At 49.1% G+C, this 57,671-nt stretch carries 61 protein-coding genes and 2 tRNA genes (1 of these 63 running past the window's edge); 17 read left to right on the top strand and 46 right to left on the bottom strand.

The features are described from left to right. The 6 genes from BLV87_RS09765 to BLV87_RS09740 all read right to left on the bottom strand — a co-directional run. Nucleotides 1-4, bottom strand: a tRNA-Glu gene (locus BLV87_RS09765); it reaches 72 nt to the left of the window's first position. A gap of 20 nt (nt 5-24) precedes the next feature. Continuing rightward, nucleotides 25-228: a hypothetical protein gene (locus BLV87_RS09760; protein ID WP_093068103.1), complete on the bottom strand. Its 204-nt coding sequence runs from the start codon at nt 226-228 to the stop codon at nt 25-27. Between the two features lie 24 nt (nt 229-252). Beyond that, nucleotides 253-328: transfer RNA gene (locus BLV87_RS09755), tRNA-Ala, on the bottom strand. A gap of 43 nt (nt 329-371) precedes the next feature. Further along, on the bottom strand, nt 372-821 hold the full coding sequence (locus tag BLV87_RS09750) for a CBS domain-containing protein (RefSeq protein ID WP_093068101.1): 450 nt from the start codon (nt 819-821) through the stop codon (nt 372-374). A gap of 90 nt (nt 822-911) precedes the next feature. Next, nucleotides 912-2,324 (bottom strand): glutamate--tRNA ligase, encoded by a 1,413-nt coding sequence (gene gltX, locus BLV87_RS09745; RefSeq protein ID WP_093068098.1) that lies wholly within the window; start codon nt 2,322-2,324, stop codon nt 912-914. A 237-nt stretch (nt 2,325-2,561) separates the two neighbouring features. Continuing rightward, nucleotides 2,562-3,047 (bottom strand): phosphatidylglycerophosphatase A family protein, encoded by a 486-nt coding sequence (locus BLV87_RS09740; RefSeq protein WP_093068096.1) that lies wholly within the window; start codon nt 3,045-3,047, stop codon nt 2,562-2,564. A gap of 95 nt (nt 3,048-3,142) precedes the next feature. Here BLV87_RS09740 and BLV87_RS09735 point away from each other — a divergent pair, with 95 nt between their 5' ends. Together BLV87_RS09735 and BLV87_RS09730 are read left to right on the top strand one after the other, a co-directional pair. Then, entirely contained in the window at nt 3,143-3,523 is a 381-nt protein-coding gene (locus BLV87_RS09735; RefSeq protein WP_093068093.1) for a thioredoxin family protein, read from the top strand. 87 nt (nt 3,524-3,610) lie between these two features. Further along, on the top strand, nt 3,611-4,732 hold the full coding sequence (locus BLV87_RS09730) for an FIST signal transduction protein (RefSeq protein WP_093068091.1): 1,122 nt from the start codon (nt 3,611-3,613) through the stop codon (nt 4,730-4,732). A gap of 81 nt (nt 4,733-4,813) precedes the next feature. Here BLV87_RS09730 and rraA read toward each other — a convergent pair whose 3' ends face one another. From rraA to mqo, 3 genes are all read right to left on the bottom strand, one after another. Further along, the gene (gene rraA, locus BLV87_RS09725; RefSeq protein ID WP_175517899.1) at nt 4,814-5,302 is read right to left on the bottom strand and encodes a ribonuclease E activity regulator RraA; all 489 of its coding nucleotides are present in this window, start codon (nt 5,300-5,302) and stop codon (nt 4,814-4,816) included. A gap of 100 nt (nt 5,303-5,402) precedes the next feature. Continuing rightward, nucleotides 5,403-6,713 carry an isocitrate lyase gene (aceA, locus tag BLV87_RS09720; RefSeq protein WP_093068085.1) on the bottom strand — a complete coding sequence of 437 codons (1,311 nt, stop codon included), beginning with the start codon at nt 6,711-6,713 and terminating at the stop codon, nt 5,403-5,405. Between the two features lie 223 nt (nt 6,714-6,936). After that, a complete protein-coding gene (mqo, locus tag BLV87_RS09715) occupies nt 6,937-8,439 on the bottom strand; it encodes a malate dehydrogenase (quinone) (protein WP_093068082.1) in 1,503 nt (500 codons plus the stop codon). 346 nt (nt 8,440-8,785) lie between these two features. Between mqo and BLV87_RS09710 the strand changes: the two genes are divergently transcribed. Then, nucleotides 8,786-9,100 (top strand): hypothetical protein, encoded by a 315-nt coding sequence (locus BLV87_RS09710; RefSeq protein WP_139282157.1) that lies wholly within the window; start codon nt 8,786-8,788, stop codon nt 9,098-9,100. Between the two features lie 306 nt (nt 9,101-9,406). Beyond that, entirely contained in the window at nt 9,407-9,712 is a 306-nt protein-coding gene (locus tag BLV87_RS09705; protein WP_093068077.1) for a hypothetical protein, read from the top strand. Nucleotides 9,713-9,788: 76 nt separating this feature from the next. Here the strand turns inward: BLV87_RS09705 and BLV87_RS09700 are convergent, their stop codons facing one another. The 7 genes from BLV87_RS09700 to BLV87_RS09670 all read right to left on the bottom strand — a co-directional run bounded on the left by BLV87_RS09700 (nt 9,789) and on the right by BLV87_RS09670 (nt 16,090). Continuing rightward, nucleotides 9,789-11,186, bottom strand: a complete 1,398-nt coding sequence (locus tag BLV87_RS09700; protein ID WP_093068074.1) for an OmpP1/FadL family transporter — start codon at nt 11,184-11,186, stop codon at nt 9,789-9,791. A 151-nt stretch (nt 11,187-11,337) separates the two neighbouring features. Further along, on the bottom strand, nt 11,338-12,078 hold the full coding sequence (gene kdsB, locus BLV87_RS09695) for a 3-deoxy-manno-octulosonate cytidylyltransferase (RefSeq protein WP_093068071.1): 741 nt from the start codon (nt 12,076-12,078) through the stop codon (nt 11,338-11,340). Then, complete coding sequence (locus tag BLV87_RS09690; RefSeq protein WP_093068069.1) at nt 12,075-12,266, bottom strand: Trm112 family protein; 192 nt, start codon at nt 12,264-12,266, stop codon at nt 12,075-12,077. The genes kdsB and BLV87_RS09690 overlap by 4 nt, the downstream gene beginning before the upstream one ends. Further along, the gene (gene lpxK / locus BLV87_RS09685; protein ID WP_093068066.1) at nt 12,259-13,185 is read right to left on the bottom strand and encodes a tetraacyldisaccharide 4'-kinase; all 927 of its coding nucleotides are present in this window, start codon (nt 13,183-13,185) and stop codon (nt 12,259-12,261) included. Before lpxK ends, BLV87_RS09690 begins: the two co-directional genes overlap by 8 nt. Then, nucleotides 13,175-14,926: a lipid A export permease/ATP-binding protein MsbA gene (msbA, locus tag BLV87_RS09680; RefSeq protein WP_093068063.1), complete on the bottom strand. Its 1,752-nt coding sequence runs from the start codon at nt 14,924-14,926 to the stop codon at nt 13,175-13,177. Before msbA ends, lpxK begins: the two co-directional genes overlap by 11 nt. Before the next feature lies 1 nt (nt 14,927). Beyond that, on the bottom strand, nt 14,928-15,362 hold the full coding sequence (locus BLV87_RS09675; protein ID WP_093068061.1) for an ExbD/TolR family protein: 435 nt from the start codon (nt 15,360-15,362) through the stop codon (nt 14,928-14,930). Then, the gene (locus BLV87_RS09670) at nt 15,359-16,090 is read right to left on the bottom strand and encodes a MotA/TolQ/ExbB proton channel family protein (RefSeq protein WP_093068058.1); all 732 of its coding nucleotides are present in this window, start codon (nt 16,088-16,090) and stop codon (nt 15,359-15,361) included. The genes BLV87_RS09675 and BLV87_RS09670 overlap by 4 nt, the downstream gene beginning before the upstream one ends. A 276-nt stretch (nt 16,091-16,366) precedes the next feature. On the opposite strand from BLV87_RS09670, the gene ppk1 reads away from it, so the two are divergent. Continuing rightward, nucleotides 16,367-18,451, top strand: a complete 2,085-nt coding sequence (gene ppk1 / locus BLV87_RS09665; RefSeq protein WP_093068055.1) for a polyphosphate kinase 1 — start codon at nt 16,367-16,369, stop codon at nt 18,449-18,451. Here the strand turns inward: ppk1 and rnhB are convergent. The 16 genes from rnhB to rpsB form a co-directional block, all read right to left on the bottom strand. Then, entirely contained in the window at nt 18,448-19,014 is a 567-nt protein-coding gene (gene rnhB, locus BLV87_RS09660; protein ID WP_093068052.1) for a ribonuclease HII, read from the bottom strand. The two genes, ppk1 and rnhB, sit on opposite strands and share 4 nt — an antisense overlap. Then, complete coding sequence (locus BLV87_RS09655; RefSeq protein WP_093068050.1) at nt 19,014-19,553, bottom strand: hypothetical protein; 540 nt, start codon at nt 19,551-19,553, stop codon at nt 19,014-19,016. Before BLV87_RS09655 ends, rnhB begins: the two co-directional genes overlap by 1 nt. Before the next feature lie 12 nt (nt 19,554-19,565). After that, complete coding sequence (gene lpxB / locus BLV87_RS09650) at nt 19,566-20,720, bottom strand: lipid-A-disaccharide synthase (protein WP_093068047.1); 1,155 nt, start codon at nt 20,718-20,720, stop codon at nt 19,566-19,568. Between the two features lie 3 nt (nt 20,721-20,723). Further along, nucleotides 20,724-21,494, bottom strand: a complete 771-nt coding sequence (lpxA, locus tag BLV87_RS09645) for an acyl-ACP--UDP-N-acetylglucosamine O-acyltransferase (protein WP_093068346.1) — start codon at nt 21,492-21,494, stop codon at nt 20,724-20,726. 5 nt (nt 21,495-21,499) lie between these two features. After that, nucleotides 21,500-21,952: a 3-hydroxyacyl-ACP dehydratase FabZ gene (fabZ, locus tag BLV87_RS09640; protein WP_093068044.1), complete on the bottom strand. Its 453-nt coding sequence runs from the start codon at nt 21,950-21,952 to the stop codon at nt 21,500-21,502. Between the two features lie 6 nt (nt 21,953-21,958). Next, a complete protein-coding gene (lpxD, locus tag BLV87_RS09635) occupies nt 21,959-22,948 on the bottom strand; it encodes a UDP-3-O-(3-hydroxymyristoyl)glucosamine N-acyltransferase (protein ID WP_093068041.1) in 990 nt (329 codons plus the stop codon). A gap of 5 nt (nt 22,949-22,953) precedes the next feature. Further along, complete coding sequence (locus BLV87_RS09630; RefSeq protein WP_093068039.1) at nt 22,954-23,526, bottom strand: OmpH/Skp family outer membrane protein; 573 nt, start codon at nt 23,524-23,526, stop codon at nt 22,954-22,956. 3 nt (nt 23,527-23,529) lie between these two features. Beyond that, on the bottom strand, nt 23,530-25,782 hold the full coding sequence (gene bamA / locus BLV87_RS09625) for an outer membrane protein assembly factor BamA (RefSeq protein WP_245706983.1): 2,253 nt from the start codon (nt 25,780-25,782) through the stop codon (nt 23,530-23,532). A gap of 41 nt (nt 25,783-25,823) precedes the next feature. Further along, nucleotides 25,824-27,200: an RIP metalloprotease RseP gene (gene rseP / locus BLV87_RS09620; RefSeq protein WP_093068034.1), complete on the bottom strand. Its 1,377-nt coding sequence runs from the start codon at nt 27,198-27,200 to the stop codon at nt 25,824-25,826. 3 nt (nt 27,201-27,203) lie between these two features. Further along, on the bottom strand, nt 27,204-28,379 hold the full coding sequence (ispC, locus tag BLV87_RS09615) for a 1-deoxy-D-xylulose-5-phosphate reductoisomerase (RefSeq protein ID WP_093068031.1): 1,176 nt from the start codon (nt 28,377-28,379) through the stop codon (nt 27,204-27,206). After that, entirely contained in the window at nt 28,369-29,187 is an 819-nt protein-coding gene (locus tag BLV87_RS09610) for a phosphatidate cytidylyltransferase (protein WP_093068029.1), read from the bottom strand. Before BLV87_RS09610 ends, ispC begins: the two co-directional genes overlap by 11 nt. After that, a complete protein-coding gene (gene uppS / locus BLV87_RS09605) occupies nt 29,180-29,929 on the bottom strand; it encodes a polyprenyl diphosphate synthase (RefSeq protein ID WP_093068026.1) in 750 nt (249 codons plus the stop codon). Before uppS ends, BLV87_RS09610 begins: the two co-directional genes overlap by 8 nt. 45 nt (nt 29,930-29,974) lie before the next feature. Next, entirely contained in the window at nt 29,975-30,532 is a 558-nt protein-coding gene (gene frr / locus BLV87_RS09600) for a ribosome recycling factor (RefSeq protein ID WP_093068023.1), read from the bottom strand. Between the two features lie 4 nt (nt 30,533-30,536). Further along, nucleotides 30,537-31,271, bottom strand: coding sequence for a UMP kinase (gene pyrH, locus BLV87_RS09595; protein WP_093068021.1), 735 nt, complete (start codon nt 31,269-31,271; stop codon nt 30,537-30,539). Nucleotides 31,272-31,375: 104 nt separating this feature from the next. Further along, nucleotides 31,376-32,272 (bottom strand): translation elongation factor Ts, encoded by an 897-nt coding sequence (gene tsf, locus BLV87_RS09590; RefSeq protein ID WP_093068018.1) that lies wholly within the window; start codon nt 32,270-32,272, stop codon nt 31,376-31,378. A 30-nt stretch (nt 32,273-32,302) separates the two neighbouring features. Then, entirely contained in the window at nt 32,303-33,073 is a 771-nt protein-coding gene (rpsB, locus tag BLV87_RS09585) for a 30S ribosomal protein S2 (protein ID WP_093068015.1), read from the bottom strand. Nucleotides 33,074-33,250: 177 nt separating this feature from the next. On the opposite strand from rpsB, the gene map reads away from it, so the two are divergent. Both map and glnD read left to right on the top strand, forming a co-directional pair. Beyond that, nucleotides 33,251-34,063 (top strand): type I methionyl aminopeptidase, encoded by an 813-nt coding sequence (gene map, locus BLV87_RS09580; RefSeq protein WP_093068012.1) that lies wholly within the window; start codon nt 33,251-33,253, stop codon nt 34,061-34,063. Continuing rightward, nucleotides 34,060-36,696 (top strand): [protein-PII] uridylyltransferase, encoded by a 2,637-nt coding sequence (gene glnD / locus BLV87_RS09575; protein WP_093068010.1) that lies wholly within the window; start codon nt 34,060-34,062, stop codon nt 36,694-36,696. The genes map and glnD overlap by 4 nt, the downstream gene beginning before the upstream one ends. A gap of 57 nt (nt 36,697-36,753) precedes the next feature. Here the strand turns inward: glnD and BLV87_RS09570 are convergent, their stop codons facing one another. The 7 genes from BLV87_RS09570 to BLV87_RS09535 all read right to left on the bottom strand — a co-directional run bounded on the left by BLV87_RS09570 (nt 36,754) and on the right by BLV87_RS09535 (nt 44,206). After that, nucleotides 36,754-37,530 (bottom strand): hypothetical protein, encoded by a 777-nt coding sequence (locus BLV87_RS09570; protein ID WP_093068007.1) that lies wholly within the window; start codon nt 37,528-37,530, stop codon nt 36,754-36,756. A 497-nt stretch (nt 37,531-38,027) separates the two neighbouring features. Next, on the bottom strand, nt 38,028-39,092 hold the full coding sequence (locus tag BLV87_RS09560; protein WP_093068002.1) for an alkene reductase: 1,065 nt from the start codon (nt 39,090-39,092) through the stop codon (nt 38,028-38,030). Between the two features lie 9 nt (nt 39,093-39,101). Continuing rightward, nucleotides 39,102-40,607: a lysine--tRNA ligase gene (gene lysS, locus BLV87_RS09555; protein WP_093068000.1), complete on the bottom strand. Its 1,506-nt coding sequence runs from the start codon at nt 40,605-40,607 to the stop codon at nt 39,102-39,104. Between the two features lie 2 nt (nt 40,608-40,609). Next, nucleotides 40,610-41,705, bottom strand: a protein-coding gene (prfB, locus tag BLV87_RS09550) for a peptide chain release factor 2 (RefSeq protein ID WP_139282156.1) whose coding sequence is annotated in 2 segments (ribosomal slippage) — nt 40,610-41,632 and nt 41,634-41,705 — 1,095 coding nt in all. Because the reading frame shifts where the segments join, the coding sequence is not laid out codon by codon here. Nucleotides 41,706-41,804: 99 nt separating this feature from the next. After that, nucleotides 41,805-42,383 (bottom strand): hypothetical protein, encoded by a 579-nt coding sequence (locus tag BLV87_RS09545; protein WP_093067996.1) that lies wholly within the window; start codon nt 42,381-42,383, stop codon nt 41,805-41,807. 33 nt (nt 42,384-42,416) lie between these two features. Further along, the gene (locus tag BLV87_RS09540) at nt 42,417-42,959 is read right to left on the bottom strand and encodes a hypothetical protein (protein WP_093067994.1); all 543 of its coding nucleotides are present in this window, start codon (nt 42,957-42,959) and stop codon (nt 42,417-42,419) included. Further along, a complete protein-coding gene (locus BLV87_RS09535) occupies nt 42,956-44,206 on the bottom strand; it encodes a vWA domain-containing protein (protein WP_093067991.1) in 1,251 nt (416 codons plus the stop codon). Before BLV87_RS09535 ends, BLV87_RS09540 begins: the two co-directional genes overlap by 4 nt. Before the next feature lie 80 nt (nt 44,207-44,286). Between BLV87_RS09535 and BLV87_RS19970 the strand changes: the two genes are divergently transcribed. Then, nucleotides 44,287-44,460, top strand: coding sequence for an element excision factor XisI family protein (locus BLV87_RS19970; protein WP_139282155.1), 174 nt, complete (start codon nt 44,287-44,289; stop codon nt 44,458-44,460). Here the strand turns inward: BLV87_RS19970 and BLV87_RS09530 are convergent. The 5 genes from BLV87_RS09530 to BLV87_RS09515 all read right to left on the bottom strand — a co-directional run bounded on the left by BLV87_RS09530 (nt 44,415) and on the right by BLV87_RS09515 (nt 47,802). Continuing rightward, the gene (locus BLV87_RS09530) at nt 44,415-46,550 is read right to left on the bottom strand and encodes a DNA methyltransferase (RefSeq protein ID WP_093067989.1); all 2,136 of its coding nucleotides are present in this window, start codon (nt 46,548-46,550) and stop codon (nt 44,415-44,417) included. The genes BLV87_RS19970 and BLV87_RS09530 overlap by 46 nt on opposite strands. Beyond that, nucleotides 46,547-46,675: a hypothetical protein gene (locus BLV87_RS19965; RefSeq protein ID WP_281241315.1), complete on the bottom strand. Its 129-nt coding sequence runs from the start codon at nt 46,673-46,675 to the stop codon at nt 46,547-46,549. Before BLV87_RS19965 ends, BLV87_RS09530 begins: the two co-directional genes overlap by 4 nt. Nucleotides 46,676-46,677: 2 nt before the next feature. Then, a complete protein-coding gene (locus BLV87_RS09525) occupies nt 46,678-46,998 on the bottom strand; it encodes a hypothetical protein (protein WP_217629972.1) in 321 nt (106 codons plus the stop codon). A gap of 78 nt (nt 46,999-47,076) precedes the next feature. Beyond that, a complete protein-coding gene (locus tag BLV87_RS09520) occupies nt 47,077-47,598 on the bottom strand; it encodes a MerR family transcriptional regulator (RefSeq protein WP_093067986.1) in 522 nt (173 codons plus the stop codon). A gap of 15 nt (nt 47,599-47,613) precedes the next feature. Then, nucleotides 47,614-47,802, bottom strand: a complete 189-nt coding sequence (locus BLV87_RS09515; protein WP_093067983.1) for a MerR family transcriptional regulator — start codon at nt 47,800-47,802, stop codon at nt 47,614-47,616. A 177-nt stretch (nt 47,803-47,979) separates the two neighbouring features. Between BLV87_RS09515 and BLV87_RS09510 the strand changes: the two genes are divergently transcribed. Continuing rightward, entirely contained in the window at nt 47,980-48,315 is a 336-nt protein-coding gene (locus BLV87_RS09510; RefSeq protein ID WP_093067981.1) for a XisI protein, read from the top strand. A 4-nt stretch (nt 48,316-48,319) separates the two neighbouring features. On the opposite strand, the gene BLV87_RS09505 is transcribed toward BLV87_RS09510, so the two are convergent. Then, complete coding sequence (locus tag BLV87_RS09505; RefSeq protein ID WP_093067979.1) at nt 48,320-49,849, bottom strand: hypothetical protein; 1,530 nt, start codon at nt 49,847-49,849, stop codon at nt 48,320-48,322. 12 nt (nt 49,850-49,861) lie between these two features. Next, nucleotides 49,862-51,703, bottom strand: coding sequence for an ATP-dependent nuclease (locus tag BLV87_RS09500; RefSeq protein ID WP_217629971.1), 1,842 nt, complete (start codon nt 51,701-51,703; stop codon nt 49,862-49,864). 276 nt (nt 51,704-51,979) lie between these two features. Between BLV87_RS09500 and nifB the strand changes: the two genes are divergently transcribed. From nifB to BLV87_RS19345, 8 genes are all read left to right on the top strand, one after another. Continuing rightward, nucleotides 51,980-53,488, top strand: a complete 1,509-nt coding sequence (nifB, locus tag BLV87_RS09495) for a nitrogenase cofactor biosynthesis protein NifB (protein ID WP_093067976.1) — start codon at nt 51,980-51,982, stop codon at nt 53,486-53,488. 11 nt (nt 53,489-53,499) lie between these two features. Continuing rightward, nucleotides 53,500-53,778: a 4Fe-4S dicluster domain-containing protein gene (locus BLV87_RS09490; protein ID WP_093067973.1), complete on the top strand. Its 279-nt coding sequence runs from the start codon at nt 53,500-53,502 to the stop codon at nt 53,776-53,778. Nucleotides 53,779-53,877: 99 nt separating this feature from the next. Next, the gene (locus BLV87_RS19350; RefSeq protein WP_175517898.1) at nt 53,878-54,036 is read left to right on the top strand and encodes a hypothetical protein; all 159 of its coding nucleotides are present in this window, start codon (nt 53,878-53,880) and stop codon (nt 54,034-54,036) included. Then, the gene (locus BLV87_RS09485; RefSeq protein WP_093067970.1) at nt 54,029-55,315 is read left to right on the top strand and encodes an FprA family A-type flavoprotein; all 1,287 of its coding nucleotides are present in this window, start codon (nt 54,029-54,031) and stop codon (nt 55,313-55,315) included. The genes BLV87_RS19350 and BLV87_RS09485 overlap by 8 nt, the downstream gene beginning before the upstream one ends. Nucleotides 55,316-55,362: 47 nt before the next feature. Then, nucleotides 55,363-55,647, top strand: a complete 285-nt coding sequence (locus tag BLV87_RS09480) for a 2Fe-2S iron-sulfur cluster-binding protein (RefSeq protein ID WP_093067968.1) — start codon at nt 55,363-55,365, stop codon at nt 55,645-55,647. 15 nt (nt 55,648-55,662) lie between these two features. Beyond that, nucleotides 55,663-56,010 carry a 2Fe-2S iron-sulfur cluster-binding protein gene (locus BLV87_RS09475; protein WP_093067966.1) on the top strand — a complete coding sequence of 116 codons (348 nt, stop codon included), beginning with the start codon at nt 55,663-55,665 and terminating at the stop codon, nt 56,008-56,010. 126 nt (nt 56,011-56,136) lie between these two features. Continuing rightward, nucleotides 56,137-57,348, top strand: a complete 1,212-nt coding sequence (locus BLV87_RS09470; RefSeq protein ID WP_093067963.1) for a peptidoglycan-binding domain-containing protein — start codon at nt 56,137-56,139, stop codon at nt 57,346-57,348. 85 nt (nt 57,349-57,433) lie between these two features. After that, nucleotides 57,434-57,592 carry a hypothetical protein gene (locus BLV87_RS19345; protein WP_175517897.1) on the top strand — a complete coding sequence of 53 codons (159 nt, stop codon included), beginning with the start codon at nt 57,434-57,436 and terminating at the stop codon, nt 57,590-57,592. Nucleotides 57,593-57,671 lie beyond the last annotated feature (79 nt).

Genomic DNA, 57,671 nt, shown 5'->3' with positions numbered 1-57,671 from the left:
GGTCGCTGATTTAAACTTCCAAACCTATTGTTTATCATTTTCTCGTGGTGAAAAAATGACTATGGTGGATAACCCGGCAAATGTAATTAAAAAACCGAGTGGCACCGCCAATAAAAATATTTTCGCCAACTCATCGCTGTCTACAAACATAAAGCCAAATCCGAAGATCAAGCCTACAACTGTTATCACTAGACCAATGATCAAGCTGTAACGACCAAGACGATCCATAAATACTCTCACGTCGGTCAATATTGGTGGAGCTAAGCGGGATCGAACCGCTGACCTCTACAATGCCATTGTAGCGCTCTCCCAGCTGAGCTATAGCCCCACGGCGAAAGAGAGGCGAATTCTGAAGGAATCCGCCGTTTCTGTCAAGCGCCTTTTAAAGAATTTGCAAAGATTGCTTTGTGCACATCGCCAAGGCTAATAATACCCACCAACTTGCCCGCTTCAACCACCGGAATCCTGCGAATTTTTTGCACGCACATAATAGAAACTGCCTTCATTAACGGCATCTCAGGGCTAGCAGAAGCCACTAACTTACTCATCAAATCACAGGCTTGCAAACCAAGGGCATCACTGTAGCCCTTTTCCATCTTCTCGAAATCAGGCACACCCTCTTCACGAGCAACCTCGGAAATATCAGGGAACATCTTGCGTAACACGTCTTTTTCAGAAACGACGCCGACAACATTGTTATCGTCATCCACGACCGGCATCCCGCTGATCTTGTTAAAGCACATAACCTCGACCAAATCACGCACCGGGGTATTGGGCTTAGCCGTTTTGACGCTGGTATTCATGATGTCTTTGACTTTCATTCATCCTCCTCATTCATGCTAGGTTTTAGTCATACAAACATAACATAAAATCCCCCACAAATCGTATTAGCTTAGGGGGATATGTTCACCTTAGGCGGCTAAATTGCGAATAAAGCTAACCGCGCGTTGAATGCGCTGCAACGTGCGTTCACGCCCAATCAATTCCAAGGTAATTTCCAGTGAGGGCGAAGAAGCACTCCCCGTCACCGCCACCCGCAACGGTGGCCCCACTTTGCCCAGTTTCAAGCCTAATGTTTCGCAAGCGGCTTGAATTGCGGCGTGAATATTTTCGCCCTGCCAAGCAGTCAAAGCCGCCAATTCATCATGCACCACCAGTAAATTATCAGCCGTATCCGCTTTGAATTGCTTTTGCACCGCTGCTGCATCGAACTCAGTAAACTCTTCGTAGAAATACCGGCTAATAGCCACCATTTCCACTAATGTTTTCGCACGTTCGCGTTGGGCATTGATCACATCAGTCAACGCTGGGCCTTTTGAGACATCCAAATCTTGCGCTTGTAAATGCCACTGCAACTGCGCTTCCAATTCTGCCGCCGGTAAGGTCTTAATGTAATGTTGGTTAAGCCACAATAATTTGTCCGCATTAAACGCTGATGGCGCACGGTTGATGGCTTCCAGTGAAAATAACTCAATCATCTCTTCACGTGAGAAAATCTCCTGATCACCATTAGACCAGCCCAAACGCACCAAGTAGTTCAATAAGGCTTGTGGCAGGAAGCCGTCATCTCGGTATTGCATCACACTCACAGCACCATGTCGTTTCGACAAACGCTGCCCATCTGAACCTAAAATCATGGGCAAATGGGCAAATTTCGGCGGATCAAAGCCCAATGCCCGCATAATATTGATCTGACGCGGCGTATTATTAATATGATCATCACCACGAATAACATGGGTCACTTGCATATCAATGTCATCCACCACCACCGTCAGGTTGTAAGTAGGCGTGCCATCGGAACGCGCAATGATCAAATCATCCAACTCTTCATTACTGATGATGATTTTACCTCGTACCAAATCATCAATTTCTACCGCACCCGTTTGTGGGTTACGAAAACGGATCACCGGATCAACACCTTCTGGCGGTGTTTCATCCTGACGGTCACGCCAGCGCCCGTCGTAACGTGGCTTTTCCTTAAGCGCCATTTGCGCTTCGCGCATCTGCTCAAGCTCCTCCTTGCTGCAATAGCAACGGTAGGCATGACCGCTCTCCAGCAATTGCTGAATCACTTCCGCGTAACGGTCGAAGCGTTGGGTTTGGTAGAACGGGCCTTCGTCATGCCCCAAATTCAGCCATGCCATGCCTTCCAGAATCGCATCCACAGAGGCTTGCGTGGAGCGTTCACGATCGGTGTCTTCGATACGCAAAATGAAAGTACCGCCCATCTTACGGGCATACAGCCAAGAAAATAGCGCAGTACGTGCGCCACCAATATGCAAATAACCAGTCGGGCTGGGGGCAAAGCGAGTTCTGACGTTCATGACATTCCAGTGATTGATTTTTTAAATAATACCTTAAGCAAAACTGAATAAAAAATAGTCGAAATATTCAGTTCAAATTCAGTGCCCACCCCACATAATCAGCCTCGTTCAAGGGCTAAAGGGGTAGAAAAATAATAACAGGGCTACGCCCCTTCTTTTTATTCCATACTGAAGCGCCTAATCATAATCACAAGTTTCAGGCATTGAAAGCCTTCCTTCTGGAAGGCTTTTTCCTGTTTAAGCGGCAAAGAAATAAGCCAATCCTTGCAATGCAAACCAAGCATAAATACCAGCCAGTATATCATCTAACATGATACCCAAGCCGCCGACCACTTGACGGTCAGCCACACGCACTGGCCATGGCTTCCATATATCAAACAAACGGAATAAGGCGAAGCCGACCACAATCCACACCCAACCACCAGGTGCCGCAAGCATCGTCAGCAAAAAACCTGCAAACTCATCCCACACAATTCCACCATGATCATGTACACCAAGACGACGGGAAGATTCCCCGCAAATCCAGATACCTGCCACTGAAATAAGCAAAAGTACCAGTACATAGCTCCACAGCGGCAACTGCACCAGCAACAAGTACAAAGGAATCGCCGCTAATGTTCCAGCGGTTCCTGGTGCGACCGGTGACAAACCACTACCAAAACCAAAAGCCAAAAAATGAATAGGGGAAGAAAAAACCGTTTTTGCCGGTACTGTCGTGTGCATCAGCGCCAATTCCTCTCTAGTAAGGCATAGGGATTATACACATCTACTGTCAGGCCGCTATAATTGCGCCCTACAACACAAACAGAAGGCTTAATATGACCACTTACTCATTCATTTTTGACATTAATGGTATCGCTGACTTTGAAGAACGCGTATTGAAAGCCTCATTACGTAATCCCGTACTGGTAGATTTCTGGGCAGACTGGTGCGGCCCTTGCTTATTTCTCGACCCTGTGCTGAAAACTGTTATCCCTGAATATCATGGTAAAGTGTTGCTTGCCAAAATCGACACGGATGAAGATGAGAACATGAAATTAGCGGGACGCAATCAAGTGCGTGGCTTTCCCACTGTCATACTATTTGAACAGGGACAGGAAGTTGCTCGCTTTAGCAGCGCTCGTACCAAACCTTTTGTCCGTGAGTTTATTGATACTAACAGTCAAATGTTAGCCAAGGTAAATTCTGCTCATCCATAAGACTGGTATCCTGCTGCCAGCTATGCCATTATTTCAATAAAATTCAAATTAATAAAAATGATTGCCGATTAATGCAAGGGTATCACCATGAAAATAAATACGCTGTCTTATACTGTTACACACGGATTTTCAACTAGACTGCCAGTCATTACAGCACCACAACTGCTAGTTTTAGTGTTCGGACACTCTAGCTTTTTGGACAAACCAGAACCTTTCGAGGCTTTAATCGCACAATACCCACAAGCTATTTTCATGGGTTGCTCCAGTGCTGGTGAAATTATGAATGGCAACATTTACGATGATAGTCTCGTCATTGCCTTAGTATCATTTGAATCGACCTTATTACGTCTCACACACGTTGCCATTCACGACTCTCAAGAATCATACACAATCGGACGCTTACTAGCAGACCGTCTCACAGGGGAGGGACTACGGGGTATTTTTACCCTCTCTGATGGACTAGCAGTGAATGGCAGTGAACTCGCTCAAGGTTTCAACGCTGTCGTTAACCCAACCATTACTGTCACTGGTGGTCTAGCGGGCGATGGTGAACGCTTTACTAAAACATGGGTATTAAAAGATGGCAAACCTACTAGTGGTATCGTTGCTGCCTTAGGCTTATATGGCAATGTCCGCCTCAGCCATGGTTCCAAAGGTGGTTGGAAACCGTTTGGTCCAGCACGTGAAGTCACCCGTGCTGAAAATAATGTCTTATACGAGTTAGCAGGCAAACCAGCACTGGCTTTATACAAAACCTATCTCGGTGAAATGGCAGCAGGACTGCCTGCTACTGGCTTGCGATTTCCCTTAGCTTTATGTAAACCCGGTGAAGTCAAAGAGCTAGTACGCACTATTTTAGCGGTTGACGAAGCCACCCAATCACTTACCTTTGCCGGTGATATTCCCGTCGGCATGCACGCACAACTCATGAGAGCTAATTTAGAGCAACTGGTTGAAGGAGCGGAAGATGCTGCACTCATGTGTGATGCTGATACGGATAAACCTGTATTGTGTATTGCCATCAGTTGCGTGGGGCGTCGCATGGTGATGGGCGCAGATGCTGAAGAAGAAGCCGAAGCCGTGTTAGATAATCTGCCAGAGCATACCACACAAATCGGGTTTTATTCTTACGGGGAAATATCACCTTTTGCCAAAGGCACATGTGACTTACATAACCAAACCATGACTCTTACTACCATTTATGAGTAACGGGATACATGAAAAATATAGGAGCTAGAATGCAGATATCTCGCTCCCATATTCAGCCACAATGGATGCTGTACTGGTTTATTATTCACCTAACAAGGGAACTGGGGACACAACCATCCCATCCTCATCCGAATACAGGTAGTAACCCGGTGTAAAAGTGGCATCGTGGAAACGCACCACTTCGTTACGTAACCCCACACCACGCTTGACGCTCTTCAGCGGCAAAGTGCCGAGGGCTTTTACACCAATATCCATTTGCCCAATATCCACAGAATCGCGTATCAGGCCATAAACGACGATACCATTCCAGCCGTTTTTCACCGCTTTCTCTGCCAGCATATCGCCCAGCAGTGCGCAACGGGTAGAACCACCACCATCCACCACCAGCACTTTGCCTTTGCCATCTTCGGCAACCAGTTCGCGTACCAGTGAGTTGTCTTCGTAAATCTTGATGGTGATGATTTCACCAGAGAATTTGCTGCGACCACCGTAGTTATTGAAACCCGGTTGTACCACTTGCAGTGGCTTGTCTTCATTATTATCGAGCAGGTCGGCTGTTTTGAATGTCATGATAAATCTCCTTGCAATAGCTGAAATTAAAAAGCCCGACGTGTTAGCGCCGGGCTTTTCCAGATTACTTATTCAAACCGGACGGTCTGAATACTAAATCTTAGTGGAATTGCTCTTCTTCAGTAGAGCCAGTCAACGCTGTTACGGATGAAGCGCCCCCCTGGATAACAGTGGTAACGTCATCGAAGTAGCCAACGCCAACTTCTTGCTGGTGAGAAACGAAGGTGTAACCTTTGTCACGGGCAGCAAATTCAGGTTCTTGAACCATATTGACGTAGTGCTTCATGCCTTCGCCGCGTGCGTAAGCGTGTGCGAACTGGAAGGTGTTGAACCAGTTGACGTGGATACCCGCCAAGGTGATGAACTGGTACTTGTAGCCCATTGCAGACAGTTCGTCCTGGAACTTGGCGATGGTGCTGTCGTCCAGATTCTTCTTCCAGTTGAAAGAAGGTGAGCAGTTGTAAGACAACAGTTGGCCTGGGCAAGCTGCCTGAACCGCTTGAGCGAACTCACGCGCAAAGCCAAGGTCAGGTGTACCTGTTTCACACCACACCATGTCAGCGTAAGGTGCGTAAGCAACGCCACGGCTGATGGCCTGTTCCAGACCGTTCTTAACGCGGTAGAAACCTTCAGCAGTACGCTCGCCAGTCAGGAATGTCTGGTCGTTGGCATCATGGTCAGAAGTGATCAGGTTAGCCGCTTCTGCGTCAGTACGTGCCAAGATAACGGTAGGAACGCCCATTACGTCAGCCGCGAAACGTGCAGAAATCAGCTTCTCAACCGCTTCAGAGGTTGGAACCAATACTTTGCCACCCATGTGACCGCATTTCTTAACAGCGGCTAATTGGTCTTCAAAGTGAACGCCAGCCGCACCTGCGGTGATCATGTTCTTCATCAGTTCAAACGCGTTCAGAACGCCGCCGAAACCGGCTTCTGCGTCAGCAACGATAGGCAGGAAGTAGTCGATACCGCCTTCGTCAGTCGGGCTGATGCCACGACTCCATTGGATTTCGTCAGCACGCTTGAAGGTGTTGTTGATACGGCGAACCATGGTAGGTACGGAATCATAAGCGTACAACGATTGGTCAGGGTACATGGTTTCTGAGGTGTTGCCGTCAGCCGCAACTTGCCAGCCGGACAGGTAAACTGCTTCCAGACCTGCTTTAGCTTGTTGCATCGCTTGACCCGCGCTGATTGCGCCGAAAGCGTTAACGTAGCCTTTTTTCGCACTGCCGTTAACCAGATCCCACAGTTTCGCAGCACCGCGTTTTGCCAGTGTGTGGTCAACTTGCAAAGAACCGCGCAGGCGTACTACGTCAGCCGCGCTGTAAGTACGCTTGACGTTTGCCCAACGTGGGTTTTCTGCCCAGTCTTTTTCCAGAGCTGCAATTTGCGCTTCACGAGTTGTCATGTAGTGTTCCTCAGAATCAATAAAAGTGAACGAAACCGGTAAAATGTCGGCAATCTGCCATTGCTTGCTTAGAGCAAGCTGTTATTCCTCTCTCTGCTCGCTGCTGCGAATCTTGCCATCCCCTAAGATGTCAGACAAATATCCGTATCACTGGGGCATTTGATAGTAATAAACCTTCAATCTGTCGACAATAAAATTAATTCAATCCTTACCATTGTCTGAATCAATGGTAGTCATCTACTTTGATCAATCCCAATGTCGACAATGTAAAAGCACGGGTCTGCTGAAGCAACGCAACATTGTTAGCCAATGATTCACCATAGGATGGAATCATGGTTTTCAACTTACTTTTCCAAACATCCGAAGCCATTTCCTTAGGGAAACACTTCTCCAATACTTGAAGCATCGCTGTTACTGTGACAGAAGCACCCGGTGAAGCCCCCAACAATCCAGCTAAGGAACCATCCGCAGCCGTGATAACTTCTGTGCCAAATTCAAGTTTGCCGCCCTTCACAGGGTCTTTTTTGATAATTTGTACCCGTTGCCCTGCACTAGCTAATGTCCAATCTTCGTTACGTGCCTCAGGGAAATACTCGCGCAAAGCACTCATACGTGAATCGTGGTTTTGCATAACCTCCGACACCAAGTAACGGATCAGGTCAAAACTGCTTAGCCCTACCTTAGTCATCGGCAGCAAATTATTGGGCTTGATCGACTCGAGCAAATCCAAAATCGAACCCTCTTTGAGGAATTTGGTGGTGAAGCCTGCAAATGGCCCAAACAACAGCGCTTTTTCACCATCAATAATGCGTGTATCCAAATGCGGTACTGACATCGGCGGCGCACCAATCGACGCTTTACCGTAGACCTTGGCAAAATGTTGACTCACGATTTCTGGTTTTTTACACACCAACCATTGACCACTGACAGGGAAACCACCGTAGCCTTTGCCTTCTGCAATGCCAGATTTTTGCAACAATGGCAAAGCACCACCGCCAGCGCCCAAAAACACAAAATCCGCTGTCAACGTCAGCGTATCGAATAGACTGTTTGTTTCCTGTGTTACAACACACCACTTACCGTCAGCCTGCTTGCGCAAGCTTTTGACTTCATGCTTGAGGTGAATGTCAACGTCATCAAACTGTTGTAAATAACCGATCATGCTGCGAGTTAAGGAACCAAAATTCACATCCGAACCATGTTTCACTCGCGTACCTGCGACTACTTGAGCTGGATCACGCCCATTCATCACTAAAGGCATCCATTCACGCAACACGGCAGGATCTTCGCTGTACTCCATGCCAGCAAACATTGGATGCTGACTCAGCATCTCGAAACGTTTACGCAGAAAATGCACGTTTCGTTCGCCCCACACAAAACTTAAATGAGGCGTCGGGTTAATGAAGGAACTGGGTTCTGGCAATGCCCCTTGTTGCACCAAATAAGACCAAAACTGTAGAGTACGCTCAAAGGACTCGTTGATTGCATAAGCCTTGCTCACTTCGACACTGCCATCCGCTTGTTCTGGCGTGTAATTCAGTTCACAGTAAGCAGCATGACCCGTACCGGCATTGTTCCAACCACTGGTGCTTTCCAGAGCGACATCATCCAAACGCTCAATGATGCTGATTGTCAACAATGGGTTTAACTGTTTCAGCAACACGCCCAAGGTGGCACTCATTGTGCCTGCGCCTACCAGCACCACGTTTACATTCTTTGCGACCATATTTACCTTCAAGAGCTAAGGACTAGGAAATGCAAATGATAGAACGGGAAGGAAGGTAATTTCTATATGTGCACAGCGGATTTTTAACAAGATTGTCGACAATATTAGTGTGGAGAGCCTGCAAAGCAAGGTATGATGCGGCATTGCAGCATTTTATCTCTATGAAATATTTTTCACACAGCCTTATCATTCATAACAAAAATTAATTAATTTAATGGTAAAATATTATGAATAAGTACAGAAAATATAGAATAAGAAACTTTTTAAGAAAAAATAAAAAAGTGTGTTTACTGTCACATTCTCCATGCTGTTTTTTAAATATTCTGCACCCATGGGAAACGACTTTATGGGAGCTAACAACATGTTTAATGTTTATCTGGATGGCAGCTACGACTCTACGCATGAGACCTTTACGAATGCTTGTCGGTATGCACGAATGCAAGCAAGCATTAATCAACAAGCTTATTTCACGGTATTTGAAGCCGGAGATACCAAGGAAAAACAAGTATTAGATGCAGAAAGAGAAGTGATGAAGGGAGTCCCCGCTTACATTATTACTCCACATGCTTGCATACCTAAACAAGAAGAAAAAAGAACCGTAGGCATTGCCACATTAGCTGCAACATCACGTCGGGCAGCCGGTATTTCTAGGGGCTATTAAAAACAAACAACTCAATAAAAACAGGGCTAAACGGGCTATATTATTTGCTCGTTAAACAGTCTTTGCACATCCAGTAAATGGGGCTATTTGCTGAGTGCGTAAAGCATATTAAAGCGGGACATAATCCCGCTTTTTCTTTTTGGCACATCGCATCATTCAACCCACCACAGCTATAAACAAAAAAAAACAAGCAAGAAATATTTGATTGATGTTTTCTTTGGTGTGTGTCTACGGTCACATCTTCAACCTAAGTTGTTACCTTATTCTTACAGCATAGCAACAGAATAGCAGACAGGAGTTTTTTAAATGTTCAAGGTTTTTCTTGACGGAACATATCATTCAACACATAAAACTTTCGCAGAAGCCTGTCGTAACGCACGAACTCAAGCCGAACGTTACCAGAATTCATATTTTACGGTATTTGAAGCTGGCGAAGATATTGATCGCACGTTTTATGCTAACAGCGACACACTGTGCGGTGTACCTGATTATATTATTTCTCCGCATGATAGCATAGCCCATGGCGCTATTGCTTTAAAAACACCATCAGCATTATTGCGGGTACGCCTACCCTCACATACGTTTGGTACACACGAACATCCACTCATCTAATGCTCAATAAAAAGCGGAACATTAAGTCCCGCTTTTTATTTTTCTCACGTATTTTTAAGGTTCTCAAATCAATTTTTTAAAAATCGAAAGAGTACATTACTTGAACGTTGGTTTGTGAATGACTAGCGGCAACATTGGTATTGGTATTTGTTTGCTCAACTTCCGGCGCATAAGCCAATGAAGCAGATACTTTGCTCATCTTACCAACCCCATAAGTCAAACCACCCGTTACATGATTTTCAACAATGGCGGGGAACAGTGGATTTAAGTAAGCATCAGGTACTGGATTATTCGCTAAATTAACCCCGCCGCGTACCGTTAAATTCTCATCAACATCATGGGCAACTCCTAACTTCACCACGGTTTGGTCATCCCAGTTTTGCTTCATCGAAATATCGGCTGCTGCACCATTATCGGCTGTAAAATTCAAATTAAAATCTTTCATGGTATCTGACCAGCCGATACGACTGACATCAGCAGCTACGGTAGTCTTATCCGTCAACTTATAAGCAGCACCAACTGTAGTGGTCGCAGGGAACTGAAAATCCTTGATGGTATATTTACCGGGAATGCTAACGTCGGTCGCACCTGTCGCCAAGTTAACCAACTTCATATTGCCATCACCCGTGAAATCGTCCATAGCGGTCTTCATCCGATAGCTGCCACCTACTGTAAGCTTTGGGTTTACCTTATAAGTAGCGCCGAGACTACCACTGACACCTGCCCCTGTGGTTTTACCACTGAAATCATCATCATTCGAAAAATCAAAGGCTGCCGCAGTACTCGTCATGGCTGCTGGAGCAACCATCGTCCCTAAACCCTGCACCAAAGTACCACTGGCAGAACCCAAAACTTGCTGGCCTTGCGAAAAATCAGCGAAGGTTCCGGGGGCGGCTGGGTTAGCCCCCGCAGCGGCTATCGGCATCCCCATCTTCATGTCCAGACCACCCCAGACATAATCAACGGTTCCGCCAACAGACAAATTATCATTCACTTCATAAGCGACGGGGAAAATAACAGCACCGATACCTAACTCAGAACGCGCACCACCGCCAGCAGCAGCACCTAATGGGGTATCAGCCGCAAATTCAGTTCCCATACCGCCTTGTGATAACACCCCGACACCATAGCTGACCTTGCCTTGCTTGCGCACATAACCCGCTGCGGGCATTAGATAAGAGTCACCACCCGATGTGCTAGACACGACACCGCCCGGTGTTGGTACTTGAACACTGACATCAGGACGTAAGTTACCAAGAGCTACTTCAACTTTCTGATCACCATCTTCCATCATGGTTAATGTAGCGGGGTTATTCGCCATCCCTGATGTACCAACATCCAATGCAGAGGCGGCTCCCCCCATGCCTGTCGAAATAGGGCCATACCCCTCCATGAGCATACCGTTGGTTGCCAACGCAGGTTGTGCAGAAACTGCTAATAATACTGACACAGCCAGGGTAGTCTTTCTAAACATAAATAATCACTCCTCCACTATATTTTTGCGATTTCTCAAAATTTGTTGCGAAATAGTGACAGAGGAGTATTAAGCTGTCAAATGGTTATTATTAAGCAAAACAATAGCTTATTAGAATATAATAATACATAAATCTACAAGTGAGCATTAATCAATCACGGAGGATTGCCGCAACCCGCAATGCATCCTCTTCGGTATCTACCCCCGCCCCCGGAATCTCGGCGGCAATATCCACGTGAATCCGATAACCGTTAGCCAATGCCCGCAACTGTTCCAGCTTTTCCAATTGCTCCGTTTGGGCGAGCGGCATCCCGGCAAAGGCTTTCAGAAAGCCCGCACGGTATGCATACATTCCAATATGCCGCAACGCATAATCCTGTAAGGGAATACCCGTATCACGCTGACACGGGATCGGCGCACGACTGAAATACAATGCCATACCCGCCACATCCCTTACCACTTTAACAACATTAGGGTTAAGAAAGTCAGCCTCAGTCAAGATTGGCGTGGCTAATGTGGCGATACTGGTTTGCGGAAACTGTGCCAAATTACGCGCCAATTGATGTAAATTTGCCACCGGTGTGAGTGGCTCATCGCCCTGCAAATTCACCACAATGGTGTCATCTGCCCAACCTTGTTGCTGCACGACTTCGGCAAGGCGGTCGCTACCCGTTTCATGCGTACTGGCGGTCATCACCACTTGCGCACCAAACCCTGTACACACGCGGCGAATGCGCTCGTCATCCGTCGCCACCAATACTGTCGCAAAATCGGCAGCCATTGCCCGCTCGTGCACATGCTGAATCAAGGGTTTACCAGCCAATTCACGCAAGGGTTTGCCCGGTAAACGAGAGGACGCATACCGTGCCGGAATCACTAACACTGGGTTCATTCGTGCAATAACTCCACTTCTTCTTGTGTCAGGGTGCGAGCGTCTTCTTCCAACATCACCGGAATACCATCCCGAATCGGGTAAGCCAACCGTGCTGATTTAGACACCAGTTCTTGCTTATCCTTATCGTAAATCAATGGGCCCTTGGTGACGGGGCAAGCCAAAATTTCCAGCAATTTCTTATCCATGTTTGAATCCTTGTAAACGGGTAAGGAGAGCCTGAGCAAGCGTTTCGTCCAGTATCGCCTCAATCGGTAGATACCAAACGTTTTGCCCAGCGAATTGACGGCATTTTACCGCATCTTTTTCCGTCATGATGATGGGATGTGTGTCGTTAAAGCAGAATTCTGTGCCAGTAAAGGCGTGATGATCGGGGTAAAGGTGTGGAATGACCTGCAAACCCGCCTGCTCCAGTGTCTGCATAAAGCGTTGCGGATTACCGATGCCGGTAACGACATGCACGGTTTTGCCTGCCCATGCGGTTAACGGTTGCGCTTCCGCTGTGACCAAATTCACCAAGGTATCGCCACGCATGTGCATGGTATCGCCATTGACGATCACAAAATCGCAAGATTGCAAACGCGAGATGGATTCGCGTAATGGGCCTGCGGGCAAGCAATAACCGTTACCAAAACGCCGTTGCCCATCCACCACACAGATTTCCACGTCACGCCCCATGCGGTAATGCTGCAAGCCATCATCAGCAATCACTATGTCGCAAGTATGTTGTTGTAGCAAAGTGGCAATCGCTTGGTTGCGGTCGCTGCCAATCGCGATAGGAACTTGGGTGCGTTGCTTAATCAGCGTCGGTTCATCACCAATATCCCCCGCTTGACGTTGATACCCCCGACTCACCACCCCCGGCTTAAATCCCGCCTCGCGCAGCCGTTCCACCAACCAAATGACCAACGGCGTTTTGCCCGTGCCACCCACCGAAATATTGCCCACGACAATAACCGGCACGGCATGTTTGACTTGCTGGCGTTTATGCTGCCAACGCCGCACTGCCGCTAAAACACAAAACAGCCCCGTCAACGGCAACAGCAGGTACTTACCCAGTCGATCATTGCCGTACCAAACGTTTAACAGCCAGCGCTCAAGTGTCATCGTGGAATTGCAGCGCGTGTAGCTTGGCGTACTGCCCATTCAGTGCCAGCAATTCAGCATGTTTACCGGATTCGATAATTTCGCCATCTTGCATCACCAAAATACGGTCAGCATTCTCAATCGTCGATAAACGGTGTGCAATCATGAAGGTAGTACGGTTACTGAGCAGATTATCCAGCGCGGCTTGGATGTGGCGCTCGGATTCGGTATCCAACGCGGACGTGGCTTCATCCAAAATCAACACCGGCGCATTCGACAAAATCGCCCGCGCAATCGACAAACGTTGGCGTTGCCCACCGGATAACATTACGCCATTATCACCAATCAGGGTATCAAACCCTTGCGGCAGTTTTTCGATGAACTCCAACGCAAAAGCCGCTTCCGCAGCCGCCCGAATGTGCGCCTCACTCATCCCGCGCATGTCGCCGTAAGCAATATTGTTGCGTACCGTATCGTTAAACAGCACCACGTCCTGCCCCACATACGCAATATGGCTGCGCAAGTTATACAAACTCAGCTCAGAAAGTTTCACCCCATCCAGCAAGATTTCACCCTGTTGCACATCGTAAAAACGCGGCAATAAGTTAACCAAGGTGGTTTTGCCACTGCCTGACTTTCCCACCAAAGCAATTTTTTCACCGGCGTTAACGCGCAAATTAATATCACGCAACACCCACTTGTCGGTATTCGGGTAACGGAAGGAAACGTTTTGAAACAACACTTCGCCTCGGCATTGGGTGAGCGCTTGCTTGCCGGTATCGGCTTCGGTAGGGCTATCCAATAACTCAAAAATACCCTCACCGGCAGCAATCGCAGTCTGCAATTGCGCATTCAACTGCGTCAGATTGCGGATGGGGGTGAGCATCAGAATCATTGCCATAATGAAGGAGATGAAAGTACCCGGCGACAAAGCTTCCAGCGTCGATTCGCGAGTTGCCATGAAAACAATGGCAGCCAGCGCCAACGCCACCATGAATTGCACCAAGGGCGTACTGAGCAATTCAGTCACCATGCGCTTCATGTGCAACTCGATATTCTGCTCATTAGCAGCCCCGAAACGGCGCTCTTCATACGGTTCGCCATTAAAAATCCGCACCACTTTGTAACCACGGATCATTTCATTGGCAATCTGGGTCACATCCCCCACCGAATCCTGCACTTTATGGCTCAAGCGGCGCAAACGGCGCGTGGCATACACCACAATCAGCGCAATCAGCGGCACCACCACCAAAATACCCAAGGTTAATTGCCAGCTATACCACAACATTAAGCCCAACAAGCCCAAGATAGTGACCGAATCTTGCACCAACGTCGTCATACCGCGAATACTGGCATTCGCTACCTGATCAATGTAATAACTGACGTAAGCCAATAATTTGCCCGACTGGGTATTCTCAAAAAAGCTGACCGGCATCCGTAATAACTGATTAAACACCTGATTGCGCAAGGTTTTGGTCACTTGCCGCCCGATCATGCCGATGTAATAACCCGACAAAAACATCGCCGCACCACGCAACAAAAACAACCCCAGAATACCGACGGGCAACCACAAAATGGTATCCGAGTCACGTTGAATGATGGCCTTATCCAGCAAGGGCTTCAGACCCCACGCAAAGAACGGCTGAGTCGCCGCACTGATCACCAATCCCACCGCTGCCAGCGCCAAGTAGTGCCAGTAACCCAGCGAATAAGCAATCAGTCGGCGGTAAACCTGCCAACCCGTCGTGCGTGGTGTTGTCATCCTATTCCTGTGGTTTGCGGGTCGATTGCGACGTTGCCATTGAGAAATTGGTCAACCCCAACCGTCCGGCGATGTCCATTGCCGTCACGACTGCTTGATAATTGACACTGGCATCCGCCGAAATGACCAGTGGCGGGGTGTTATTTCCCATCTCCTCCAAAGTCATGCTCATGGCTTGGAACAGCGTTTCCGGCTGGTTGTTCAGCACTTCGCGTCCATTAATATAGTAACGCCCTTGCCCGTCGATCAATAACTCCAGCTTGTCTTCAGCGGAAGCACTTGCCACGTTACTCGCGGTGGGCAACTCAATCTTGAGTTCAGCGTTCTTGTCAAAGGTAGTCGTGACCATGAAAAAAATCAACAGCATGAATACCACATCAATCAGCGAGGTCAAGTCCACCTTGCTTTCACTGCGTTCACGGGTACGAAACTTCATGCAGGTTTACCCCCGCGTGGTAGCGGTGCTGATGCAGGCGCTGGGCGTGCTTGAGACGCTGCTGGCGTGCTCACCGCAGAGCGAGCGGCGGCTGGCGCTGGTGTTATTGCCGCCGGTAAGGTTTTGCGGCTGGAATTAGCAATTTCAATCAAACGCAGCGCTTCGCGTTCCATAATCGCCACATAGCTATCGACTTTTGCCTTGAAATAGCGCTCGAACACCAAGGTGGTAATTGCAATCAACAAGCCGACGACCGTTGTCACCAATGCCTCGGAAATCCCGCCCGCCATCTGCTGCGGATTGCCCACCCCAGCGGTATTGATCGCACTGAAAACCCCGATCATCCCCAGCACGGTTCCCAGCAAACCCATCATTGGCGCAATCGTAATGATTGTACCCAAGGCTGGCAGGTAACGTTCCAATTCTTGTACCACGTGCCGTCCGGCTTCTTCGACGTTTTCTTTCATAATGTGGCGTGGCAATTCGCGGCTTTCCAGCCCTGTTGCCAAAACACGCCCCAGCAACGAACCGTTGCGTAGTTCATCGACTTGCACATCCGCCAGCTTATTGATACCAGCAAGTTTGCGAGCACGTTCAATATCGCTGGAAGGCACAACCTTACTAACACGCAACGACAAAAAACGCTCAATAATAATCGCTAATGCAATAATCGAACTCAGAATCAGGGGGAACATCATAATCCCGCCAGATTTGACTAATTCAAACATATCTAATCATGCCTCATTTTTTTATGATTCAGCCCACATGGTGTATGATTGGTAACTGTTAATACAACTATACCAATAAAACCTTTACACAGTGTACTGTCGATCATGAGAATAACAACAACTGCCCCTGTAAACCTGCCGTCGTTACCGTTGCGCTATCTTTGGCGTTTGGGCGAAGATGACCATCTACGCACAAACTGTAATCAAACTGTCACATCTTGCGTCTATGGTTGCACGCCATCACCAACAATACCGAACACGGAACAGGATGTTATCATGCAGGAAAATGCTGCACCCGACCTGAATAACCCCGATTACTACCTCAATCGCGAACTCAGCCTGCTTGCCTTTAACCGCCGCGTCATGGAGCTGGCGCAAGACCCGCGTGTACCGCTACTGGAACGTCTGCGCTTTCTGTGTATTTCCAGTGCGAATATGGATGAGTTTTTTGAAGTCCGGGTAGCCAGTCTCAAGCAACAGTTGCAACTGGATGTCGCCTCCATTGGTGCAGATGGCTTAACCCCAACGGCAGCATTGAGGCAAATTACGACCACGGCACACGCACTGGTTGAATCCCAATACAAACTGTTGAACGAATCCATCATTCCTGCGCTGCGCCAAGAAGGCATTTACTTTGTACGTCGTACCCATTGGGATGAACGGCAACTGGCTTGGCTATCGGATTATTTCGACCGCGAACTCATGCCCTTGTTGAGTCCACTGGGGCTAGACCCCGCGCACCCGTTCCCTAATGTCATCAATAAAAGCCTGAATTTCATTATCAGCTTGCAAGGTACGGATGCCTTCGGGCGTGAAATTGATACCGCCATTGTGCAAGCACCGCGCAGTTTGCCACGCATTATCCGTCTGCCCGAAGGCATGGCTGCCAGCAATGACAGTTTCGTGTTCCTTTCTTCCATCTTGCACGCTTTTATTGATCGGCTGTTCCCCGGCATGGAAGTGTTGGGCTGCTACCAATTCCGCCTCACCCGCAACAGCAATATGTACGTGGATGAGGAAGAAGTCGACGATCTGTTGCAAGCCATGCAAGGCGAATTGCCGCAACGCAATTACGGCGCGGTGGTGCGTTTGGAAGTCGCCGACCATTGCCCAACGGACAATATCGAATACCTGATGGAACAATTCCACCTGTGTGAACAGGATGTTTACAACGTCAATGGCCCAGTCAACCTTAACCGCTTAATGGCCATTGCCGATTTGGTGGATCGCCCTGACTTGCGCTTTCCACCGTTCCGCCCTGCCCCATCGGTCGCTGAGCGTCACCCGGATTTGTTTGAACGCATCAAACACAGCGATGTCTTGATGCATCACCCTTACCAAAGTTTCCAAACGGTGCTGGATTTTATTGAGCAAGCCGCCAAAGACCCCAATGTATTGGCGATTAAAATGACGCTGTACCGCACCAGCAAACAATCCGAACTGGTCAAGCACCTGATTCGGGCAGCACGCTTAGGCAAAGAAGTCACGGTGGTAGTCGAATTGCGGGCGCGTTTCGATGAAGAAGCCAATATCGGGCTTGCCAATCAATTGCAGAATGCCGGGGCGCACGTGGTGTATGGCGTGGTGGGTTACAAAACCCATGCGAAACTGTGTCTAGTGGTGCGGCGCGAAGGTCAACACTTACGCCGTTACGCCCACCTTGGCACAGGCAACTATCACCCCGGCACGGCACGGATTTACACCGATTTTGGTTTGCTCACCTGTCAAGCAGACATGACCGAAGACGTGCACAAAGTCTTCCACATGCTCACGGGCCTGGGGCGAATGCGCGACCTGAAATATTTGCTGGAAGCGCCATTCACCTTGCACCTCGCGATCATGGATAAAATCCAGCGTGAAACCCAACACGCCTTAGCAGGTAAGCCCGCGTTGATCCGCGCTCGCATGAATGCCTTGATTGAACCGCAAACGATTAGCGCTTTGTATCAAGCCTCGCAAGCGGGTGCAAGGGTGGAATTGGTGGTACGCGGGGTGTGTTGCTTGCGCCCCGGCATTGCGGGCATTTCCGAAAATATTCATGTGCGCTCGGTCATGGGGCGGTTTTTAGAACACCCACGGGTGTTTTATTTCCAGAATGCCGGTGATGAGGAATTGTATTGTTCCAGTGCGGATTGGATGCCGCGTAATTTCTTCCGCCGCGTGGAAGTGGCTTTCCCGATTCTGGATCAGAAACTGCGGCAACGGATTATTCACGAAGCATTTGAATTGCACTTGCAAGACAATACGCAGGCGTGGGAATTGCAGGCTGATGGCACATACTTGCGCCAACAACCTGAGGGGGAGGAAGCCGCAGCTATTAACGCTCAACAGCAACTCTTAAAACTGCTGGGCAATGGTTAAGACGCTGCGAGCGTTTGCCTGACCGGTGCAAAGCTACGTCGATGAATCGGCGTAGCGCCAAACTCACGCAATGCCGCTAAATGTGCCGCCGTTCCATACCCTTTGTGTTTAGCAAACCCGTATTGTGGGTAAATCGCATCCAATGCCACCAACTCCGCATCACGCACCACTTTTGCCAGAATCGACGCCGCACTGATTTCCGCTACCGTTGCATCCCCACCGACAATTGCCTGCATCGCATACGTCGATACGGGGCAACGATTACCATCAATTTTGACCAAATCGGGCTGAATCGCCAAACCTTCTAATGCCCGTTGCATCGCTAAAAATGTTGCTTGCAAAATATTGATCTGATCAATTTCTTCTACTTCCGCCCGTCCTAAGCTCCATGCTAAGGCTTTGGCCCGAATCTCAACCGCCAACTGCTCACGACGCTTTGCCGTGAGTTTTTTGGAGTCATTCAAGCCAACGATTGGCTGGTTTGGGTCAAGAATAACCGCAGCCGCCACTACTGCACCTGCCAATGGCCCTCGCCCCACCTCATCCACGCCCGCAACCACCATTAGGCTTTTCTCAACACAAAGACAGAAGCTGGGGGAATATTGAAAAAGACCGTACTCACCCGTTGCACCTTAAAACCTTCACGTTGTAAACGCTCAAACAAACGAATTTGCCTAATAAAGGGTGTATAACTCATCTGCACAATCGTCGAACCACTATTGAGCGCATCGCGGAACTGTTCCACCAACTTTTCAGAATAAAACGGCCCGGTCACCGGCATACACGACACCATGATGCAATTGGCTAAGCCTGCGTCACTGTTATCAATCGGCAGGGTGAAAAAATCTTGTGCCAGTAACGGCGTATTTACACCAAAACGCTCATGAAACTGACGCACAAACGCTGGGTGCTTTTCCACAAAGGAAAATGGCACAGGTGTTTGCATGAAGTATTGCGCCACCACCCCGCTACCCGTGCCAATAAAAATACCGCGTGTATAGTGAGAAAAGTAGCGTGCCGCCACTTCAAACATTTTTGCGCCAAATTGATCACTGGAACTGATAACAGAGCCAGTGTGTTTAAGTTTGGTAAGGTAGACCATGGTGTAGTGTCTCTACGATTTTTTAACCGAAAAATGGGTAAGAATGGCATTAGCGGCACTGGCACTCGCGTTTTGGCGCAGTTGTGCGTGTAATGCTTGAAAACGTTGCAGAATGTAGCGTTGGCGTTCAACAGGTAGGGTAAACAAATTTTCTACTGCCTGCACGAGATTCAACGGGGTGACCTGCTCTTGAAGCAGTTCTGTTACCAACGCCTCATTAGCCAAGTTGTTGGGCAAGGTCACAAAACGAACTTTCAACAAATGGAAGGTACGAATCAACCACGCCGTCAACGGGGCAACGCGATACGCCGCGACCATCAAGCGCCCGGCTAACATGCCTTCCAACACCGCTGTACCGGACGCTAACACGATATAATCAGCCGCTTGCATCAAGGTACGCGATTGCCCATCTAACACGGTGAGACTAAGATCAGGTGCTACTTGTTGACGTACCGCCTCTAATTCTTGCCGTAACCGAGGCGTTGCAGCCGGGGCCACCAAACATAAATCAGGGTAACGCTGTTGCAATTGCCAAGCCGCTCGCAAAAAATCAGGGGCAAGACGGCGCACTTCCCCACTGCGACTACCCGGTAAAATAGCCAGAATACGCTGACGGCACGGCAAATCCAACTGTTCGCGGGCTAGTTCACGCCTCGCATCAAACGCCACTTCGTCTGCAAGGGGATGCCCGACAAACTCAGCCGTCATGCCATGTTCACGGTAAAAATCCACTTCAAACGGAAACAACGTTAGCATTAAATCAATATTGCCACGCATTTTGCGCACCCGTTTAGCCCGCCACGCCCATACAGAAGGACTCACGTAATGCACGGTAGGAATACCCAAAGCATGTAATTTGGCAGCAAGAGGCAAGTTAAAATCAGGTGCATCCACACCGATGAATAAGTCGGGGGGATTCGCCTGCCAATGCCGTAACAACTGCTGACGGATAGACAGCAGCTCCGGCAAATGTGCTAAAACCTCTACCAACCCCATAACGGAGAGTTTTTCTAAGGGAAATAAGCTTTGGCAACCCGCTGCTTGCATTTCACTGCCTGCAATGCCTTCAAATTCAAGCTCAGGAATACACTTACGTAAAGCAAGAATCAAACGAGCCGCCAGCAAATCACCTGACGTTTCTCCAGCAATGATGGCAATACGCTTCATGCGTTAACGGATCAGCCCCCGCTGACTATTATGGCAAAAATCAAGCAACAAACGAATATCAGGATATTCGCCGTAATCCACATCAATTTTGGCGAGTGCTTCCTGAGTCGTCAGGTTGTGGCGGTAAAGAATGCGGTGCGCTTCTTTAATACGATGAATAGCTTCCATGCTGTAACCACGGCGTTTTAAACCTTCCATATTGATACTGCGCGGTTCAGCGGGTGCACCTGTCACCATGGCATAGGGAGGAACATCCTTGCCGATAGCTGACCCCATACCCGTAAAAGCATGTTCACCAATGGTGCAAAACTGGTGGACCAAGGTAAACCCACCCAAAATCACCCAGTCACGAATTTCTACGTGTCCGGCTAAGGTCGCACTATTCGCAAAAATAGTGTTATTGCCGATAACACAGTCATGAGCAATATGGACATAAGCCATAATCCAGTTGTCATTACCAATGACGGTTTTGCCCTTATCCTGTGCTGTCCCGCGATTCAAGGTGCAACATTCACGGATCACATTGCGATCACCGATAATCAATTCGGTGAGTTCTCCATTGAATTTTTTATCCTGAGGCGCTGCCCCAACCGAGGCAAACTGGTAAATCTGGTTTTCCGCGCCAATGCGTGTTGGTCCCTCAATCACCACATGCGAACCAATACGTGTCGCAAGACCGACGCTGACATCAGCACCGATCACGCTATACGCCCCCACTTCCACACCATCAGCCAGTTGCGCAGCAGGGTGCACAATCGCCGTGGGATGAATCAGGCTACTCAAGCAACCGTCTCTTTTTTCGCCGCGCACATGAGTTCAGCCGACACTGCAAGTTTACCATCGACCCGTGCTTCCGCATTGAAGACCCACATAATGCCTTTACGCTTCACTAGTTCAACCTTCATCACCAACTGATCACCAGGAACAACCGCTTGTTTGAAACGGGCTTTATCCACTGCCACCAACAAGTATAGGGTATCGTTTTGTGGTTCCTCACCCATGGTGCGGAAACCGAGTAAACCTGTCGCTTGAGCCAACGCTTCAATAATGAGAACACCCGGCATAATCGGCTGATGTGGAAAATGCCCATTGACCCACGGCTCATTCACCGTAACGTTTTTAATTGCGGTCAAAGATTTGCCGACTTCATATTCCAACACACGATCTACCAATAAAAATGGGTAACGGTGCGGCAAGTAATTTCTAATTTTTTCAACGTTCATTGTGCCCATAGCGGTTCAAGTACTCCCTTTATTTTGTAAAGCCGTTAGTTGTTTTTCCAACTCCTGTAAACGGCGTGCTAATTTATCCAACTGGTTAAAACGCACTGCGTTCTTACGCCAGACAGCATTTTCCTCTATTGTCGTACCGGAGGAATATACCCCTGGTTTAGTAATCGAATGCGAAACCATGCTCGTACCTGTTACCACAACATGATCCGTAATACTCAAATGCCCAGCAATCGCACACATGCCTGCAATTTGACAATACCTGCCAATTTGCACACTACCCGCAACCGCTGTACAAGCAGCCATTGCCGTGTAATCACCAATCTGGGTGTTATGCCCAATCTGGATCAGGTTATCGAGTTTCACGCCGTTACCAATCACGGTTGACCCCATAGCTGCACGGTCAATCGTCGTGTTTGCGCCAATTTCGACATCATCGCCAACCACAACATTACCGACTTGCGGAATCTTAAACCATGTTTTCTGATCGGGGGCAAACCCAAAACCGTCAGCACCTAAAACTGCACCAGAATGAATAATACAGCGCTTGCCAATGTAAGTATCAGCATACAAGGTAACGTTAGCGTGCAGCCAGCTCCCATCGCCAATGACACAACCGTCACCAATGACACAACCGGCTTCAATCACTACATCTGCGCCTAGCTCAACCCCGTCACCGATCACCACACTAGGATGAATCAGCACCGCAGGGCGCACAGCAGGGTAAAGCAGGGTCACGGCTTTAGCGTAAGCAAGATAAGGATTCGGGTTGACAAGGCAGTTACCCTGATAGGTTTGCGCCATATCCGTGGGCAAAATCAAGGCACTGGCTTCAGACGTTTGTAGATAATGGCGGTATTTGGCATCACGAATGTAGCTGAGGTCGCCTGACACGGCTTTCTCAATGGAAGCAACTGAATACAAGCGTAACTGAGCATCACCTCGTATATCAGAATCTGTGTATTCTGCTAATTCCTGTAACGAGAAACCCTTTGGCATGGCTTTCATTCCTGTTTACCCGCAGGCTCTAACGTCTGTTGCGCTTGAAACTTTTGTTCCAAATGCAACATAACTTTGGCAGTAATATCAATACGGTCACTGGCAACAATGTAATTACTTTCGCGCAACACGATGTCGATTTTCTCTTGCTCACGTACCTCACCAATAGCTTGAATAATACCTGCTTGCAAGGTATCGATGGCCATATCACGAGCACTGCGCACTGCCTCACGGAAATCTTCCATTTCACGGGTATATTTGCGCTGTAAATCACGCAACTCGCGTTGACGCTGTACTTTTTCAGATTCCGACAAAACACCGGCTTCACTACGGGCAGTTAGCTCATCTTCTAATTGACGAATGGCTTTTTGATCAGCTTCCAATTTTTGCTCACGCGGCACAAAATCCAACTTCAACTTAGCATCCGCTGCTTTAGACTGGGGCGCGTTTTCCAGTAAACTGGCAACATTCACAATGGCAATGCGCACGGAATGTTGGGCAACCATGTCATCGACTGCCACCACAGGCTGACCCCAAAGAATCACTACCCACAACCATAACGCACTGGCTTTTAGCATGATTTAGAACGATGCCCCAATACTAAATTGTACTTTTTGCTCTTTATCACCGTCTTCAGCATTCAAGGGTTTAGCGTAACTAACCTCAAACGGGCCAATCGGTGACAACCACACGGCACCTACACCGGCTGAGTAACGTAATTCATCCGCTTTAAAATCACCGGTATCATTGAATACATTGCCAGCATCCACAAAGGTGCTCATTTTTAGACCTTTAACATCTTCAGCCAAGGGCACTGGAAACTGGACTTCAGCCGTAGTTGTTACCAACAAATCGCCCCCAGTCGGGTCGTCTTTCTCATCGCGTGTCCCTAATGAACTTTGGTCAAAGCCACGCACACTGTTGATACCACCCGCATAATACTTATCAAAAAATGGCAGACTATCGAGATCACCGCCGGTATTACTGGTGCCGACTTTGCCCTTCACCGCGAAGGTTACATTGTCAGTTAGCGGCTTATAAGCTGCACCGTCATAGCTTAACTTCTGGTATTGCAAATCGCTGCCCGGCGCAGACGCTTGCAAAGAGACTCGATGGCGCTGACCTTCCGTAGGGAACACAGTACGGTTGCGGGTATCGTGCACATAACTAACGGTTACCGGTAATTGGGTATATTCATCCCCATTGGTTGCCACAAAGTCTTTAATGCGCTGGGCTGGATCGCTACCAAGAACAATTTCACGCTTCTCAGCACCGACGCTGGCATACACAGAATCATGTTCACTCAATGGCACAGTGTAATTAACGCTACCACCGTAACGGTTGGATGCATAGCTCGAAATATCTTCTGCCTCTGCATCGTATTCTTTGTAATAGGTACTAAAACCACGGCTGATACCATCCGGTGTATAGTAAGGGTTGGTGTAACCGATGCTGTAATTTTTGTTGACCTTGCTGTTATCAACGTTTACATCCAGCTTTTTACCCGTCCCCATGAAGTTGTCTTGATTCAGGTTGACGTTGAACAATACGCCTTGAGACTGTGAATAGCCCGCACCTACCCGAAACTGGTTAGAGGAACGCTCCTTCACGGTGACAATCAGGTCAACTTGGTCATTAGTGCCTGCTACCGGCTCGACTTCAATGGTCGCTTCTTCAACATACGGTAAACGTTGCAAACGGGTTTTAGAACGCTCTACCTGTTCTTTTGAGAACCATGAACTTTCTACCTGACGCAATTCACGGCGATAGACTTCATCCTTGGTACGGTTATTCCCGCGAATGTCGATACGCCGCACATAAGTGCGCTTACCCTGATCGACTGACAACAAGATACCCACTTGCTTATTGGCTTCATCAAAATCAGGGGTTGCCGCAACTTTGGTGAATGCATAGCCTTGCGCACCGAGCTTGTTGGACAAGTTTTTGCGCGTTTCTTCCAAGGCTTTTTGCGAAAAGACTTCGCCCTTGCGCAACTTAACCGCTTCACCCAATTGCTCTGGTGACAATCCCGGATTACCTGCCACGCTGACATTGCCGATGCGGTACTGATCACCTTCGTTAACACTGACATTCAGAAAAATATTTTTCTTGTCCGGTGACATAGACACATCAGCCGAGGTGATTTCAAAATTGATATAGCCACGATCACGGTAGAAACTGTTCAGCGCATCCAAATCTGCCATCAGCTTTTCTTTGGAATACTGGTCACTATCGCTCAAAAAAGGAATAGAAAATGCGCCGCGTGGCCCAGACTCCAATTGTTTCAACAATACAGACTCTGGAAAGGCTTTATTGCCGATAATATTGACTTTCTGAATACGGGCAACATTACCTTCATTGATATTAATCTTAACCGCTACTCGGTTACGTGGCAGCGCTTCAATGGTGGTCTTAATGTCAACACCGTAATGCCCCATGCCTTGATACTGCTCTTCCAGTTCGCGCTGAATCGTTGCCAAGGCTGCTTTATCGAGCGTGTCACCTTTGCTGATATTGCGCAGTTTCAAGACCTCCATCAGCTTCTCAGTTGGAATCTTGCGATTACCGGTGATCGTTAACTCACCGATGGCAGGACGTTCCACCACGTTTACAACCAACACATCACCACGGCGACCCAGTTGCACATCTTCAAACAAACCGGTCTGGAACAACGAACGGATAGCCTCCGCCGATTGTGCATCGTTGAACTGTTCACCAACACGGGCAGGCAGGTAATTCAGCACAGTACCCGCCGCAATACGCTCTAAACCATTCACTTCAATGTCGCGTACTACAAAGGCAGCAGCCCAAGCAGCTTGAGAAACAGCCAACAAACAGCTTACCGCTGAAATTACAAGTGTGTGTTTTTTCATAATTAATTTAATAACCGTGTAATGTCATTATACAAAGCAAGCACCATCAATCCGCCAATGATTGCCATTCCTACCCGGAAACCTACCGCTTCCGTTTCTGCTGACACAGGACTACCTTTTATCCACTCAAGCAGATAATAAAACAAATGCCCACCATCCAACATCGGGATAGGCAATAAGTTCAATACCCCAAGGCTAATGCTCACAATCGCGAGAAAACCAAGGTAAACCGTAAAACCAATCGAAGCAGTAACACCCGCATATTGCGCGATAGTCACCGGACCACTGATATTATTCAACGAAACTTCGCCCGTCAGCATTCGTCCCATTAATTTTAATGTCACTACGGACATTTGCCAGGTTTTTTCCACACCGCGCCCTAAAGACTCCACCAAACCATATGATTGGGTGAAATACACTTGTTCACGCAAACTGGCAGGTGGTGGAGCTAATTGCGCCCCGATGGTTGCGGTTGCTACACCACTAGCTGGGTTAATACGTGGCGTGAGGTTTAACGTATGAACTTTACCTTCACGCTCTACCGTTAATGTTACTGGCTGGTCAGCATGTTGCTTAACATATTCAATGAAAGCACGCCCACTCGTCGGCTTAAGAGTATCTATTTGCAGGATTTTATCGTTCGCTTGTAAACCTGCTTGTGCAGCGGGGGTATCGGGTAACACTGCATGAACCACCACATCGTAAGGTGGCAACCAAGGATTCAAACCTAGCTTATCCAATGCCCCAGCTTCTTCCTTAAACATCGCCACACCCATAAGATTTAACTCACGTTGTACGGCTGTACCCTCTTGCGTTTTAGCGCTTAGTAGCAATTGTGGCGATTTCAGGTATTCATCAATCAATAACATGCGCATGTCTTCCCATGAAGTCGTCGCAATACCGTTAATTGCCGTGATTTCATCACCGGGCTGGAATCCAGCCAACGCCATCGGGGAATCTTTCACCACATCGACATACGGGCGCATCGCATCCTGACCGATCAGATTCACCATCGCATAGATCAGAATAGCCAGAATAAAGTTTGCCATGGGGCCTGCGACCACAATCGCCGCACGCTTCCATAATTTTTGACGATTAAACGCACGCGGCAAATCATGCTTAGGAATTTCGCAACCTTCCTCGCACTCACGTTCATCAAGCATTTTGACATAACCACCAAACGGTAATGCTGCTACCACGTATTCAATCTGATCAGCGTCTTTGGAAACACGCCGCCACAGCGGTTTGCCAAAACCAACCGAGAAACGCAATACTTTGACGCCCAGCTTGCGGGCGACCCAGAAATGCCCGAATTCGTGTACTGTTACCAATATACCAATCGCGACGAGAAATGCAGGAATTATAATCAACAAGTTCATGATTTAATGTATTTTCTTGTTTTTTATCCAAGATAGTGAACGCAAACGGCTTTCCTCATCCTGAATAAGTATCTCTTCGAGGTTCATCGGTGTGCCTGTTGATGCTTGATGCATCACATCCTTCACCAGCACCGGAATATCGGTAAACCCGATCTCCCGCCCCAAGAAGGCTTTAACTGCCACTTCATTTGCCGCATTGAGTGCAATCGTGGCGTAACCACCCCGCACATGGGCATCATAAGCCAGTTGCAGACACGGAAAACGTTCCTTGTCCGGCTGTTCGAAATCCAGCCTTGCGGTAGCAAACAAATCCAGCGGTGCTACCCCAGACGTCAAACGCTCAGGCCATCCCAACGCATACGCAATCGGGGTACGCATATCCGGGTTGCCCAACTGAGCCAACACCGAACCATCATTATAGGACACCATCGAATGAATGGTACTTTGTGGGTGTACTACTACCTCCACCCGCTCCGCTGGAAGACCAAATAACCAGCAAGCCTCAATCACTTCCAAACCTTTATTCATCAAGGTCGCAGAATCCACCGAAATCTTTTGCCCCATCGACCAATTGGGGTGTGCCACCGCCTGTTCAGGGGTAATACTCTGCAAAGCACTAGCAGGCCACAGACGAAATGGGCCACCCGAAGCCGTCAGCAAGATCTTCTCAACCCCATTATTACCATTAGTTGGTAGACACTGAAACACCGCATTGTGTTCACTGTCAATCGGCAACAATTCGGCACCATGCTCCCGCACTGCGTCAATGAACAATTGCCCAGACATTACCAACGCTTCTTTATTTGCCAGCATCACCCGCTTACCCGCACGCGCAGCGGCTAAGGTTGGCACCAAACCAGCAGCCCCTACAATGGCAGCCATCACATAATCCGTATCGGGGCTAGACGCGACCATATTCAAGGCTTCTGCTCCGCCTAACACTACAACCTCACTGCCAACCGCTTGCAAGCGCTGTTCCAACAAACCAGCCGCTAACAAATCGACCATGACGGCATAACGTGGTTGAAAGCGCACACATTGCTCAAACAACTTATCCACATTACTGTTGGCGGTCACAGCAAACACATGGAAACGCTCGGGGTGACGTGCCAATACATCTAGGGTACTTACCCCGATGCTGCCACTTGCACCTAAAATCGTAATGCCTTTAGATGCCACGATAAATCCCCAACCACAGCAAACCCAGTACGAATAATGGTGCAGCAGCTAACAAGCTATCAATTCTATCCAGAATTCCACCGTGTCCTGGTAAAATCCGCCCGCTATCTTTCACGCCTGCCTCACGCTTCAGCAAACTCTCAAACAAGTCACCTGCCACTGACATTAATACCACAAACATCGACAACACCATGAAAATCGTACTCTTTCCTTCAGGAATAGCCAGCCAAAAAACAGCAAGCGAGGCCCACACTGCGGTCACAACAACCGCACCTGATACGCCCTCCTTGGTTTTGCCGGGGCTTAAATCCGGTGCCAGCTTATTTTTGCCAAATGCCCGACCAGTAAAATAAGCAGCCGTATCCGCCAGAGCGATCAATGTAATCAAATAGATAACGTAGTTATAGTGCATCACATGCAACTGCATCAACGCATACCAAGCAGGCAATAACACTAAGATGCCAGACAAACGCATCGCCAAAGCATGTTTTTTATAAAAACCAGCATTACGCGGGTAAATTTTCAGTGCCACCAACACGAGAAGCCACACTGGAATACTCACAGACAACACCCATACGGGGTCAGGTCGAATAAATACCAACGGAATCGAAGCCGTTAAAATCATCATTGTGCCTGCCATGCGTTTTTCTGGCAGATAACACCCAGTCAACCCCGCCCATTCCCAAGCACCCAAACCAACAATGAACATTAATGAAAACAAGCCAAACAACTCGGTTGGCAAAAAACGAATACCAGCAAACACTAATAAAATCAGCACCAACCCTGTAATAACCCGTTGTTTAAGCATGTTTTCCTCCTGATACCTGCTCACCTGTCATTCCAAAACGCCGTTGCCGACGCGCAAAATCCTGAAAGGCATCGCGCAAGCACTGCTCATCGAATTCCGGCCATAATACATCGGTGAAATACAATTCCGCGTATGCCAGTTGCCACATCAAAAAATTACTGATGCGTTTTTCTCCACCTGTGCGAATAAACAAATCAGGTTCCGGTACACCATCTGTGGATAGCAAACGGCTGAACGCTGCCTCATCTAGCGTCGCCATATCCACCTCACCTGCGGCAATTTGGCTGGCAACGGCGCGTACCGCTTGCAAAATATCCCAACGTCCGCCGTAATTCGCCGCAATTAGCAAGCGCATTCCGGTACAAGTCGCCGTCATCGCTTCAACTTGCTGAATTTTCTCCTGCAAACTGGCAGAAAACCCACTGCGATCACCAATAAAGCACATTTTGACGTTATGCCGAAACAGCGCTGCCGCTTCACGTTCTAGCGCAGACATAAACAGTGACATCAAGCCGCTGACCTCCTCTTCCGGTCGCCGCCAATTTTCACTGCTAAAAGCAAACAGGGTTAGGCATTCCACCCCGGCGTCACTGCACCCACGAATAACCTTACGGGCAGACTCTACCCCACGATGATGCCCCATTAAACGAGGAAGATAACGTGCTTTTGCCCAGCGCCCGTTGCCATCCATCACGATAGCAACGTGCCGAGGAACCGCATCTTTTGGCGTTGTATTTGTCATTCAGGCCCCATGCCAACGCCACCTACGACTAGGTGGCGATAGCAATCAAACTTCCATCAATTCTTTTTCTTTCTTTTCCAGCACGACTTCCACTTCCTTAATGAAATGGTCAGTCAGTTTCTGGATCTCATCCGCTGCACGGCGTTCTTCATCTTCAGAAATTTCCTTTTCCTTCAACAGTGCCTTAAAGTCCGAGTTAGCGTCACGACGAATATTGCGAATAGCCACTCGCGCCCCTTCAGCTTCACTTTTTACCACCTTGACCAAATCGCGGCGGCGCTCTTCGGTCAATGCAGGCAATGGCACACGAATCGCATTACCATCATTCGCGGGATTCAAACCAAGGTTAGACGTCAAAATGGCTTTTTCAATCTTGGAGGCCATCTGTTTTTCCCATGGCACGACTTTTAACGTGCGAGCATCTTCGGTGCTGACATTCGCCACTTGGCTGAGAGGAACTTCTGAACCGTAATAATCCACCGTAACCTGATCCAACAAACTGGGATGCGCACGACCAGTACGAATTTTAGTCAAATCATTGCGCAGGGCTTCAATGCTTTTCTGCATCCGCTGCTCTGCATCTTTTTTAATGTCTGCAATCATTACCTTAAACCTCAACCAAAGTCCCAATATTCTCGCCACAAACGATTGCAGCAAGCGCCCCCGGTGCGAACATATCGAACACACCCAAGGTAAGTTTATTGTCACGGCACATAACCATGGCCGTTAAGTCCATCACGCCCAATTGGCGCTGAATTGCTGTCTCGAAGGATAACCGATCAAAGCGTTTAGCCGCAGGATTTTTTTTCGGATCAGCATCATAGATACCGTCCACTTTGGTCGCCTTCAACAGCAAATCACATTGTAGTTCAACCCCGCGTAAGCTGGCAGCCGTATCCGTCGTAAAAAATGGATTACCACTACCTGCCGCACAAATAACGATGTCACCCTGCTCCAAATAACGGCGTGCCTGATGGGCGGAATAGCGTTCACCCACCTGATCAATACCCAATGCAGTCAACACCCGGCAATTACCCTCCAGTTTCTCGATAGCATCCTGCATGGCAAGGGAATTCATCACTGTCGCCAACATGCCCATTTGGTCGCCCCGCACACGATCCATGCCTTTTTCTGCCAAGCCAGCGCCACGGAATAAGTTACCACCACCAATGACGATAGCCACTTGTACACCGGAACGTTGTACTGCAAGAGCCTCGCCTGCGACGCGGTAAAGGATGTCAGGATCAATGCCGAAATCTTGGTTGCCTAAAAGGGCTTCACCGCTGAGTTTTAACAGAATACGACGAAAACGGGGTTTAGGGCTGAAAACTGTAGATGACATAGGTGCGCCTGCTGCTGTTAGGTAAAATGAATGTATTTATACAGGTGACAGCAAAAAGGGGCAACCAGTGCCCCTTTTTGAGAGAAGAGCCGCTAGGCGCTTCGTTAGTTCCCTGCCGCTACTGCCGCCGCTTGCGCAGCGACTTCATCAGCAAAGTTTTCCTGTTTCTTCTCAATGCCTTCACCAACCTCCAGACGCACGAACTGGGTAATGTTCGCACCTTTGGATGCCAGCAAATCGCCAACAGTTTGATCAGGATTCATGACGAACGGCTGACCAACCAAGGTGATTTCGCCCAAGAATTTCTTCATGCGGCCGACCACCATCTTTTCAGCGATGTCGCGTGGCTTACCGCTTTGCATAGCGATGTCGATCTGAATTTCACGCTCACGCTCAACCATCTCGGCGGGTACACCAGACTCGTCTACACAAGCCGGGCGGCTGGCAGCAATGTGCATAGCAATGTGCTTGCCCATTTCTGCTTCACCGTTTTCGATGCATACAACCACACCAATACGTGTACCGTGCAGGTATGAAGCGATTTGACCACACTCACCGGCATGAACCAACTGGAAACGACGTACCTGAATATTTTCGCCAATTTTAGCGATCAGGGCAGTACGGTTTTCTTCTACGGTTTGACCGTTTGGCAGTGTCAATGCAGACAAAGCTGCAACATCAGCCGGTTGTGCTTTCAAGGTTACCAAACCAACTGCATCGGCGAATTCAACAAAGTTGCTGTCATTCGCAACGAAGTCGGTTTCGCTGTTAATTTCAACGATAGCCGCCGTTTTTGCATCGTCAGCCAATGCTACGATGACACGACCTTCCGCCGCAACACGACCGGCTTTCTTGTCAGCTTTCGCTGCACCGGATTTGCGCATCAGGTCGATAGCCGCTTCCATGTCACCATTGGTTTCAGTCAGGGCTTTTTTGCATTCCATCATGCCTGCGCCAGTACGTTCGCGCAGTTCTTTCACCATTCCAGCAGTAATTGCCATTGGGATAACTCCTTGTTTGAACGGGCTGGCTTATTCGCCAGCAGCGTCGGTAGTCGTTGCGTCGTCAGCAGCCACTTCTTCCGTGCTAGCAGGAACTTCAGGTTCTGGGGCAATAGCCGCCGCCGTATGACCTTCGTTAACCGCATCAGAAGCAGCAGAAACATACAATTGGATAGCACGGATCGCGTCATCGTTGCCCGGAATGACATAATCAACACCTTGCAGGGAGTTGTTAGTATCCACCACGCCGATGACCGGGATGCCCAGCTTGTTAGCTTCTTGAACTGCAATTTTTTCGTAGCCTACGTCGATCACGAAAATCGCATCAGGCAGGCCACGCATGTCTTTGATACCGCCAAGGCTGCGCTCTAACTTTTCAGATTCGCGAGTCAGCATCAGCACTTCTTTTTTACCCAGTTTCTGGAAAGTGCCGTCTTCAGCCATTTTTTCCAGATCTTTCAGGCGTTTGATGGATTGCTTAACGGTTTTGAAGTTAGTCAGCATCCCACCCAACCAGCGGTGGTTAACATAAGGCATTTTGCAAGCCGTCGCCGCATCCTGAACCGCTTCACGCGCAGAACGCTTCGTACCGACAAACATGATTTTACCACCTTTGGCAGCCAACTTACCGATGAAGTTGGTCGCATCATTAAACATTGGCAGTGTCTGCTCAAGGTTGATGATATGAATTTTGTTGCGTTCACCAAAAATGAACTGGCCCATTTTAGGGTTCCAGTAACGGGTCTGGTGACCGAAGTGAACGCCTGCTTCGAGCATTTGGCGCATAGTAACTTTAGGCATGAGAAGCTCCTGTATGGGTTATGCCTCCATACATCCCGGCAAACGCAACTTGTTTTTAAGGCAAGCACCCTGCGTGTCGTGTCGATGTATGTGTGGATTAAATGTAAAACTATTTGCGGAATTCGCGGGCGCTTTATACCATGAAACGCTTTTGAGTGCTACCGGGAACAACCACAAATGGCGAAGACACAACGAGATCAGGCAATAACCATCAAAACGGCGGATGAAATCGCCAAAATGCGGGTAGCAGGCAAACTAGCAGCCGACGTATTGGACATGATTGGGGAATACGTCAAACCTGGAGTGACCACCGACGAACTCAATCGAATTTGCCACGACTACATTGTCAATGTACAACAAGCAATTCCAGCACCGCTGAATTACGGTGAACCACCTTTCCCTAAATCCATCTGCACATCCATTAACCATCAAGTTTGCCATGGCATCCCCAGTGACAAAAAACTCAAAAATGGCGATGCTTTAAACATTGATATTACCGTCATCAAAGACGGCTACCACGGCGACACCAGTAAAATGTTTCATGTCGGCGAACCCACTATTGCAGGCAAACGCCTGAGCCACATTACCCAACAATGTATGTACCTCGGCATTCTGGAAGTGCGCCCCGGTGCGCCACTCGGCAACATTGGCAAAGCTATCCAACGCCACGCCCATGCACATTTATACAGTGTGGTCGAGGAATTCTGTGGGCACGGCATCGGTAGCCGCTTCCACGAAGCACCGCAAATCTTGCACTACTACAGCAAAGACAGCGACAAAATCATCATGGAAGCAGGCATGATTTTCACTATTGAACCCATGATCAACCAAGGCAAACGTCACCTAAAAATCCTGCCTGATCAATGGACAGCCGTTACCAAAGACCACAAATTGTCTGCTCAATGGGAACACACCGTGTTAGTAACAGACGATGGTTTTGAAATCCTGACGCTACGTGAAGAAGAAGCTAACTGGCGTAACACCCTATGATGCCTACCAATCCTCTATTAGCGGTTTATGACCGGCTGCTCGAACGTGACACGCTCCACATTGCCGATTACGCCCAGGCTATCCGAGATGCACGTAAACTGCTATGCGAAGAGTTTCATGCAAACAAAGATATTCGCCTGTTGCTAGCGGATCATGCTGAATTCATTGACATACTCTTGCAGCATTTGTGGAGTTTAAACGGGATTCCTCAATACCACCGTGCCACGCTGATTGCCGTCGGTGGCTATGGCAGACAGGAGTTACACCCAGCGTCGGATATTGACCTGCTAATCCTGCTGACCGAAACACCGGGGGAAGAATGCCGCGAACGCCTATCTTCCTTCATCACCCTGCTGTGGGATGTTGGTTTGGATGTGGGTCACAGTGTACGCACCTTAGATGAATGCCTAGAAACTGCGCGTGAAGACCTGACCGTTATCACCAACCTGATTGAGTCGCGTTACCTCAGTGGCAACGAAAAGCTGTTTATGCGTTTACATGAAGCCATATCCACCGAGCACATGTGGAGTAGCCGCGAATTCTTCCAAGCCAAACTGGAAGAGCAGCAAAAGCGTTACCTCAAGCTGGGTGACACCTCGCACCGTGTCGAACCCAACCTCAAGGAAGGACGCGGCGGCTTACGTGACATCCAAACGATCAGTTGGGTGACGTACCGCGAATATGGCACGCTTTCCTTACAAGAACTCTACGAAAACCGCTTACTGGAATACGATGAGTTTGAAACCTTGCGGGAAGGCCGCTTATTTCTGTGGCGCATTCGCTTTGCCCTGCATGAGCTGGCTAAACGCAAAGAAGACCGCTTGCTGTTTGATTACCAGCGCAGCCTTGCCCACTTATTCGGCTATACCGATGACACCAATAATGCGGCAGTCGAAGCTTTCATGCAGCGCTATTACCGCACCATCACCGAGTTAGAGCGCCTCAGCGACATGCTGATGGGGATTTTCCGTGAACGTATCCTCACGCAACACCCGCCACTACCGGAAATGTTGGGCGAATGGTATCAGAAACGTGGTAACTTGATTTCGGTCAACTCACCCGATGTTTTTGTGCTGTACCCCACCGCCTTGCTGGAAATCTTCCTGTTACTGCAAATGACACCGGGGGTCACAGGGTTAACACCGGATACTACCCGCCTGATTCGCCACAATTTACACCGGATTGATGCCAGTTTTCGCCAGCAAGCGCGTCATCGGCAACTGTTCATCCAAATCTTGCGCCAACCCAAGGGCATTACGTTTGTGATGCGCTTGATGAATCGCTACGGCATCCTCGCGGCGTACATCCCGGCGTTTGCCAATATTGTCGGGCGGATGCAGTACGACCTGTTCCACATGTACACGGTGGATGAGCATACCCTGTTTGTATTACGCAATGTGCGGCGATACAGCACCGCCGTTGGTGCTCAAGAACTCCCCTTGTGCGCAGAAGTCTTCAAAACCCTGCGTGACCCAGAATTATTGTATTTAGCGGGGCTGTTTCACGACATTGCCAAAGGGCGTAACGGCGACCATTCTGAACTCGGCGCAAGCGATGCGTATGATTTCTGCCGTGAACACGGGCTTAACTTGCATGATGCCTCCTTGGTTAGCTGGCTAGTCCGTCATCACTTACTCATGAGTATGACAGCGCAACGCAAAGACATCAGTGACCCGATGGTGATTCAGGAGTTCGCCGGAATTGTGGCCTCGCAAAGCCGCCTCGATTGCCTGTTTTTGCTCACGATTGCGGATATTCGCGGCACAAATCCCAAACTGTGGAATGGCTGGAAACAAGCCTTGCTACACGAGCTTTACCATTCCTCCCGCCGCGTGTTGAGCAATCGCACCCTGCTGTCGCGTGAAAGCACACTACTGATTGAAGAGAAACGCAATGCCGTATTGGAGCCACTCTTGCTCGAAGGCTTTAGCGAAACCGAATGCTTAGCACTCTGGAACCAATTTGGGGCGGATTATCACCTGCAACATTCCGTGGAATCGGTGTTATGGCATACCCGCCATATTCTCACTGAAGCTGCCCTCAAGCCCACCTTGATCCATATCCGGCGCACGGTATCGGGTAGCAGCAATGTATTATTTGTGTACAGCAAAGACCGGGACGATCTCTTCTCACGGGTAGTCTCATCGTTAGAACAGCTTAATCTCAACGTCGTGCAAGCGCGGATCGTCTCCACCACTGAAGGTTTCGATCTGTATACCTTGCACATTCTTGGCCCTGACAATCAGCTCATTATCAATGATCTTGACCAGCAACACATTATTGATACCTTGACTGAAAATCTCGAACGCGAAAAACCTTACCACCCCGTGCATCGCAAACCCCGCATTCTGTGCAATTTCAATGTGCCAACGCGCATTTCCTTTAGCCAACAACCCGAAAAAAACCTGACATTGCTGGAAATCAACGCGGGCGATATGCCAGGGCTGCTATCTCGACTGGGTGAGGCAATGGATGGCTTAGGTATCCGGGTGCATAACGCACGTATCAATACCTTAGGGGAACAAGCGCAGGATATTTTCTATGTCACGACACGCGACTGTGAAATGATTGTAGATGAAGAGCAACAAGCACAAGTCCGGCAAACACTGGAGCAAGCGTTACAGGTAGGCTGAGTTCTTATTACGGTAATCAAGGCGTGAATAAACACGCCCTGATTACAGACTCCACGATTACTTAGCGGCTGGTGCTGCTGGTACAGCAGGCGCTGGTGGTGCTGGCGGCATATCGACTGCTGGAGCCGCTACCGCAGGCGCTGCTGAAGCAGCCGGTGCTGGTGCTGTCGTTGTGGCAGGCACTGGAGCGGCAGCCGGTGCTGCCGCTTTTGCCGCAGCTTGTCTTTCCGCCGCAGCCTTACGCTGCTCTTCTACTTTCTTGAAAAAAGCATCAGCTTGGGCGCGTTGCATTAACATCTGTTGATACATTTGCTCAAAACTTGGGGCTTGCTGCATAGGGGCAGCACCATAACCATAACCCGGCATCATCGGCATTTGCATTTGAGGCATTTGCGCTCCCTGCGGCATCATGTTGTTAGGCATACCACCGTAACCGCCCCATGGGTTGTTACCATAACCACCTTGTGATGAATTACCCGTACCGTACACATTGTTATAGGCATTACCGTAGCCATAACCACTGCCTTGCAGATTGCTCGCGCCATCGCCACGCCCACTACCTGCCATGTCACTTGCCATATCTGTTTTACCTTTACCCTTCAGGGTAATGGTGAAATCAACCTCACCATCAGCATCACCTTTGCCGCGCCCAAATCCAGAAGCATCACTGGCACCACTGCCATAACCCTGACCATAACCACTGGTGCTACCTTGACCAGAGCCGGAACCCTGACCGACACCACTGCCATTGTCAAAACCATCCGTAAAGTCAGCCACTGCCAAACTGGAAATAGCAAGTCCTGCGATGAAAAGTGCTGTTTTAGTGTATTTCATGTTACCTCATCCTCTCTTAAACGGTTGTTATCCTACTGCTACAGGATAAACGAAATCTGCCCTAACGTCTCGTGCTTTGACGCAGCAACAATATAATGCTGCATTTGCAAAGAGATGTACACTGACATGAGACTGATCTTGTAGCAGATCATTGGTGAGGCAAGCGAGACTGTGATACATTATTAATCACAAAAACATTTGTGAGGAAACCTTGTGATGCATCCTATCAAACTTGTATTAGCAACCATATTAGCGACCACCTTAAGTGCCTGTACTGAAACCAAACCTGACCCCGTTGTACCGATAGTCGGCGGAGACCGGGATACCCATGGGTGTATTGGTTCCGCCGGATACTCTTGGTGTCAAGCTACCAATCAATGTGAACGACCTTGGGAATTGGCGCAAAAAAATCAGTTTGCCTTGACACCAGAAGCGTTCGACACGTTTTGCCAAAACAAAAAATAGATATGAGATAAACCTAACCGTACCAATGTGTTTTAGTCTGTGAAAGGATAATCCGTATATCCCAGCGCAAAATCCAGCGATCCCATCGGATAGAAGGTATTAAAGTTAGGCGGATTTAACGGCAGATTTTCCTGCAAACGGCGCGGCAAATCGGGGTTGGCAATGAATGCCTTACCAAACGCAACCGCATCTGCATTCCCCGCATCCAATACCTGTTGTGCAGTTTGTGCATCAAAATTTTCGTTGGCGATGAAAAAGCCGCCGAATGCTTGTTTCATAGCAGGGCTAATGCTGTCATCGCCCGGCGCTTCACGGGTAAAAATGAAGGCAATGTTGCGCTTACCTAACTCTTGCGCCACATAGGTGAAGGTTGCCAGCGGATTGGAATCACCCATCGTGTGCGCATCGCAACGCGGCGCAAGATGCATTCCAACCCGTGAAGCGCCCCATACGTCAACCACTGCATCGGTTACTTCGAGCATTAAACGCGCCCGATTTTCCAGCGAACCACCGTAAGCATCGGTACGTTTATTGGTGCTATCTTGCAGGAATTGGTCAAGTAAATAGCCGTTCGCACCGTGAATTTCCACCCCATCAAAACCGGCCAGTTTGGCATTTTCCGCGCCTTTGCAGTAAGCGGCGACAATGCTCGGAATTTCGTCGATTGCCAACGCACGGGGTACTTCGTACTGTTTTTCAGGGCGCACTAAACTGACATGCCCCTCGGCAGCAATCGCACTTGGTGCAACCGGCAATTCACCATTTAAATAGCTGGAATCAGAAATACGCCCAACGTGCCAAAGCTGCAAGAAAATCAACCCACCCGCTTGATGTACTGCATGGGTGACCAGCTTCCAACCTTGGACTTGTTCATCCGACCAAATCCCCGGCGTGTCAGGGTAACCAACACCCATCGGCGTGACAGAGGTAGCCTCAGTCAAAATCAATCCAGCAGTAGCACGTTGCTGGTAATATTGCGCCATCAGCGTGTTGGGAACACGCCCTGCACTGGCACGGCAACGGGTAAGTGGAGCCATGATAACGCGGTTGCGTAAAGTGAGGTCACCCAGTTGAGCACTGCCAAATAATGAAATCATGAGAACCTCTTACTCCGGGCGCATGTGCGGAAAAAGTATCACGTCACGGATTGACGGCGCATCCGTAAACAACATCACCAACCGATCAATCCCAATCCCCTCACCCGCTGTCGGTGGCATCCCGTATTCCAGCGCACGGATGTAATCTGCATCAAAGTGCATCGCCTCATCATCACCAGCGTCTTTATCCGCCACCTGCTGCATGAAACGTTCCGCCTGATCTTCCGCATCATTCAATTCGGAGAAGCCATTGCCAATCTCACGCCCACCAACAAAGAACTCGAAACGGTCAGTAATGAAAGGATTGGCATCATTGCGCCGCGCCAATGGCGACACTTCCGCCGGGTATTCAGTGATGAAGGTCGGTTGCAGCAAACGGTGTTCGACGGTTTTCTCGAAAATCTCGATTTGCACTTTGCCCAAGCCGTAGCCATCTTTGAGCGGAATGCCAAGTTTGCGAGCTACTTCCCGTGCGCCTTCCAACGTATCAATCTGTTCAGCAGACAGTTCCGGGTTAAAGTGCAGAATGGAACTGCGCACACTCATTCGCGCAAACGGCTTGTCGAAATCGAAGGTTTCGCCCTGATAGGTAATTTCATGGCTGCCCACCACGTCGGTGGCGATACCGCGCATCAGGCTTTCGGTCAAATCCATCAGATCATGGTAGGTCGCATACGCCTGATAAAATTCGATCATGGTGAATTCAGGGTTATGCCGCGTGGAAAGCCCTTCATTACGGAAATTGCGGTTGATTTCAAACACTCGCTCAAAACCCCCCACCACTAAGCGCTTGAGGAACAATTCCGGTGCAATTCGCATATACATCGGCAAATCCAGCGCATTGTGGTGCGTAATGAAGGGACGTGCCACCGCCCCCCCCGGGATCACCTGCAACATTGGTGTTTCCACTTCCAGATAATCACGCTGGAGAAAAAAGTTGCGAATATAACTGACAATTTTAGAACGCATCACAAACGCATCCCGCGTATCGTGGTTCATGATCAGATCAATATAACGCTGACGGTAGCGCTGCTCATGATCCGTTAAGCCGTGGAATTTTTCCGGCAACGGGCGCAACGATTTGGTCAGCAAGCGGATGTCATGCACCTTGACTGACAACTCGCCAGTCTTGGTCTTAAACAACATCCCGGAAGCCCAGATAATGTCGCCCAAATCCCAATGGCAATAATCGTCAAACACCTCATCACCCAACACATTCTTCTGGGTATATAACTGGATGCGCCCCGACACATCGGAAATTGTCGCAAAACTCGCCTTGCCCATGACGCGCTGGAGCATCATGCGCCCGGCTACTGTCACCGGAATCGCATGTTCCTCAAACCATTCCTTGTCGTGTTCGCCGTATTCTTTGTGCAAATCAGCAGCTTTGTGTTCACGCACCACGTCGTTCGGAAAAGCATTGCCTTGCTCACGCAGCTTCGCCAGCTTATCGCGGCGTTGCGTGATCAGTTTGTTTTCATCGTGATGGTCGTGATGGGTTTCGTGTTCGCTCATGATTACAGTCCGCTTTTTAAGCTTGCTTCAATAAATTTATCCAGATCGCCGTCCAATACCGCTTGTGTATTGGCTGTTTCCACACCCGTGCGCAAATCCTTAATGCGCGACTGGTCGAGAACATACGAGCGAATCTGACTGCCCCAACCAATGTCGGATTTGCTGTCTTCCAACGCTTGCTTATCCGCATTGCGCTTGAGCATTTCCTGCTCATAGAGTTTGGCACGCAATTGCTTCATGGCGTTGTCTTTGTTCTGGTGCTGGGAACGCCCGCTCTGGCATTGCACGACCGTATTGGTGGGCGTATGGGTAATCCGCACCGCCGATTCGGTTTTGTTGATGTGCTGACCGCCCGCACCGGAAGCACGGTATACATCAATGCGCAAGTCGGCGGGATTGATGTCGATTTCGATATTGTCATCGACTTCTGGCGAGACGAAAACGCCGCTGAATGAGGTGTGGCGGCGGTTGCCCGAGTCAAACGGCGATTTGCGCACCAAGCGATGTACGCCGGTTTCGGTACGCAACCAGCCAAAGGCGTAAGGGCCTTCAAAGCTGACACTCGCGCCTTTGATACCTGCCACGTCACCGGGGCTGGCTTCGAGCAATTCGACTTTGAAACCTTTGGCTTCACCCCAACGCAAATACATGCGCAACAGGATTTCTGCCCAGTCTTGCGCTTCAGTACCGCCCGAACCGGCTTGGATGTCGAGGAAGGCATTGTTGCGATCCATCGGCCCGGAAAACATGCGTTCAAATTCGAGCTGGGCAACGTGCTTTTCGATGCCATCGACATCGGCGATAACGGCTTCCGCGCTGTCTTCATCGTCTTCCATTTCGGCGAGTTCGAGCAATTCTTTAGCGTCGGCAAGACCAGAACTGATTTTGTCAATGCCGCCGACAATGCCGTCAAGGAGTGAACGTTCTTTGCCTAAGTCTTGCGCCCGCTGTGGATTATCCCACACTTTGGGGTCTTCGAGTTCGCGGGTAACTTCTTCTAGACGTTCGTGTTTGGTTTCGTAGTCAAAGATACCCCCTCAGAGCGTCCACTCGCCCTTGGAGATCTTTGATTTTGGTATAGGTGGGGTTGAGTTCCATGATATTTCGCTAACACAGGGAAAAGCCGCCCATGATAGCAATCATGGGGGTAGAATCAAAGCGGATCAGATATGAACATGAGCATCCTGTTTCAAATCCTTACTTGAAGCCGGACAACTTTTTCAGGTCAATCGCAGAAGCATAGGCGATTACATCAGCCTCCATCCCCTTGTCGGCATTGATCTGCACCATGAAGGTGTTTTCTACCACCATCATCAGGCCGTCGTCTTTGAGAATGGCTTGCTGGCCATTGACCATTTGCACCTTGCCGCCTTGGGAAGCAGCACCAAACATGGGGTTGCTGAAGATGGCCATCATGCCTTGGATCATTGGGGAATCCGCCACGATCTCGATACTCAGGTTTTTGTCAGCCTTGCTGTAAGTGCGCTTGATGGTGGAACCACCGCCCAACATGGCAGCACCCGCACTGGTGGAGGTGGCGGCCTCGGCTGTCCAGCCATCCAGTGGTTCTGGCAAAACCTGCTGCATGGCTTCGGCACGCTGCTGGCGGATAAGCTGGGTTGCCAATTCCAGTTGGGTGATGGCTTGCTGGGTTTGGCCTTCCTTGTACAGTGTCGCCGCCTTTTCAATGGCATCACTGGCGTCATCCGCCCACACGCTGCTGGACAATGCCAGGCACAGAACCGGCAGCCATGTTGTTTTTTTGAGGTATTTCATTGGGTTCCCCTGTGTTTATGCTTATCAGCTTGATTATGGTGTGTCTGTGCCATCCAGCAAACCGGGCTGGTCGGTGTAGACTTTCGCCAGTTTGCCTGCCATGGCTTTGAGGGTGTTGTCGCTGAGGGCATCCTTGCTGCCGGGCTGCCAGCCTGCGGCAAGAACCAGTTGGTAATCGCCATGCGGGTGGGTCAGCATCAGCATCTTGCCGATGAAGCCGTCTTCCGGTTCACGCTTGCTTGCCAGCAGACCTTTCCAGCCTTCAACCTCGGTAGGAACACTGTCAGTGTTGGCGGGGTTGCCGTCGCCCTCTTCCGCATCCTCCGGGCTTTCTTTGCCGACCCCGATACTCAGGTGTACCGTGGCATCCAGCATTCCGGTATTGTTGAAGAAAGAGCAGCCGCCCCCTGAATCGGCATCGCTGACGTCATCCAGCATACATACCGGGGTGGCCTTGAAGGGGTCGGTTGGCACCACGGCGCGGGTCTGTTCCTGAAAGGCTTTCAGGTCAAGGGCAGCGGCTGGTGTAGACAGCAAGGCAATGGCGCAGGCCAACGTGAGTTTTTTCATGTTCATGGCTGTGTTTCTCCAATCTGGATCGGCAGTTCCGCCATCACTTTTTTGTCGGGTTTGGCTTCAAACTTGAAGACATAGGCACCCGGCACTTCCGGCAGGGTAAACTTCATGGGCTTGTAGTTTTCAATGGCATCTTCGCGCACATACCCTGTCCCCACAGACTTTTCCCCGTTTTGTGGGTAAAGGCGCACATCACCCTTCAGTCCCAGCGGCGCATCCAGTTTCACTTCAATCTTGCTACCCGGTGCGGCTTGGGCGGGAGCAACGAGCTTGATTTCCGCTTCGATGACCTTCACGGCAGCTTCAGCAACCCTTTCGCGGTGGTCGCCTTTTGCCAACCGAACGACAAAATCCCCTGTTACGTTAGGCATACGGAACTTGGCAGACTTATAACCGCCGGATTTTTTATCTTGATTCAAATATTGATGGTTTACCGCCACATTCTTGCCTGCCATAAACAGCTCAATGTGCATATCGGCATTCTTGGCCATGTCAGCGTCACCTTCCACCTTCACTTCAATTTCTGCACCCTTGATGGTTTCAGCAGGGGTAACGGTTAGCGTAGCCTTGGGCAAAACGGGCGGTTCGGGCTGTTTCTCTGGCTCTGGTGCAGGCTGCGGCTCTGGTTCAGGGGCTTTGGCGGTTTGTTCGAGTGCGGTTTTGAGTTCGCCAGCGTTGGCAGCGGAAATGAATTTCCCGCCCGTGTTTTCTGCCAAGCAGCGCAAGCCTTGTTGGTCTTCCACTTTGGCAACGTCGAAGCCGATGACGTGGGCGGTGAAATCCACCCCGAGCTTTTCCAGTTCTGTCCCCAGTGCGCAAGGGTCAAGGTTACAGGTTTCCACCCCGTCGCTGATGAGGATGACGGTGGCTTTTTCTTCGGTGTATTTGAGGGCTTCAGCGGCGTGTTTGACAGCGGCGGAAAGCGGGGTTTTGCCTTTGGGGGTTAAACCGTCAACAATTTTGCCGATCCTGGTGGCATCCACTGCACCCGCCGGAAGCAGGGTTTCAATGTCGTTGCAGTCGTCCTTTTGCCGATGCCCGTAGGCCACCAGCCCCACCGAACGGTTTGCGGGCCAGTCTGCCACCAGCGTTTTGAGGGCTTCGCGGGCAATGTCGATTTTGGCTTTGCCTTCGATTTGCCCCCACATGCTGCCGGAGGCATCCAGCACCAACATGGCGCGTTCTTCGGCCTGAGCCAAGGGAGCTGAACAGAGTAACAATGCTGCCAATAGTATTTTTTTGTTCATGGGTGATTCCGCTATAAGTCACATGTATTCTTCATGCACTGTACGCTCAAAAATTCACTCCAGAGCTGACACAAGTCAAAATGATAAGTAATGATCGTCAGAAAATAAGTGTCGTGAATGACCGGTATGGCTCGGTTGTTCATATCCGCTTGATCGACGGCAAAATCAGGATTCAGTATGACGGCACGGAAGAAGGCGTTGCTACCGATCAGGCAATCACCTGTTGTTGGATAGGTGCGATTGCAATTTGTTGAGCTGCCCTATGCAAGGCACTGCATACTGTATCAAATCCCCGTGTCTGTGAGGATAAAACGACCAGCATTTGGGAAGCAATAATCACGAAACGGTCTGCGCTAGAGATCGACATTCCCGCGTTTTCCAGCCGCTTTGCCAATGTCTTGGCGTTGACAATGGCAGCCTTCTCATCCAGATAAATATTAGCTACAGATCGTTTCTTGCAGACCAGAATGGCATCAAGACTGATTGGTTCTTTCGCTGCCGTTTTAGGGCTGGCAGCACGTAATTCCGCATGGACGGGATGCGAGGCGACCACTGCAAGCCCCGCAGCCGTAATGGCTTCATAGATTGTAGCCCAACCTTCAACCCGTGAATGGTGGAAACTGAACGCCAGCACTCCATCGTCCTTCAGCACCCGCTGGCACTCGGTAAACACAGCGGCAAGCTGGCGGGCAAACACCCGCGAATCCTTGTGCTGGACTTCGCCGGGAGCAGAAGAATCCGCCCGTTCAAACCATGCGTAACGCCCCTTCAGCACGGGCGACAACCACGCAAAGAAAAAGTCGCTCAATTCACTGTAATGGACAAAATCGAAATAAGGTGGATCAGTCACCACCGCATCAACCGATTTAGCCGGAATTGGCAAAGCCGCGCTGTCACCATTCAACACCATCATGGCATTCGGTATCGCTTTGAATTGCGCCCATGAATCCACCTGCTGCACATCAATCGGTGAACTGGCAACGGTTTTAATTGCACCTAGCCGTTCACCCAATAATGTCCGCTGAAAATCCACTTCAAACGGTTCATCAAGGTAGCGTTTTGCCCGCAACAAGCGGGATTCAAACAGCGTGCTGAATGTACCGCTGCTTTTATCCGTTCCCCATACCGAGTTTTCAAGCGGCGCACGTTCCGGTTTCAGGATGTGATGCGAAAACATGTGGCGTACTGCGCCCGTGCCTTCGCCCTTGAAACTGCAAAACATATTGTTGAATTCCAGCGTGCCGGAAAACAAACACAGCATTTGCTCCTGAACCGCTACATCTTCAATTTCAAGGATGCTGCGCAATAGCAATCCCAGACACAATAATTGGCGGGCATTGAAGAAATCGCGCCAATGGCGGTAGTTATATCCCAGCGCCTGATCGGTATTATGGCCTGAGCGGACAGCCAAAGTCGGGAGCGGTAAATCTTCCTGCACTAATCGGGTTTCAGCATCGGTATATAAAGCCCGGTCTTCATCGCGAACGGGGAGATAGATTTTCTCACCATTGGGTCGGAGAGCCATCATCGCATACATGCGCTGCGCCAGTGGTTTATCAGCAGGCAACAGGTCTTTAATCCGGTAGCGTTTACCGTTTTGGGCAGTGACGTATTGCCCCGCTGCTGGCCCTTGCTGGGGATTGAAAGGCTGGGCGCAATGCGGGCAAACCACCTCAGTGGCATCGTAGCGGTTTTCCATCACCTCCCAACAAGCGGGGCAAACCAGTTGGGCTTTCGGCTTTTTCTTTGGGTAAGTGTCTTGGGAAAATACATAACGCGAAAACAGCGGGATGGTTTCGTTTTCCGGGGTTGTAACCATCTTGACCCAAAAGCAATACAGCACGGGAATAAGTTCACCTGACACGGGATCGCGAGTCTGGTAGTAGCGGCGTATTTCAGGGGTAACTTGTGCTTCAAGGCGGGCAAACGCGGCACGTAATTCCGGTTCTGGAACACGGGTAAATGCCTGCCGTACCTGAAACGTGCTGACCGGGTTAATGTCACAGCCAATGGCTTTTGCCCCCAGCTTGGTGGCTTCGCCCAAAGTCGTGCCACTGCCCATGAAGGGGTCAAGCACCACCTTGCCGCTGAGTTGGTGGTGTTTGTAAAAGCTTTGCCAAACATCCGTGCCCGGCTCGCTCAAGGCCGCCAAGGTGATGCCCCGGAATACTGACCCTAGGCGCGTCGCCCACCATTTATGGATGTGGTAAATCGGGCGATTGATTTCTTTGCGCCAGCTTTCCTGCTCGGCAATCTGGCTGATTTCAACAATCGGGAAATCACCTTCAATCGCGGTGGTTTCGCTGGTGGGCAGGAAAGGGATGGTATGGGCGGTGGTGTTCATGCGTCCATACCCGCCATTGAGACAGGTTTTGATGCCTGAGTTACCAAGCGGTAGGCGATGAATTTGCGCTCTGTTCCTGCGCCCGGATTGGGAATGCGTTCAGCGGTGAGTGCGTTGGTACGCAAATTTAACGCCCGAACACGTAGAAAATCTGCCGTCCGTTGTGGTAGCCCGTCGGCACTTGGCTGTTGGAGTCGTAATCACGTTCACGCCCCGGCCATGCCAGCCCTTTGACCTCATAACCTTCAGCGCATTCGACCAGCGAGAAGTCGGGGTAAGTGTTGCGCCCTGCCCCTTCGTAATGCAGCGCGAGTGTTTGAAGACGCTTCTCAAACCAATTTTGGAAGTGAAATTCCTTGTCCTTGGCACTAACGGATTCGATGAGTTCACCTGCTTGCACAGCCAGTACGCACTGTTCAAACACATCAAAGCAGGTTGTTGAAGGCATGGGGAGTTCCTTTGCTGGAGGATGAAACAAGGTGCTTCATTATAGCGGTTTCAGCAACAACCTGCTGGGTAGTACGGGCTAGCATCTGGAATGCTGGCGGATCAGGGCGATTTCTTCATCGTCAATGCCGAGTGATTCCAGAAAATCCTGATGGGCTTCGGGGGAACGCTGCTCGAATTCGCTGTGCCATTTGCGCATCCCGGCATCATCCAGCCCGGCGGCACGTAGCATTTCTACCCAGCGTTGCTTGCTCATGGTGCGGCTGTCCTTGAGGGCGGAGGCGGAATCGAGCAGGCGCACGATCACTTGCTGTTGCTGGCGCAGGCGGCTGATGTCGCTGTTGAGTGCCTGAAGGTGGCGTTCCAGCACGGCGGTGGGTGCGTCCGTGCCGGAAGCCAGCAGGGTGCGGATGGTTTCCAGCGGCAAACCGGCATCACGGAAGGTCTGGATGTGCGTCATGCGCTGCACGGCCTGTTCTGTATACAGACGGTAGCCGCTGGCACTGCGCGTCGAAGCAGGCAGCAAGCCAATCGCGTCGTAATACAGCAGCGTGCTGCGTGACAGGCCGAAACGTTTCGCCAGTTGACCGATGGTGTACATCCGCAGCCTCCCTTATCAGCGTGAATGTTGGCGGATTTGCGCGACCTCCTCCGCCGGGATTTGCAGCCATTCCAGAAACGCCTGATGCTGCGCCGGGTGACGCTGCTCAAACAAGCGATGCCACTGGCGCATAGTCGCTTCGTCCAGGCCGGTTTCACGGAACAGCTCGACCCACTGGGTTTTGGTCATGTTGGTGTTTGGCATAATGCACTCCTGTTGTTGATTGGAACAGGGGTAAGGCTAAAGGGTGAAGTGGTAGACGGGTCAAGGGGTTTGCACACTGGATTTCATCGTTACACTGTCACTATCCTGCTAATTGTTGCTGAATACGGGGTCTGTGCGTATTCTGGTATTTGATGCGGAACAAGAGGTTATCACCCAATGGCTACCGACACGACCTACCCCGCGCTGATCAAGCGCATTCTGCTGGAGTACACCCAATACAAGCCGGTGTATGGCGACATCGAAACCACTGTCAGCTTTGATGATGAACATGCCAATTACGCCTTGTTGCAATCAGGCTGGGATGGGGATGACTACCTGCATGGCGCGATTGTCCATATCCGTTTGATCGACGGCAAAATCTGGATTCAGTATGACGGCACGGAAGAAGGCGTTGCTACCGACTTACTGGAAGCGGGTGTGCCGAAAGCGCATATCGTGCTGGGATTTCGGCATCCCAGCGAACGGAAATATAGTGGGCTGGCGGTGGCGTAAATCACTATTTAACAATTGCAAAAAATTTTAATGCAAGGTTTGGCAATAGCGCAATATCATTGTATATTTTATGTATGATTGATCTATCTATTTTGTGCCTCACGTTATCATGTGAACACAAGTTAAGATTGATAAGTAATTTATTTTCAATGAGATTAATAATTTCCAAACCGTGCAAATATTCAAAATTATTATCTTCGTCATTGGTGATTTTACTTTTAAGCTGACCTAGAAGATTGCCGAGCATATCTTTTTCATAATTATCCTTAAACATTATTTCACTTGCCAATAAAATGAATTTAAGAAAATTCTCTATTATTTTCCTAAATCTATTCCCATACATAGAAATACAATCTTCGGAGTTTTCTCGATTTCTTTGAAAGCCATCAAAAGTTTCATTAATTCTATCTTGAATGTCAAATATATTCTTGCAAATCAAAAAATCGGTTGTGTCGGCAGTTGATGGAATATCTTCTTTAGGAAGAATGATTATATTAAAATATCTCCAAGGAAGAAACGTAACATCAAAATTTTCAAAACCGCCTCTTTGTTTTTTGTCAAAGTTAATTCGATAATAAAACTGAGAATCTTTCATCTCTTCAAATGAATGCATCTTTTTAATTTTTTCGGCATTATGGTAATAATTGCTTACTTCTTTTTTGTCTCGATAAAATCCTCTGATTATTATGGTGGAAATACCAAATAAATCAAACTCTTCCAGTCTATCAAAAGCAATATCAACTCTAGTATTATGCGGTGGATGAGGACGCTCACTATAAGCACAGCTATATTTGTAATAAAACTTTATAACTTCGTTGTCATTTTCAATATAATCCAGACGGTCAAAGTTTTCAGATCCTAAAAAATCTACTACTACTAGGCCGTCAGTTTCATGAATTACTCTTTTTATTATATCAACTGCTTGATGTATGTCTTCGGTGAATCCATCTTTCAAATCAGTACAAATAATTTTAAATGTTTCACTTGTGCTTTTATGCAAAAGTGAATCACCATCAAGCGAACGGCATGGTCTTTCTAGAAAAAAACTATTTGGCGGAACTTTTCTATAGAAATTTATTTTATTTTCTAATGCGATCTTTTCATTTTTAACATTTTCTTCATGATCATGAAACATTTCTTTCGCTACTTGCCATGCCTTAAGTAAAACTTCATAGTAAACGCCATTAAATTTATAAAGCATCTCATCTAATGATTCATTTTTAAAATCGTTTTGGAAGTCAAAATAAGAGTCATTTGAACATATTGATCCATCTAAAAAACTTCTTCCATAATAATAAAAGGAGTAAATATTTCTTATTTTCTCTATGGGAAAGTCACTCAACAAATCCTTTAGCGTGGGTTTTCTGTTGCTTTGATTTTTATTCCCATGAATATCTTTTATGATGTTTTGCTTGACTTCGCCAGCAAAAGAATACTCACCACTATCACCCAGGTTATCTTTTCCTTTCCTAAATGATAAAATCACATCAACCATCCTAAAATCAATAATTTCCTCAAGTTCTATTGCATTCATATAAAAACAAACTCACAAACAATTACAGGATTCAATATGATTAAATATCTTTTTGCACAAATCTCTTAAATCATCAGTTAAGTCCCACTCAATTTTATCTGAAATCATATAGCTTACAGCTAAATTACAAAAAGGAACTTTATTTATTATTGTTCCACTTCCTTCTGCAAAAAAGCGTTTACTTTCTTTTCCTTTTCCCTGTAACCCAAAACACTTATCCAAATGAAAACCAATGCCCTCATCGGAGACTGAGTAATTTTCAAAAGCCAAACTTTCTATTGAATTTTTATTTAATGACTCTTTTTCTTTTCTACTATTTTCAAATATTTCACCAGCCACTTTTTTTACAACGACATCTGGTAACATATTTTCAAGCTCTTTTCCTTTTGTGACGTAAAGTTTGTCACCCAATTGAGATGTCAATGTATCAAGCCTATTACCTTTGCTCTTTATATCCCCATCGGCAATAAGAAAAGCATTTGCACAGAGTTTTACCGCACATAATCCGCCAACATCACCTCCATCTACGTCATCATCATCAAAATTCCAATGCCCAAGTGTTCCGCCTTGATACTCAACAAATGAATAATGATAATTCTCCAAATATCTTTGCAGCCTAAGTTTTTCAGTATCACATTGAGACTCGATATATTTCCGCATAAAGCATCTTAAGTATAGTCTGTCTGTAATACCCTCCACCCAAATAGTTGAGTTTGAAAGATAAATAGATGATGGACTAACGCCCAAATCAGAAAGAATAGTTCGATCACCTTCACAGTCAGTAATTTCAAAAGCCACATTAGACTGGTTGAGTTTTTTAGTAATCTTATGAAGTGTTATACAATCATAATTATGATATGAATCAAACAAGTGATTTGAGTGTGTGGTAAGAAAATATTGATGTCTTGTATGTTTAATCAAAAAGTCAACTAATCGTTTTAATAAGCCGGGGTGCAAACCAATTTCAGGTTCTTCAATAAAAAACAAAGAGGGCTTGGCTGTCAAGTAAAGTGCAGAGGTAATAATTATCACTTGCTGCAAACCATCTCCTAAGTCAAATATTGGAAATTGTCTCTCATCGCCAATTTTTATTGCCACTACATCACGTTTAATTTCCGGTATAAGTGTAACCGCTTTCCCGTTGAAAAACTCATTTCCCAATAACTTCTCATACTCTCTAACCATATCTCGCTCTTCTGGTTGGCCAAGTAGAAAGTGTTGCAATTTATCATAAAGATCATGCCCTGTTATTATATTGCCTTGACAATGCTTAGAATCCATAAAATAATCATTAATAGTTCTTGTCTTTAATAGATCAAGATTCTTCTCATTCGAGTTTTCCAGTATATTCAAAGGACGCATTCCTCGTAGAACAGGAATATAATAAAATCGAGGAAGTAAAGTTGGTGTAACTTGCTCTTTAATTAATTTTTTAATTTCATCAAATTTGCCTTGTTCAAGAAAAAACTCTTTGAGTCTATCAAGTTCATCATCAGAATCAAACATTAAATTATTAGGAATTCTCAAAAAATCCTGAATGTTTTTTCCGTGCTCACTTAACAAGTTAAATGAATTTTGTGTTATATTTAAATAAGACTGACTAAATCTCCTCAAAATAAGATCACTAACTGGACTAATTTTATCCGCAAATTTTTCAATAAAATCCTTATCCTCTATATAAAAATCAGAATAGCTGCCCTTGAATAGCTCTCTCAAGAATCGACTCTTGCCACTATTGTTTGCGCCAATAATTAGGTTGATTTTTGATATTTCCATGTATGGCTTTTCATTGATCTTCTTATCTGATGTATATCCATATTTATCGAGATTAGGCAACCACACTTTAGAAATCATCTTATCTTTCCGCTACTTCGGCACTGGTTTTTGTAAAGCGTTACATATTAACCTAATGATGGCTTTGATCCTAACTCCAAATTCACATTATCTCTGTCATCTTCCCTACATCACATTCCCGACATTCCCCCTCAAACCCCTTTGTCGCACACCCAACAACAAAACCCCAACCAACTGTAAATAAAAGGAAAATCACCAACCACCGCCACTTGGCACGCAAATTGAACTACCCATGCAAACACCCTCACGAAACCCATTTCGTCACGGAGAATACGCATGGAACTGACTGTTTTAGGGCAAAGCCAAACCACCGCCCCCGAAGCCGGGGGCTGCGCCTCCAGCGGTTGCGGGAGCAACGACGACCAACTGAACCACCTGCCGGAACACATCCGCGCCAAGGTGCATAACCACCCGTGCTACTCCGAAGAGGCACACCACCATTACGCGCGGATGCACGTTGCGGTTGCCCCGGCCTGCAACATCCAGTGCCACTATTGCAACCGTAAATACGACTGTTCCAACGAATCGCGCCCCGGCGTAGTGTCCGAACTGCTCACCCCCGATCAGGCGGTGAAAAAGGTCATGACCGTAGCGGCGAACATCCCGCAAATGACCGTGCTGGGCATCGCAGGCCCCGGCGACCCGCTCGCCAACCCGGAACGCACCTTCGACACCTTCCGCCAACTAACCGAAAAAGCACCGGACATCAAGCTGTGCGTCTCAACCAACGGTCTGGCACTGCCGGAACTGGTCGACGAACTCTGCCAGCACAATATCGACCACGTAACCATGACCATCAACTGCGTTGACCCCGACATCGGCGCACAGATTTACCCGTGGATTTTCTGGAAAAACCGCCGCGTTTACGGGCGTAAAGGTGCAGAAATCCTCATCAAGCAGCAGCAAAAAGGGCTGCAAATGCTGGTCGATCGCGGCATTTTGGTCAAGGTCAACTCGGTGATGATCCCCGGTGTCAACGACAAGCATCTGGAAGAAGTCAGCAAGGCAGTCAAAGCCAAAGGCGCATTCCTGCACAACGTCATGCCGCTGATTGCCGAAGCCGAACACGGCACGTTCTACGGCGTGATGGGGCAACGCGGCCCGACCCACGACGAATTGCAGGAACTGCAAGATGCCTGTTCCGGCGACATGAACATGATGCGCCACTGCCGCCAATGCCGCGCCGATGCGGTCGGGATGCTGGGCGAAGACCGTGGTGACGAATTCACCATGGACAAAATCGAAGCCGTGGATGTCGACTACGCCGCCGCGATGGTCAAACGCGCCGAAGTCCACGCCGCCATCGAAGCCACCCTTGCCGCCAAACAGCAGAAGAAAAATGAAACCTTCATCTCGCTATCCAGCTTGAGCATTCCAAAAAAGGAATCCCGCCCGGTACTGATGGCAATCGCCACTTCCGGCGGCGGCATCATCAACCAGCACTTCGGTCATGCGCGTGAATTCCTGATTTACGAAGCCAACGCCCACGACGTGCGTTTCATCAGCCACCGCAAAACCGACCTGTATTGCAGCGGCGATGACACCTGCGGCGACGGCGAAAGCGTTCTGCAAAAAACCATCAACGCGCTGAAAGGCTGCGAAGTGGTGCTGTGTTCCAAGATCGGCTACGAGCCGTGGGGAATGCTGGAAGAAGCCGGAATCATGCCCAACGGCGAACACGCGATGGAAGCCATCGAAGACGCAGTTGCCGCCGTCTACAAGGAAATGGGCGAAAAAGGCTTGCTCGACAAGAAACCGGAAACCAAGCAACGCGCCACTGCGTAAGGAGCTGCATCATGGCATTACAAATCGTTGACGGCTGCGTGAACTGCTGGGCGTGCGAACCGCTCTGCCCCAGCCAAGCCATTTACGCCGCACTCCCGCATTTCCTGATCGACGCCAAGAAATGCACCGAATGCGACGGCGACTACGCCGACAAGCAATGCGCCAGCATCTGCCCGATTGAGGAAGCCATTGTGGACAGTCAGGGTGAAGCCCTGAATCCGCCGGGTTCGCTGACCGGGATTCCGCCGGAGCGGTGGGAACAGGTTAGGGCGGAGATACAGGCGAGGTAGGAAATGAAGAGGGCGTATGCAATACGCCCCTACGAAGACCGCACCTGTAGGGGCGTATTGCATACGCCCTCTTCGGGTGTTCAACACGAGGACACAGCCATGCAATCACGTTTACTGAAACTTCTGCACAAGCTACATCACCGTACCCAGCAGGTCGACCCGGCACTGAAACGCGCCTACCCCGGCCTGCCCAGCTACTTGCTCAAGCGCCATTCCGCGCTGCTGAGCATGACGCTGGAAGGTCACAGGCATGGCTGACACCCTCAACGTTTCCACCTGGAAAGAAGCGGTCGAGTTCGCCCCTGGTGTCCACTGGATCGGCGCACTCGACCCGACCTTGCGCACCTTCGACATCATCCTGCGTACTGCCAACGGCACGACCTACAACTCGTATCTGGTACGCGGTAGCGAAGGTGTCGCCATTATCGACACGGTAAAAGAAGGCTTTGAAGACGAATTTTTCCACCGTCTGGAATCGGTAGCGCGTTACGACGAAATCAAGGTGATCGTGCTCAACCACCTTGAACCCGACCACAGCGGCGCGTTGCCGGAACTGATGCGCCGCGCCCCGCAAGCACGCTTGTACATTTCCACCCGCGCAACGACCATGCTCAAAGCCTTGTTGCGCCCCAACCGCGAAGAGCCGTTTGAATACACCACCGTCACCACCAATGACCGCGTAAGCCTCGGCGACCGCCATTTGCGCTTCCTGCACACGCCGTTCCTGCACTGGCCGGATACCCAATGCACTTATCTGGAAGAGCAACAGGTGCTGTTTTCTGGCGATGTATTCGGCTGCCATTACTGCGATTCGCGTCTGTTTAACGACCGGGTGGGCGATTTCCGCTTTTCGTTCGATTACTACTACGCGCACATCATGCGCCCGTTCAAACAGTGGGTCATGGAAGCACTGGCCTTGATCGAGCCGCTGAAAATGAAAATAGTCGCGCCGACACATGGCCCAATTTTGCGCGAACGCCCACGCCGTTACGTGGCGCATTACCGCGAACTTTCCACTTCCAGCTTGAGCCGCGAACTGGGGGATACCGACAAGTCGTTGATCATTTTCTACATGAGTTCCTACGGTAATACGGCACGCATGGCAGAAGCGATTTACAGCGGTGCGGATACCGTCGACGGCGTGCGCGTGTCGCTGTACGACCTCGAAGGCGGCGAAGTCGCGCCTTTCGTTGACTTGATTGAAGATGCCGACGCGCTGCTGTTTGGTTCACCCACCATCAACGGTGATGCGGTCAAGCCAGTGTGGGATTTGTTGTCGTCGCTGGCGGTAGTCAACCTCAAAGGCAAGATTGGCGCAGCGTTCGGCTCGTATGGCTGGAGCGGCGAAGCCGTGCGCATGGTCGAAGACCGGATGCGCGGCCTGAAAATGCGGGTTCCGCGTGAAGGCATCCGCGTCAAACTGATTCCAACACAAGAAGAATTGGATGAATGCACAGGGTTTGGAAGAGAAATAGCCAACATTCTGGTGGGCAAGGAAGTGCAGCGCGGGGTCATTGAATTCAGTGACCTCACCTGAACACCCAACTACCTGATAATTTTTAGCAATGATTGAAGGAAATAGACATGGCAAAGGCAAAAATTACCTTTGAAGACATCAACCAAACGGTCAATGTCCCCGCCGGAACCCGCATTATTGAAATCTCCGAAAAGATCGGTGCGGGCGTTATCTACGGTTGCCGCGAAGGCGATTGCGGCACTTGCATGATGGAAGTCACCGAAGGCTGGAACAACCTGACCGAACCTTCCGTACTGGAAGAAAAAGTCCTGCGCGAAAACATGGCAGGCCGCCACTACCGCCTGGCGTGCCAAGCGCAAATCCTCGGCGACTGCAAAGTTAAACCCGCCTGATTCAAGGAGAACACCATGGCATTAATTACTTTTTCCAGCCCCGAATACAAGGACAAAACCGTGTATGCAGTGGCAGGCAGTTTCACCGAAACCGTGCTGAAAATTGCCAAAACCAACAAGATTCCGATCCAGTTTTCCTGTGGCGATGGCGAATGCGGCACTTGCGTGGTTAAAGTCACGCAACTGGGCGACAAAGCGCCGATGGGCTATCACCTGGAAGAGAAGGAAAAGACTGTCTTGCTGGAACTCGGCAAAATAACCAAGAGCGAAATGGAAGACATGATCGTCAACGACCTGCCAAGCAAGTGGCGGCTGGCGTGCCAGTTCATTCCGCGTGATGAGGATGTTTTGGTCGAGTATTAAACCATTGGCTGGGATAGCTTGAAACGTTATCCCAGCACAACTCCTGTTGGTTTTACGACTATCCCTGCAAACGGTGGAAGTTTCTCATACAATGCAGCCCTTCGCTTCAAGATAAGGAACAAGGGTATGGCGTTTCAGGACTCGGCATTACGCAAGGCATTTCCCAATGGTTTACAGGGCGAGATTGGTCGCGGCGCAAGTGGCACAGGCGTGGTGGCAGTGCAATATGGCTTAGGGCGCTTGGGTTATCTGCACGATTTGTGTGATGGGAAATTTGGCGGCAATACCGAAAATGCGGTCAAAGCATTCCAAACGGCAGTCAGTATACCCGCAACCGGCAAAGTGACCGCCATCCTGCTGACGCTGCTGGATATTGCCGTTGCCCGGCTGGATTTGCGCACCCCTGCGATGAAAGCCATTGACCCGCTGGCGTATCTGTCTGACTTTCGCCGTTTGGCGATGCCGGAAATCCGTATCGTTGGTACGCGCGAAATCTACAACTGGGCAAGCCCCGAAATTCAGGTAGCTTACGGCAGTTGGGTTGGATATTACTGGGAAGTGATCAAGCAGAACCACGTCGAAGCCGATTGCAAAGGCATGGCGCTGTTCTTGATGGATCAATTCCGCAAGCAAATCCAGCAAGACCGTTTCATTACCCTGCCACATCCCGTGTTGCGCGGTGCGCCTGAGCGGAACTGGATTGTGGCAACCCGTGACAAAACACGCGGTTTTTTCAGCCGTTCTGATAGCGGGACGCCAGCCAACCGCTCCGGCTATGAAGCGGTAAAAGCGGTGGAAAAACTCGAACCGCAACAGTCCATGCTGTATGGCGTGGCGGTGCATTACCCTGAAGTCAGTGCGCATCAGGTGGCACGGGCTTGTACGCGGGTGTGGGACTGGAATCCCGCTTTCCATAATGGCGGTGACACCAGCAAGCCAGAAGTACCCGTCAACCAGTTGCAACCCGGTCACCTGATTTTCATTGACCACACCGGCAACGGCAGCTTTGACCATACCGTCAATGTCATCAAGGTGGAACGTGATAGCGCCAACCGCACCCGCAAGCTGGTGATGGCGGTGGGTTCGTTTGATGACGTGCGCGATAACTCCTCCGACACCGAGCCTACCCTGCTTTCGCTGATCAATACCTATGCGGAAGAAGTCACCGTGGAGTTGGATACCAATGGGCGCATTAGTAACTCACTGGTGAGTTGGTCATCCGAACCGGATTACATCGTCAAAACCCGTTACAGCGCACGCACGACACTGATGGAGCAGAAGGCGGGGGGTAAATTGTTTATCGGTATACGCATCAACTTTAAGCCCTCCATTCCCTAACTTGCTGTAATCTCATCCAATTATTAGGTTTTTTCCTCCGTTTGTTTTGTCGGCAAGCGGTTGAAGAAGCGAAGAGTTTTGCCAGTTGCTTGAGGCATTTTATCAAGCTGCGTCGCTCAGCGATGCAGGCGGCAAGATGGGAAGCCTGTTCCTGAATGGCTTGAACACCTTTTGTGAGGCTGCGCTGGGGTATTTCCCACAATCCGGTGAGCATGATCCAGTGTTGGATGAGGATAATCAGTAATTTGACGTAGATTTCACACAAAATTCGCCATACGTTGGCACTTCTGGAAACCGCGAGGCGACTTTGACTTTTCCAGAGT

The organism is Thiothrix caldifontis, assembly GCF_900107695.1.
Lineage (GTDB): Bacteria > Pseudomonadota > Gammaproteobacteria > Thiotrichales > Thiotrichaceae > Thiothrix > Thiothrix caldifontis.
The sequence above is the reverse complement of the archived record's forward strand: the minus strand, read 5'-3'. Positions and strand labels throughout refer to the sequence as shown.

Coding starts and splice junctions, on each gene's coding strand:
- BLV87_RS09760 (WP_093068103.1), bottom strand. CDS start 228: ATGGATCGTCTTGGTCGTTACAGCTTGATCATTGGTCTAGTGATAACA.
- BLV87_RS09750 (WP_093068101.1), bottom strand. CDS start 821: ATGAAAGTCAAAGACATCATGAATACCAGCGTCAAAACGGCTAAGCCC.
- gltX (WP_093068098.1), bottom strand. CDS start 2,324: ATGAACGTCAGAACTCGCTTTGCCCCCAGCCCGACTGGTTATTTGCAT.
- BLV87_RS09740 (WP_093068096.1), bottom strand. CDS start 3,047: ATGCACACGACAGTACCGGCAAAAACGGTTTTTTCTTCCCCTATTCAT.
- BLV87_RS09735 (WP_093068093.1), top strand. CDS start 3,143: ATGACCACTTACTCATTCATTTTTGACATTAATGGTATCGCTGACTTT.
- BLV87_RS09730 (WP_093068091.1), top strand. CDS start 3,611: ATGAAAATAAATACGCTGTCTTATACTGTTACACACGGATTTTCAACT.
- rraA (WP_175517899.1), bottom strand. CDS start 5,302: ATGACATTCAAAACAGCCGACCTGCTCGATAATAATGAAGACAAGCCA.
- aceA (WP_093068085.1), bottom strand. CDS start 6,713: ATGACAACTCGTGAAGCGCAAATTGCAGCTCTGGAAAAAGACTGGGCA.
- mqo (WP_093068082.1), bottom strand. CDS start 8,439: ATGGTCGCAAAGAATGTAAACGTGGTGCTGGTAGGCGCAGGCACAATG.
- BLV87_RS09710 (WP_139282157.1), top strand. CDS start 8,786: ATGGGAGCTAACAACATGTTTAATGTTTATCTGGATGGCAGCTACGAC.
- BLV87_RS09705 (WP_093068077.1), top strand. CDS start 9,407: ATGTTCAAGGTTTTTCTTGACGGAACATATCATTCAACACATAAAACT.
- BLV87_RS09700 (WP_093068074.1), bottom strand. CDS start 11,186: ATGTTTAGAAAGACTACCCTGGCTGTGTCAGTATTATTAGCAGTTTCT.
- kdsB (WP_093068071.1), bottom strand. CDS start 12,078: ATGAACCCAGTGTTAGTGATTCCGGCACGGTATGCGTCCTCTCGTTTA.
- BLV87_RS09690 (WP_093068069.1), bottom strand. CDS start 12,266: ATGGATAAGAAATTGCTGGAAATTTTGGCTTGCCCCGTCACCAAGGGC.
- lpxK (WP_093068066.1), bottom strand. CDS start 13,185: ATGACACTTGAGCGCTGGCTGTTAAACGTTTGGTACGGCAATGATCGA.
- msbA (WP_093068063.1), bottom strand. CDS start 14,926: ATGACAACACCACGCACGACGGGTTGGCAGGTTTACCGCCGACTGATT.
- BLV87_RS09675 (WP_093068061.1), bottom strand. CDS start 15,362: ATGAAGTTTCGTACCCGTGAACGCAGTGAAAGCAAGGTGGACTTGACC.
- BLV87_RS09670 (WP_093068058.1), bottom strand. CDS start 16,090: ATGTTTGAATTAGTCAAATCTGGCGGGATTATGATGTTCCCCCTGATT.
- ppk1 (WP_093068055.1), top strand. CDS start 16,367: ATGCAGGAAAATGCTGCACCCGACCTGAATAACCCCGATTACTACCTC.
- rnhB (WP_093068052.1), bottom strand. CDS start 19,014: ATGGTGGTTGCGGGCGTGGATGAGGTGGGGCGAGGGCCATTGGCAGGT.
- BLV87_RS09655 (WP_093068050.1), bottom strand. CDS start 19,553: ATGGTCTACCTTACCAAACTTAAACACACTGGCTCTGTTATCAGTTCC.
- lpxB (WP_093068047.1), bottom strand. CDS start 20,720: ATGAAGCGTATTGCCATCATTGCTGGAGAAACGTCAGGTGATTTGCTG.
- fabZ (WP_093068044.1), bottom strand. CDS start 21,952: ATGGGCACAATGAACGTTGAAAAAATTAGAAATTACTTGCCGCACCGT.
- lpxD (WP_093068041.1), bottom strand. CDS start 22,948: ATGCCAAAGGGTTTCTCGTTACAGGAATTAGCAGAATACACAGATTCT.
- BLV87_RS09630 (WP_093068039.1), bottom strand. CDS start 23,526: ATGCTAAAAGCCAGTGCGTTATGGTTGTGGGTAGTGATTCTTTGGGGT.
- rseP (WP_093068034.1), bottom strand. CDS start 27,200: ATGAACTTGTTGATTATAATTCCTGCATTTCTCGTCGCGATTGGTATA.
- BLV87_RS09610 (WP_093068029.1), bottom strand. CDS start 29,187: ATGCTTAAACAACGGGTTATTACAGGGTTGGTGCTGATTTTATTAGTG.
- uppS (WP_093068026.1), bottom strand. CDS start 29,929: ATGACAAATACAACGCCAAAAGATGCGGTTCCTCGGCACGTTGCTATC.
- frr (WP_093068023.1), bottom strand. CDS start 30,532: ATGATTGCAGACATTAAAAAAGATGCAGAGCAGCGGATGCAGAAAAGC.
- pyrH (WP_093068021.1), bottom strand. CDS start 31,271: ATGTCATCTACAGTTTTCAGCCCTAAACCCCGTTTTCGTCGTATTCTG.
- tsf (WP_093068018.1), bottom strand. CDS start 32,272: ATGGCAATTACTGCTGGAATGGTGAAAGAACTGCGCGAACGTACTGGC.
- rpsB (WP_093068015.1), bottom strand. CDS start 33,073: ATGCCTAAAGTTACTATGCGCCAAATGCTCGAAGCAGGCGTTCACTTC.
- map (WP_093068012.1), top strand. CDS start 33,251: ATGGCGAAGACACAACGAGATCAGGCAATAACCATCAAAACGGCGGAT.
- glnD (WP_093068010.1), top strand. CDS start 34,060: ATGATGCCTACCAATCCTCTATTAGCGGTTTATGACCGGCTGCTCGAA.
- BLV87_RS09570 (WP_093068007.1), bottom strand. CDS start 37,530: ATGAAATACACTAAAACAGCACTTTTCATCGCAGGACTTGCTATTTCC.
- BLV87_RS09560 (WP_093068002.1), bottom strand. CDS start 39,092: ATGATTTCATTATTTGGCAGTGCTCAACTGGGTGACCTCACTTTACGC.
- lysS (WP_093068000.1), bottom strand. CDS start 40,607: ATGAGCGAACACGAAACCCATCACGACCATCACGATGAAAACAAACTG.
- BLV87_RS09545 (WP_093067996.1), bottom strand. CDS start 42,383: ATGAAATACCTCAAAAAAACAACATGGCTGCCGGTTCTGTGCCTGGCA.
- BLV87_RS09540 (WP_093067994.1), bottom strand. CDS start 42,959: ATGAACATGAAAAAACTCACGTTGGCCTGCGCCATTGCCTTGCTGTCT.
- BLV87_RS09535 (WP_093067991.1), bottom strand. CDS start 44,206: ATGAACAAAAAAATACTATTGGCAGCATTGTTACTCTGTTCAGCTCCC.
- BLV87_RS19970 (WP_139282155.1), top strand. CDS start 44,287: ATGATAAGTAATGATCGTCAGAAAATAAGTGTCGTGAATGACCGGTAT.
- BLV87_RS09530 (WP_093067989.1), bottom strand. CDS start 46,550: ATGAACACCACCGCCCATACCATCCCTTTCCTGCCCACCAGCGAAACC.
- BLV87_RS09525 (WP_217629972.1), bottom strand. CDS start 46,998: ATGCCTTCAACAACCTGCTTTGATGTGTTTGAACAGTGCGTACTGGCT.
- BLV87_RS09520 (WP_093067986.1), bottom strand. CDS start 47,598: ATGTACACCATCGGTCAACTGGCGAAACGTTTCGGCCTGTCACGCAGC.
- BLV87_RS09515 (WP_093067983.1), bottom strand. CDS start 47,802: ATGCCAAACACCAACATGACCAAAACCCAGTGGGTCGAGCTGTTCCGT.
- BLV87_RS09510 (WP_093067981.1), top strand. CDS start 47,980: ATGGCTACCGACACGACCTACCCCGCGCTGATCAAGCGCATTCTGCTG.
- BLV87_RS09505 (WP_093067979.1), bottom strand. CDS start 49,849: ATGAATGCAATAGAACTTGAGGAAATTATTGATTTTAGGATGGTTGAT.
- BLV87_RS09500 (WP_217629971.1), bottom strand. CDS start 51,703: ATGATTTCTAAAGTGTGGTTGCCTAATCTCGATAAATATGGATATACA.
- nifB (WP_093067976.1), top strand. CDS start 51,980: ATGGAACTGACTGTTTTAGGGCAAAGCCAAACCACCGCCCCCGAAGCC.
- BLV87_RS09490 (WP_093067973.1), top strand. CDS start 53,500: ATGGCATTACAAATCGTTGACGGCTGCGTGAACTGCTGGGCGTGCGAA.
- BLV87_RS19350 (WP_175517898.1), top strand. CDS start 53,878: ATGCAATCACGTTTACTGAAACTTCTGCACAAGCTACATCACCGTACC.
- BLV87_RS09485 (WP_093067970.1), top strand. CDS start 54,029: ATGGCTGACACCCTCAACGTTTCCACCTGGAAAGAAGCGGTCGAGTTC.
- BLV87_RS09480 (WP_093067968.1), top strand. CDS start 55,363: ATGGCAAAGGCAAAAATTACCTTTGAAGACATCAACCAAACGGTCAAT.
- BLV87_RS09475 (WP_093067966.1), top strand. CDS start 55,663: ATGGCATTAATTACTTTTTCCAGCCCCGAATACAAGGACAAAACCGTG.
- BLV87_RS09470 (WP_093067963.1), top strand. CDS start 56,137: ATGGCGTTTCAGGACTCGGCATTACGCAAGGCATTTCCCAATGGTTTA.